At 71.8% G+C, this 55052-nt stretch carries 58 protein-coding genes and 2 pseudogenes (1 of these 60 running past the window's edge); 25 read left to right on the top strand and 35 right to left on the bottom strand.

Features of this window, described 5'->3' with window-relative positions:
• Positions 1-260 carry the 3' end of a TetR/AcrR family transcriptional regulator gene (locus tag ACIBEJ_RS50970; protein WP_397190290.1) on the top strand. It extends 430 nt beyond the left edge of the window, so 260 of the gene's 690 nt are visible here — the last part of the coding sequence; its start codon lies beyond the left edge, outside the window; it ends in the stop codon at positions 258-260.
• Between the two features lie 29 nt (positions 261-289).
• On the opposite strand, the gene ACIBEJ_RS50965 is transcribed toward ACIBEJ_RS50970, so the two are convergent.
• The 10 genes from ACIBEJ_RS50965 to ACIBEJ_RS50920 are packed head-to-tail and all read right to left on the bottom strand — an operon-like array spanning position 290 to position 11331.
• Positions 290-979, bottom strand: a complete 690-nt coding sequence (locus ACIBEJ_RS50965) for a class II aldolase/adducin family protein (RefSeq protein ID WP_397190289.1) — start codon at positions 977-979, stop codon at positions 290-292.
• A complete protein-coding gene (locus tag ACIBEJ_RS50960) occupies positions 976-1728 on the bottom strand; it encodes an SDR family NAD(P)-dependent oxidoreductase (RefSeq protein WP_397190288.1) in 753 nt (250 codons plus the stop codon). Before ACIBEJ_RS50960 ends, ACIBEJ_RS50965 begins: the two co-directional genes overlap by 4 nt.
• Positions 1725-2006 carry a hypothetical protein gene (locus tag ACIBEJ_RS50955; RefSeq protein ID WP_397190287.1) on the bottom strand — a complete coding sequence of 94 codons (282 nt, stop codon included), beginning with the start codon at positions 2004-2006 and terminating at the stop codon, positions 1725-1727. Before ACIBEJ_RS50955 ends, ACIBEJ_RS50960 begins: the two co-directional genes overlap by 4 nt.
• Positions 2003-3997, bottom strand: a complete 1995-nt coding sequence (locus ACIBEJ_RS50950) for a hydantoinase B/oxoprolinase family protein (RefSeq protein WP_397190286.1) — start codon at positions 3995-3997, stop codon at positions 2003-2005. The genes ACIBEJ_RS50955 and ACIBEJ_RS50950 overlap by 4 nt, the downstream gene beginning before the upstream one ends.
• Positions 3997-6114 (bottom strand): hydantoinase/oxoprolinase family protein, encoded by a 2118-nt coding sequence (locus ACIBEJ_RS50945; protein ID WP_397190285.1) that lies wholly within the window; start codon positions 6112-6114, stop codon positions 3997-3999. The genes ACIBEJ_RS50950 and ACIBEJ_RS50945 overlap by 1 nt, the downstream gene beginning before the upstream one ends.
• 15 nt (positions 6115-6129) lie before the next feature.
• Positions 6130-7596 (bottom strand): aldehyde dehydrogenase family protein, encoded by a 1467-nt coding sequence (locus tag ACIBEJ_RS50940; RefSeq protein WP_397190284.1) that lies wholly within the window; start codon positions 7594-7596, stop codon positions 6130-6132.
• Positions 7589-8803, bottom strand: a complete 1215-nt coding sequence (locus ACIBEJ_RS50935; RefSeq protein WP_397190283.1) for an FAD-dependent monooxygenase — start codon at positions 8801-8803, stop codon at positions 7589-7591. Before ACIBEJ_RS50935 ends, ACIBEJ_RS50940 begins: the two co-directional genes overlap by 8 nt.
• Positions 8804-8816: 13 nt before the next feature.
• The gene (locus ACIBEJ_RS50930) at positions 8817-9383 is read right to left on the bottom strand and encodes a maleylpyruvate isomerase N-terminal domain-containing protein (protein ID WP_397190282.1); all 567 of its coding nucleotides are present in this window, start codon (positions 9381-9383) and stop codon (positions 8817-8819) included.
• Positions 9384-9388: 5 nt separating this feature from the next.
• Positions 9389-10216, bottom strand: coding sequence for a fumarylacetoacetate hydrolase family protein (locus tag ACIBEJ_RS50925; RefSeq protein WP_397190281.1), 828 nt, complete (start codon positions 10214-10216; stop codon positions 9389-9391).
• Positions 10213-11331, bottom strand: a complete 1119-nt coding sequence (locus ACIBEJ_RS50920) for a cupin domain-containing protein (protein ID WP_397190280.1) — start codon at positions 11329-11331, stop codon at positions 10213-10215. The genes ACIBEJ_RS50925 and ACIBEJ_RS50920 overlap by 4 nt, the downstream gene beginning before the upstream one ends.
• A 48-nt stretch (positions 11332-11379) precedes the next feature.
• On the opposite strand from ACIBEJ_RS50920, the gene ACIBEJ_RS50915 reads away from it, so the two are divergent.
• From ACIBEJ_RS50915 to ACIBEJ_RS50855, 13 genes are all read left to right on the top strand, one after another.
• On the top strand, positions 11380-12129 hold the full coding sequence (locus ACIBEJ_RS50915) for an IclR family transcriptional regulator (protein ID WP_397190279.1): 750 nt from the start codon (positions 11380-11382) through the stop codon (positions 12127-12129).
• An 85-nt stretch (positions 12130-12214) separates the two neighbouring features.
• Complete coding sequence (locus ACIBEJ_RS50910) at positions 12215-13348, top strand: LLM class flavin-dependent oxidoreductase (RefSeq protein ID WP_397190278.1); 1134 nt, start codon at positions 12215-12217, stop codon at positions 13346-13348.
• Positions 13336-14112, top strand: a complete 777-nt coding sequence (locus tag ACIBEJ_RS50905; protein WP_397190277.1) for an ABC transporter ATP-binding protein — start codon at positions 13336-13338, stop codon at positions 14110-14112. The genes ACIBEJ_RS50910 and ACIBEJ_RS50905 overlap by 13 nt, the downstream gene beginning before the upstream one ends.
• Positions 14109-14819, top strand: coding sequence for an ABC transporter ATP-binding protein (locus tag ACIBEJ_RS50900; protein WP_397190276.1), 711 nt, complete (start codon positions 14109-14111; stop codon positions 14817-14819). Before ACIBEJ_RS50905 ends, ACIBEJ_RS50900 begins: the two co-directional genes overlap by 4 nt.
• Positions 14819-15703: a branched-chain amino acid ABC transporter permease gene (locus ACIBEJ_RS50895; protein ID WP_397190275.1), complete on the top strand. Its 885-nt coding sequence runs from the start codon at positions 14819-14821 to the stop codon at positions 15701-15703. The genes ACIBEJ_RS50900 and ACIBEJ_RS50895 overlap by 1 nt, the downstream gene beginning before the upstream one ends.
• Positions 15700-16677: a branched-chain amino acid ABC transporter permease gene (locus ACIBEJ_RS50890; protein WP_397190274.1), complete on the top strand. Its 978-nt coding sequence runs from the start codon at positions 15700-15702 to the stop codon at positions 16675-16677. Before ACIBEJ_RS50895 ends, ACIBEJ_RS50890 begins: the two co-directional genes overlap by 4 nt.
• Positions 16674-17969, top strand: a complete 1296-nt coding sequence (locus ACIBEJ_RS50885; protein WP_397190273.1) for an ABC transporter substrate-binding protein — start codon at positions 16674-16676, stop codon at positions 17967-17969. Before ACIBEJ_RS50890 ends, ACIBEJ_RS50885 begins: the two co-directional genes overlap by 4 nt.
• A gap of 11 nt (positions 17970-17980) precedes the next feature.
• Positions 17981-18841, top strand: coding sequence for a polysaccharide deacetylase family protein (locus tag ACIBEJ_RS50880; RefSeq protein ID WP_397190272.1), 861 nt, complete (start codon positions 17981-17983; stop codon positions 18839-18841).
• Positions 18811-19749 (top strand): alpha/beta fold hydrolase, encoded by a 939-nt coding sequence (locus tag ACIBEJ_RS50875; protein ID WP_397190271.1) that lies wholly within the window; start codon positions 18811-18813, stop codon positions 19747-19749. Before ACIBEJ_RS50880 ends, ACIBEJ_RS50875 begins: the two co-directional genes overlap by 31 nt.
• Positions 19739-20482 carry an alpha/beta fold hydrolase gene (locus tag ACIBEJ_RS50870; protein ID WP_397190270.1) on the top strand — a complete coding sequence of 248 codons (744 nt, stop codon included), beginning with the start codon at positions 19739-19741 and terminating at the stop codon, positions 20480-20482. Before ACIBEJ_RS50875 ends, ACIBEJ_RS50870 begins: the two co-directional genes overlap by 11 nt.
• Complete coding sequence (locus ACIBEJ_RS50865) at positions 20479-21246, top strand: SDR family NAD(P)-dependent oxidoreductase (RefSeq protein WP_397190269.1); 768 nt, start codon at positions 20479-20481, stop codon at positions 21244-21246. The genes ACIBEJ_RS50870 and ACIBEJ_RS50865 overlap by 4 nt, the downstream gene beginning before the upstream one ends.
• Positions 21237-22406: a flavin reductase gene (locus ACIBEJ_RS50860; RefSeq protein WP_397190268.1), complete on the top strand. Its 1170-nt coding sequence runs from the start codon at positions 21237-21239 to the stop codon at positions 22404-22406. The genes ACIBEJ_RS50865 and ACIBEJ_RS50860 overlap by 10 nt, the downstream gene beginning before the upstream one ends.
• A 12-nt stretch (positions 22407-22418) precedes the next feature.
• A complete protein-coding gene (locus ACIBEJ_RS50855; protein ID WP_397190267.1) occupies positions 22419-23201 on the top strand; it encodes an IclR family transcriptional regulator in 783 nt (260 codons plus the stop codon).
• A 48-nt stretch (positions 23202-23249) separates the two neighbouring features.
• Here ACIBEJ_RS50855 and ACIBEJ_RS50850 read toward each other — a convergent pair whose 3' ends face one another.
• The 9 genes from ACIBEJ_RS50850 to ACIBEJ_RS50810 are packed head-to-tail and all read right to left on the bottom strand — an operon-like array spanning position 23250 to position 31765.
• Complete coding sequence (locus ACIBEJ_RS50850) at positions 23250-23987, bottom strand: SDR family NAD(P)-dependent oxidoreductase (RefSeq protein WP_397190266.1); 738 nt, start codon at positions 23985-23987, stop codon at positions 23250-23252.
• Positions 23984-24523 carry a flavin reductase family protein gene (locus tag ACIBEJ_RS50845; RefSeq protein WP_397190265.1) on the bottom strand — a complete coding sequence of 180 codons (540 nt, stop codon included), beginning with the start codon at positions 24521-24523 and terminating at the stop codon, positions 23984-23986. Before ACIBEJ_RS50845 ends, ACIBEJ_RS50850 begins: the two co-directional genes overlap by 4 nt.
• Positions 24478-24969, bottom strand: a complete 492-nt coding sequence (locus ACIBEJ_RS50840) for an NADPH-dependent FMN reductase (protein WP_397190264.1) — start codon at positions 24967-24969, stop codon at positions 24478-24480. The genes ACIBEJ_RS50845 and ACIBEJ_RS50840 overlap by 46 nt, the downstream gene beginning before the upstream one ends.
• Entirely contained in the window at positions 24966-26201 is a 1236-nt protein-coding gene (locus tag ACIBEJ_RS50835) for a dipeptidase (protein WP_397190263.1), read from the bottom strand. The genes ACIBEJ_RS50840 and ACIBEJ_RS50835 overlap by 4 nt, the downstream gene beginning before the upstream one ends.
• Positions 26191-27351 (bottom strand): M20 family metallopeptidase, encoded by a 1161-nt coding sequence (locus tag ACIBEJ_RS50830; protein WP_397190262.1) that lies wholly within the window; start codon positions 27349-27351, stop codon positions 26191-26193. The genes ACIBEJ_RS50835 and ACIBEJ_RS50830 overlap by 11 nt, the downstream gene beginning before the upstream one ends.
• Positions 27339-28361 (bottom strand): amidohydrolase family protein, encoded by a 1023-nt coding sequence (locus ACIBEJ_RS50825; protein WP_397190261.1) that lies wholly within the window; start codon positions 28359-28361, stop codon positions 27339-27341. The genes ACIBEJ_RS50830 and ACIBEJ_RS50825 overlap by 13 nt, the downstream gene beginning before the upstream one ends.
• Before the next feature lie 31 nt (positions 28362-28392).
• Positions 28393-29568, bottom strand: coding sequence for an LLM class flavin-dependent oxidoreductase (locus tag ACIBEJ_RS50820; protein ID WP_397190260.1), 1176 nt, complete (start codon positions 29566-29568; stop codon positions 28393-28395).
• A complete protein-coding gene (locus ACIBEJ_RS50815; protein WP_397190259.1) occupies positions 29565-30410 on the bottom strand; it encodes an alpha/beta fold hydrolase in 846 nt (281 codons plus the stop codon). The genes ACIBEJ_RS50820 and ACIBEJ_RS50815 overlap by 4 nt, the downstream gene beginning before the upstream one ends.
• Complete coding sequence (locus ACIBEJ_RS50810; protein ID WP_397190258.1) at positions 30398-31765, bottom strand: MFS transporter; 1368 nt, start codon at positions 31763-31765, stop codon at positions 30398-30400. The genes ACIBEJ_RS50815 and ACIBEJ_RS50810 overlap by 13 nt, the downstream gene beginning before the upstream one ends.
• Positions 31766-31877: 112 nt before the next feature.
• On the opposite strand from ACIBEJ_RS50810, the gene ACIBEJ_RS50805 reads away from it, so the two are divergent.
• On the top strand, positions 31878-32906 hold the full coding sequence (locus tag ACIBEJ_RS50805; RefSeq protein WP_397190257.1) for an Lrp/AsnC family transcriptional regulator: 1029 nt from the start codon (positions 31878-31880) through the stop codon (positions 32904-32906).
• A 64-nt stretch (positions 32907-32970) separates the two neighbouring features.
• Here the strand turns inward: ACIBEJ_RS50805 and ACIBEJ_RS50800 are convergent, their stop codons facing one another.
• Entirely contained in the window at positions 32971-33321 is a 351-nt protein-coding gene (locus tag ACIBEJ_RS50800) for a YciI family protein (RefSeq protein ID WP_397190256.1), read from the bottom strand.
• Positions 33322-33440: 119 nt separating this feature from the next.
• Between ACIBEJ_RS50800 and ACIBEJ_RS50795 the strand changes: the two genes are divergently transcribed.
• Genes ACIBEJ_RS50795 through ACIBEJ_RS50775 form a run of 5 tightly spaced genes read left to right on the top strand, consistent with a single transcriptional unit; the run spans position 33441 to position 38067 of the window.
• A complete protein-coding gene (locus ACIBEJ_RS50795; protein ID WP_397190255.1) occupies positions 33441-34199 on the top strand; it encodes an SGNH hydrolase domain-containing protein in 759 nt (252 codons plus the stop codon).
• Entirely contained in the window at positions 34199-35383 is a 1185-nt protein-coding gene (locus tag ACIBEJ_RS50790) for an acyltransferase family protein (protein WP_397190254.1), read from the top strand. The genes ACIBEJ_RS50795 and ACIBEJ_RS50790 overlap by 1 nt, the downstream gene beginning before the upstream one ends.
• Before the next feature lie 58 nt (positions 35384-35441).
• Positions 35442-35969, top strand: a complete 528-nt coding sequence (locus ACIBEJ_RS50785; RefSeq protein ID WP_397190253.1) for a hypothetical protein — start codon at positions 35442-35444, stop codon at positions 35967-35969.
• Positions 35966-36649, top strand: coding sequence for a response regulator transcription factor (locus tag ACIBEJ_RS50780; protein WP_397190252.1), 684 nt, complete (start codon positions 35966-35968; stop codon positions 36647-36649). Before ACIBEJ_RS50785 ends, ACIBEJ_RS50780 begins: the two co-directional genes overlap by 4 nt.
• Positions 36646-38067: an ATP-binding protein gene (locus ACIBEJ_RS50775; RefSeq protein WP_397190251.1), complete on the top strand. Its 1422-nt coding sequence runs from the start codon at positions 36646-36648 to the stop codon at positions 38065-38067. The genes ACIBEJ_RS50780 and ACIBEJ_RS50775 overlap by 4 nt, the downstream gene beginning before the upstream one ends.
• A 334-nt stretch (positions 38068-38401) precedes the next feature.
• Here ACIBEJ_RS50775 and ACIBEJ_RS50770 read toward each other — a convergent pair whose 3' ends face one another.
• Positions 38402-38821 carry a hypothetical protein gene (locus ACIBEJ_RS50770; RefSeq protein ID WP_397190250.1) on the bottom strand — a complete coding sequence of 140 codons (420 nt, stop codon included), beginning with the start codon at positions 38819-38821 and terminating at the stop codon, positions 38402-38404.
• Positions 38822-39101: 280 nt separating this feature from the next.
• Positions 39102-40004, bottom strand: coding sequence for a LysR family transcriptional regulator (locus ACIBEJ_RS50765; protein WP_397190249.1), 903 nt, complete (start codon positions 40002-40004; stop codon positions 39102-39104).
• A 175-nt stretch (positions 40005-40179) separates the two neighbouring features.
• Here ACIBEJ_RS50765 and ACIBEJ_RS50760 point away from each other — a divergent pair, with 175 nt between their 5' ends.
• From ACIBEJ_RS50760 to ACIBEJ_RS50750, 3 genes are all read left to right on the top strand, one after another.
• Positions 40180-40485 (top strand): DUF1330 domain-containing protein, encoded by a 306-nt coding sequence (locus ACIBEJ_RS50760; RefSeq protein WP_397190248.1) that lies wholly within the window; start codon positions 40180-40182, stop codon positions 40483-40485.
• Between the two features lie 398 nt (positions 40486-40883).
• A complete protein-coding gene (locus ACIBEJ_RS50755) occupies positions 40884-41426 on the top strand; it encodes a hypothetical protein (RefSeq protein WP_397190247.1) in 543 nt (180 codons plus the stop codon).
• Positions 41427-41437: 11 nt separating this feature from the next.
• Positions 41438-41974 (top strand): hypothetical protein, encoded by a 537-nt coding sequence (locus ACIBEJ_RS50750; RefSeq protein ID WP_397190246.1) that lies wholly within the window; start codon positions 41438-41440, stop codon positions 41972-41974.
• Between the two features lie 168 nt (positions 41975-42142).
• Here the strand turns inward: ACIBEJ_RS50750 and ACIBEJ_RS50745 are convergent, their stop codons facing one another.
• Entirely contained in the window at positions 42143-42742 is a 600-nt protein-coding gene (locus ACIBEJ_RS50745) for an MBL fold metallo-hydrolase (RefSeq protein ID WP_397190245.1), read from the bottom strand.
• Between the two features lie 65 nt (positions 42743-42807).
• Between ACIBEJ_RS50745 and ACIBEJ_RS50740 the strand changes: the two genes are divergently transcribed.
• Positions 42808-43743 carry a helix-turn-helix domain-containing protein gene (locus ACIBEJ_RS50740; RefSeq protein ID WP_397190244.1) on the top strand — a complete coding sequence of 312 codons (936 nt, stop codon included), beginning with the start codon at positions 42808-42810 and terminating at the stop codon, positions 43741-43743.
• Positions 43744-44069: 326 nt separating this feature from the next.
• On the opposite strand, the gene ACIBEJ_RS50735 is transcribed toward ACIBEJ_RS50740, so the two are convergent.
• From ACIBEJ_RS50735 to ACIBEJ_RS50695, 9 genes and pseudogenes are all read right to left on the bottom strand, one after another.
• A complete protein-coding gene (locus tag ACIBEJ_RS50735; protein WP_397190243.1) occupies positions 44070-44939 on the bottom strand; it encodes a hypothetical protein in 870 nt (289 codons plus the stop codon).
• Positions 44936-45298 carry a hypothetical protein gene (locus ACIBEJ_RS50730; protein WP_397190242.1) on the bottom strand — a complete coding sequence of 121 codons (363 nt, stop codon included), beginning with the start codon at positions 45296-45298 and terminating at the stop codon, positions 44936-44938. Before ACIBEJ_RS50730 ends, ACIBEJ_RS50735 begins: the two co-directional genes overlap by 4 nt.
• On the bottom strand, positions 45298-48603 hold the full coding sequence (locus ACIBEJ_RS50725; RefSeq protein WP_397190241.1) for a CHAT domain-containing protein: 3306 nt from the start codon (positions 48601-48603) through the stop codon (positions 45298-45300). The genes ACIBEJ_RS50730 and ACIBEJ_RS50725 overlap by 1 nt, the downstream gene beginning before the upstream one ends.
• Before the next feature lie 596 nt (positions 48604-49199).
• Positions 49200-49493, bottom strand: coding sequence for a hypothetical protein (locus ACIBEJ_RS50720; protein ID WP_397190240.1), 294 nt, complete (start codon positions 49491-49493; stop codon positions 49200-49202).
• Positions 49494-49546: 53 nt separating this feature from the next.
• Complete coding sequence (locus ACIBEJ_RS50715; RefSeq protein ID WP_397190239.1) at positions 49547-50113, bottom strand: DUF4240 domain-containing protein; 567 nt, start codon at positions 50111-50113, stop codon at positions 49547-49549.
• 64 nt (positions 50114-50177) lie between these two features.
• Positions 50178-50468 (bottom strand): hypothetical protein, encoded by a 291-nt coding sequence (locus ACIBEJ_RS50710; RefSeq protein ID WP_397190238.1) that lies wholly within the window; start codon positions 50466-50468, stop codon positions 50178-50180.
• Between the two features lie 452 nt (positions 50469-50920).
• Complete coding sequence (locus ACIBEJ_RS50705) at positions 50921-51574, bottom strand: hypothetical protein (RefSeq protein ID WP_397190237.1); 654 nt, start codon at positions 51572-51574, stop codon at positions 50921-50923.
• A gap of 288 nt (positions 51575-51862) precedes the next feature.
• Positions 51863-52186, bottom strand: a pseudogene (locus ACIBEJ_RS50700) (Tn3 family transposase); the annotation flags it as partial.
• Between the two features lie 143 nt (positions 52187-52329).
• A complete protein-coding gene (locus ACIBEJ_RS50695; protein WP_397190355.1) occupies positions 52330-52677 on the bottom strand; it encodes a hypothetical protein in 348 nt (115 codons plus the stop codon).
• Here ACIBEJ_RS50695 and ACIBEJ_RS50690 point away from each other — a divergent pair.
• Positions 52609-52812: a hypothetical protein gene (locus ACIBEJ_RS50690; RefSeq protein WP_397190236.1), complete on the top strand. Its 204-nt coding sequence runs from the start codon at positions 52609-52611 to the stop codon at positions 52810-52812. The two genes, ACIBEJ_RS50695 and ACIBEJ_RS50690, sit on opposite strands and share 69 nt — an antisense overlap.
• Positions 52813-52930: 118 nt before the next feature.
• Here the strand turns inward: ACIBEJ_RS50690 and ACIBEJ_RS50685 are convergent, their stop codons facing one another.
• The 3 genes and pseudogenes from ACIBEJ_RS50685 to ACIBEJ_RS50675 form a co-directional block, all read right to left on the bottom strand.
• Positions 52931-54259 (bottom strand): alpha/beta fold hydrolase, encoded by a 1329-nt coding sequence (locus ACIBEJ_RS50685; RefSeq protein ID WP_397190235.1) that lies wholly within the window; start codon positions 54257-54259, stop codon positions 52931-52933.
• 11 nt (positions 54260-54270) lie between these two features.
• Positions 54271-54609 carry an ArsR/SmtB family transcription factor gene (locus ACIBEJ_RS50680; protein ID WP_397190234.1) on the bottom strand — a complete coding sequence of 113 codons (339 nt, stop codon included), beginning with the start codon at positions 54607-54609 and terminating at the stop codon, positions 54271-54273.
• 39 nt (positions 54610-54648) lie between these two features.
• Positions 54649-54888 (bottom strand): annotated as a pseudogene (locus ACIBEJ_RS50675) (dihydrofolate reductase family protein); the annotation flags it as partial.
• Positions 54889-55052: the final 164 nt, after the last annotated feature.

Below are 55052 nucleotides of genomic sequence, written 5' to 3'. Positions count from 1 at the left end.
CCACGGCCATGGACATCTCGCTCCTGATCGAACAACTCGGCAAGTCCCCGCTGATCGAACAGTTCGACCGGCAGGGCCGTACCGACCTGATCGAGGCCGCCCGCGACGCCCGGAAGCGCACGGTCGCCATCGCACTGGACGGCCTGCGCCCCCACCAGCCCCGGCTGCCCGGGAGCGCCCCCTCTTCGGCGCTCCTCTCCGAGCGCTGGGAGCACTCCCCCGCGGATTCGACGACCGGATCACGAACTTCTGGGCGATGACCGCACATGGTCCGCCGCGGCGGCCTCGCTCAGCCCGGGAGTCGTCGGACCAGGTACTCCCACACCTGCTCCACGGCGTCCGGATGGAAGATGTGCTCGCGTTTGGCGAGCGATTCTCCGGGGTCCGACCAGGTCGGCCAGGTGCCGAAGCCCCGGGTGAGCCACTGCTGGCAGGCGGCGCGCTCCAGGATGATCGCGGCCACCGTGGCGGCCCGCAGGGTGGGGCCGACGGTGACGATGCCGTGGTTGACGAGGAACACCGCCGAGGTCTGGGCCAGCGTGCCGGCCACCGCCCGGCCGAGCTCGCGGGTGAGGATCAGGTCGGCGGTGGCGGTGAAGCGGGGCACCCCAGGCGGCACGAAGTAGTTGGCCGCGTGACTCACCGGCAGCAGGTCCTGGCCCGCGGCGGCGAGGGCCACGGCGTAGGGCGAGTGCGTGTGCACGACGCCGCCGACGTCGGGGCGGACCGCCATGATCTCGGTGTGGATCGGGTACTCGCTGTGCCTTGGCCCCTGCCCCTCCAGCACGTCCCCGTCCGGCCCGACCAGGTGGACCCGCTCAGGGGTGATCTCCTCCATGCCCCACCCCGCGGCCTTGATCCAGACGCCACGCCCCTCGGGATCGCGCGCGGAGGCATGTCCCCAGACGAGGTCGCCCTGCTCGGCGGCGCCCAGGACGCGCGAGGACAGGGCGACGAGTTCGCGGATCTCCTCGCTCATCGGTGCACCAGCCCGCCGTTGACGCTGATCGTCTGCCCGGTCAGGTACGCGGCGTCGTCACCGAGCAGAAAGGCCAGCACGCCGCTCATGTCGTCGGGACCGGCGGCCCGGTGCAGCGCCTGGGCCGCGATCATCGCCTCCCGCTGCGCGGGCGTGACCGTCTCCCTGGCCACCTCGGTGTAGACGGGCCCCGGTGACAACGTGTTGACCCGGATGCCGAACTCCCCCAGCTCGCGGGCCATCGAGTACGTCATGCCCTGCACGCCGCCCTTGCTCGCGACGTAGTGCAGGTAGCCGGAACGGCCGAGCTGCACGGCGTCGGAGCCGATGTTCACCACGCTGGCCGAGGCCGAGGCCCGCAGCAGCGGCAGGAGCACGGACGTCAGCAACCAGGGCCCGCGCAGGTTGACCGCCATCAGCCGGTCCCATTCATCGTCGGTGATCTCCCAGAAGGGCTTCATCCGGATGGTGCTGAAGATCGCCGCGTTGTTGACCAGGCCGTCGACCCGGCCGTGGGCGCCGCCCAGGTGCGCGGCCAGCGCCTCGCAACTCGCCCGGTCGGCGACGTCGAGCGGGTACGCGAACGCCTTGCCCGGCCCGCCGAGCGAGGCCGCGGTGGCCTCGGCGCCCTCGTGGTTGCGGTCGGCCAGCACCACGGTGCCGCCCTCCTCGACCAGGCGGCGGGCGTAGGCGGCGCCGATGCCCTGGGCCGCGCCGGTGACAACGATGATCTTCTCGGCGAGGCTCACGCCAGGCTCCAGGTGCGGTAGGAGGGTTCGTCGGCGGGGACGATCTCGGTGGACAGCAGGGTGAGGCATCCGGGGCAGAACGCCTGGCGCAGCGCGATGGGCCGGTCCACGAAGGCGGCCGGGTCGGCGTGCACCCCGGGGCCGGCCTCCACGGACGGCCGCTCCCGCCGCAGCGCGTGGCTCATCGGCGCCGCGGCGCGCTCGCCGACCTTGGCGCCGCAGTGCCTGCACACCACCGCGCCGCTCTCGTCGGTGCGCAGGTTGACGTCGAGGTTCACGGCTTCACTCCTTCGGGGACGTCGGGCGGGGTCAGTCCGGCCCGCTCGTATCGCAGCCGCCGCCGCAGCGACGAGGTAGCGGCCAGGTCGGCCGTGCGTTCCGGGGTGAGGGCGACGCCGTACACGTCGTGGGCGGCGCGCTCCGACACCTTGCCGCCGCGCACGTCGGCGGCGACGCGTTCCGGCTCCCGGTGCAGGGGGTCACCGATGCCGCCGCCACCCTGCCAGTGGGTGAAGTACACGTCACCGGCGGCCAGATCGGTCTCCAGGTGCGGTGGCAGGGTTTCCGGCGTGCCGCCGAGATCCGGGATCGTCTGCGGAATACGCCCGGCGGCCAGTTGTTCGCGCACGCTGGAGCCGCGGACGAGCACGTCCCACTGCGTGGCGGCCGGGTAGCCGCCCGACAGTCCGGGCGCCTGCGGCACGGACTTGCCGTTCGCCGAGACCACCAGGTGCACGCCGTCGGCCGGCGAGTCATGGGGGATGAAGCAACTGGAGGCGCCGACGCCGCCCCGCCAGCGGCCCGGCCCGCCGGAGTCGGGCTCCTCCCGCCGCCACAGGTACAGCATGGGGAAGCTGAACTCGTTGATCTCGACGTCCGCGATGCGGCCCATGGGGATGCAGTTCTCGCCCCCGGTGTCGACGCCGTCGCCGTCGATTTTGGCTCCCAGCCCGCCCGCCATCGAGTCGCAGAGCATGGTGGCGAAGCCGTTGCCGCGCTGGTCGACTCCGGCCAGCAGTGCCAGGTCGAAGGTGCCGGAGCACACGCTCATCGCCGAACGGCTCAGCTCGGGGTGCGTGCCCAGCATGGCGGCGACCGTCTCGGAGACGGCGTTCTGGGTGGCCCAGGCGGAGTTCACCGATCCCTTGCCGATGCCGGCGGGGAAGGTGCAGTTGTTGATGGTGCCCGGCTCGCTGACGATGTCGACACAGCGCATGATGCCGCCCGGCGACCACGACATGTCCGGGCAGAGCATGGTCAGCATGATGGGCAGGACGCCGCCGCGCAGCCCGGCCAGGGTGCAGTTGATGATGCCGTCGACCTGCGGGTCGGTGCCCGTGAAGTCGAACACGAGCCGGTCGTCGCGCTTGCTCATCGCGACGACGATCTTGTGGATGCCGCGGTCCCCGGCGCGGGCGCCGTCCTGGTGCGCGACCGCCGACCAGGTGCCGTCGGGCAGGGCGCGCAGTTTGGCGCGCAGACGGGTCTCGGCGTCGTTCATCATCTTCTTCATCACGGCCTTGACCGTGTCCGGACCATAGGTGCCGATCAGCGCGGTGATCCGGTCGTGCGCGACGTTGTTGGCGCCGATCTTGGCGCGCAGGTCCAGGCCGACAAGCTTGGGCACGCGCGAGCGGCGGAGGTACATGTCCTCGATGTCGGACCGCAGCCGCCGCCCCTCGACGATCTTCACCGGCGGGATCGGCAGCGACTCCCAGAACACGTCGTGGCCCTCGACGGACCAACTGCCCGGCGACACCCCGCCGAGGTCCACCTGGTGGGCGACGACGCTGGTCCAGCAGAACAGCCGGCCCTCGTGGAACACCGGCGCGAGCACGGTGACGTCGTTCTGGTGCAGGCCGCCGCCGACCCACGGGTCGTTGAGCAGGAACTGGTCACCAGGGCCGATGCCGGGGTTGGCGGAGCGGTTGCGCAGCGTCCAGCGCACCGCCATGTCCAGGGCGGAACCGAGCTGCATGTTGTACAGGCCGACCTGCACGGTCTCGCCGGCCTCGTCCATGATGCCGGTGCCGAAGTCGTTGCAGTCGGTCACCACGACCGAGCCGGACATGCGCTTGACCGCCTCGCCCATGTCGTCGGTGATGGCGACCAGGCGGTGCCGGACGACCTCGTAGGTCAGCGCGTCGACCTGGCGCGGGGCGTCGTCGCCGATCGTGTGCAGGTCGAGTGCGCCGAAGACGTCGGTGTCGTCGAGTGGCCGTCCGGTCTGCGCGAAGCGCTCGGACCCGGCGACGGGGATGGCGGGCATCAGGAGTCCTCCAAGCGGGAGCCGGTGAAGCGGATGACGAGGTTGCCGAGCCGGTCGACGGTGGCGTCGCAGCCGGGTGGCAGGGCGACCGTCGTGGTGGGCGCCTCCACGACGGCCGGTCCGCTGATCCGGTGGCCGGCGCCCAGGGCGCGGTAGTCGTAGATCGTCGCGGGCGAGCGTCCGGCGCGGATGTCGAGGAACACCTCCCGCACGCCGCTGGGTTCGGGCCGTGCGGCGGACGGTTCCGGATGGTCGGGAAGCGCCGGGGCGATGGGCAGCGTGCCGACCGCGCGTACCCGGTAGGTGATCAGTTGCAGCCCGGCGTCGGGGAAGCCGGTGCCCTCGCCGTACAGGGACTCGTAGCGGGCTTCGAAGTCGGCGCCGACGCGCTCGACCTGCTCCGTGGTGAGCGTGCCGCCCGGAACGGGGGTGGTGACCTCGGCCAGTTGCATCGTGTAGCGCAGGTCGGCCTCCCGCTCGTGGACGACGCCGGAGAACGTCAGCCCCTGCTCCGACAGCCGCAGCTCCAGTTCGGCCTCGAGCGCGGCGTACACCGCGTTGACCGTGGCGGGGTCGACGGGCATCTGCGCGGGCTGGGAACGTTCCGCGGTGAGCACGATGTCGGAGGAGGCCAGGCCGAAGGCGGAGAACACCGCGGCCGTCGACCCGAGCGGCACCACGACCTCCTTGACGCCGAGGTCTCTGGAGTAGCTCGCGCAGTGCATCGGGCCCGCGCCGCCGAAGGCGTACAGGGTGAACTCCCTCGGGTCCTGGCCGGAGTTGACGACGACCTTGCGGACCAGGTCGGCGGTCTGCGCGTTCTGGATCGCGTAGATCGCCGCCGCGGCCTCCTCGACCGTCAGGCTCAGCGGGGTGGCCACCGCCTTGTCGATGGCCTCGCGCGCCAGCTCGACGTTGAGCTTCTTGCGCCCGCCGAGGAAGTTGTCCGGGTTGATGATGCCCAGGACCAGGTCGGCGTCGGTGACCGTGGGCTCCCAGCCGCCCTCGTCGTAGCAGGCGGGGCCGGGGCGCGCGCCGGCGCTGCGCGGGCCGACGCGCAGGTTGCCGCCCGGGTCGACCCAGGCGATGGCGCCGCCGCCGGCGCCGATGGTGTGCACGTCCACCATCGGGGTGCTGATCGTGTACTGGTTGAGCACGGTGCTCGTCGCGCCCACCGGCCTGCCGTCCACCACGAGCCCGACCAGGAACGTGGTGCCGCCCATGTCGGTCGAGACGACCTTGCGGGTGTCCAGGGCGGCCGCCATCCGGGCGCAGCCGACGACGCCGCCGGTGAGCACCGAGCCGATGGTGGTGATGCCGTGCGCGGGCGCGTCCTTGGCCGTCACGCATCCCCCGGATCCCTGCATGACCAGCAGCGCCCCGGTCAGGCCGCGGCGGCGCAGCTCGGCTTCGAGGGGCGCGAGGTAGGCGCCCAGTTTGGGCCCGACCTGGGTGTTCATGATGGTGGTCACGCTGCGGGAGTACTCGCGGATGCGCGGGCTGACCTCGCTGGACAGCGCGACGTACAGGCCGGGCGCCTCCTCGTGAATCAGCTCGCGCACCCGCCGCTCGTGCGCGGGGTTGCGGAACGACCACAGGAACGACACGGCGATGGCCTCCACGCCGTCGGCCACCAGTTCGCGCACCGCCGTCCGGACACCCTGTTCGTCCAGGGGCACGACGACGGCGCCCTTGTAGTCGACGCGGCCGTCGATCTCCTTGACCCGGTGGCGGGGCACCAGCGCCGCCGGCTTGGCGGTGCGGGCCATGTGCTGGATCTCGTCCGGGCCCAGGCCGGCGTAGCGGCCTTCGAGGTTCATGATGGTGATGGAATCGGCGTGCCCCCGGGTGGTGAGGAAGCCGACGTCGGCCACGTCGCCGGTGACCAGCGCGTTCAGGGTCGAGGTGGTGCCGTGGACGATGTACTCGGTGTCGGCCAGGAGCTCGGCCGTGCCGATGCCGAGTTCCGCGGCCAGCTCGTCGATGGCGTTCAGGAAGCCCTCGGCGAAGTCCGGCGGGGTGGACGGGGTCTTGGCGGCGGCGAGCCGGTTGTGCTGGTCGGCGGCGAAGGCGTCGGTGAACGTGCCGCCGGTGTCGATGCCTATGACGTACGGCATGGATACTCCTGAAGGTCAGAACAGGACGTTGATGGCCTTGAGCTCGGTGTAGGCGAGCAGTTCCTCGAGGCTTTCCTCCCGCCCGACACCGGAGCCCTTCACGCCACCGAACGGCACGTTGGGAAAGTGCCGCGAGGAGCCGTTGATCCAGACGAAACCGGCCTCGAAGGCGCGGGCGACGCGGTGCGCGCGGCTGACGTCGGCGGTCCAGACGCTGGCGGTCAGCCCGTACGGCACGCCGTTGGCGATCCGCACGGCCTGCGGCTCGTCGTCGAAGGGGATGACCGACAGCAGGGGCCCGAAGACCTCCTCCTGCGCGATCCGCGCGTCCGGGCGCACCCCGGTGAACATGGTGGGGGCGACGAACAGTCCGTGGTCGAGCCCCGCGGGCCGCCCGCCGCCGGTGACCACTGTGGCGCCCTCGCTGACGGCGAGGTCGATGTAGGCCAGCGACTTGTCGTACTGGGCGCGGTTGATCATCGTGCCCTGCTCGGTGTCCTCGTCGAACGGGCTGCCGATCTTGCGGGCTTCGATGAGCCGCGCGATCCGCTCGACCAGCTCGTCGTGGACGTCCCGCTGGACCAGCAGCCGTGAGTTGGAGCCGCAGGACTGGCCGGACCAGGTGAAGTTCATGCCGAAGACCGCGCCCTCGGCCGCGGCGGCCAGGTCGGCGTCGCCGAAGACGACCATCGCGTTCTTGCCGCCCAGTTCGAGGGAGACGTCCTTGACGCCGCTCTCCGCCGCGGCCCGCTGGATGGCCCGGCCGGTCGGCTCGGAGCCGATGAAGCCGATCCGGCGCACGTGGCGGTGCCGTACCAGAGCGTCGGGAACGGCCGGGCCGTCGCCGACGACGACCGACAGCACGCCCGGCGGGAAGATGTCCGCGGCCAGCTCGGCCAGGCGCAGCGCGGACAGCGGCGCCGCGTCCGGCGGCTTGAGGATGGTCGGGTTGCCCGCGACCAGCGGTGCGGCGACCTTGCAGGCGAACATCAGCGGGTGGTTGTACGGCACGATGCGCGCGACCACGCCGGCCGGTTCGCGCACGGTGACGTGCAGGCCGGTGCCGGCGGGGATCGTCGTGCCCTTCAGCTCCAGGGCGAGCCCGGCGAACAGGCGAAGCTGCGCCAGGGCGGTCGTCACGTCGAGGCGGGAGTTGGTGATCGGGGAGCCGGCGTCGACGGTGTCCAGCAACGCCAGTTCCTCACCGTGCGCCTCGATCGCGTCGGCGAGTTCGAGCACCAGCCTGGCCCGCTCGGCGGCGGGAGTGTCGCGCCAGGTCGCGCGGGCGTCGGCCGCGGCCCGCGCGGCCGTGTCCACGTCGTCGGCGTCGGCGTCGGGCACTTGGGCGATGACGGTCTCGGTGTAGGGGCTCACCCTGGCGTAGGTGCGGCCCCGGGCCGCGGGAGTGAGCTCGCCGGCGATCAGGAGCTTCCACTCCCGGTCCAGGAGGTCGGCGACCTTGGGTGGCAGCGCGTCAGGCATGGGTGCTCTCCTTGGGTCCGGCGGGACCGTACAACCAGTCCGTATCGGTGAAGTCGCCCGCCTCGCGGCGGGAGAACAGGGCATTGCGCAGGTCGCGGGCCAGCCCGTCGACGTGCCAGATGTCGCCCCAGACACGGGCGGTGCGCTGGACGCGCGCGGTGCGCGGCATGCGTTCCGCGGCGTACGCGCGCAGGGCCTTGTCGACGGCGGCGGCCTCGTCCTGGCCGGGCGGCAGGTGCCTGCCCACGGCGTCGGCCAGCGCGGCGGCGTCCTCGATGGCCTGGCAGGCGCCCTGCGCGAGGTACTGCAGCATGGGGTGGGCGGCGTCGCCGAGCAACGCGGTCCGCCCGGCGACCCAGTCGCCGATCGGCTCGCGATCGGACATGGGCCAGCGGCGATCGCGCCACAGCGCCGGCACGGCCGCGCGTACCTGCTCGCAGGTGACCGAGAACGCCTCGTCGAGTTCGTCGGGCAGCCCCCAGTCGGCGTGCCCGGCGGCGTAGCGCGGGCTGCGGAAGACCGCGACCTGGTTGTAGACGGTGCCGCCGCGCAGCGGATACTGCACCAGGTGCAGCCCGGGGCCGAACCACACCACGACGTCGGTCAGCGCGCTGCGCGCGCCCACCTGCTCGATCGGCACGGCGCCGCGGTAGGCCACGTAGCCGGAGCAGACGGGCTCGTCGGCGCTGAGCAGGGTCCGCAGGCCGGAGCGCAGCCCGTCGGCGGCCACCGCGAGCGCGGCGTGGTAGCTGGTGCCGTCGGCGCAGGTCACGGTGACGCCGCCGGCGTCGTCGGCGACGGCGGTGACGTGCCGGTCGTTGTCGAGCAGCACGCCGTGCTCACGGCACGCCGCCAGCAGGATGTCGAGCAGGTCGCTGCGGTGCAGGACGACGTACGGCCCGCCGTACCGGCGACGGAAGCGCTCGCCGAGGTCGAGATGGGTCAGGCGATCACCGGTGAGGGCGTCGTTGAAGACCAGCCGCTCGGGCAGCACGCCGGCCGCGACGACCCGTTCGAGCACGCCGAGCCGGTCCAGGATGCGGGTGGCGTTGGGGGCGAGCTGCAGTCCGGCGCCGATCTCGGCGAACTCCCCGGAACGTTCCAGCACCCGCACCCGGCGGCCGGCCCGCGCGCAGGCCAGCGCGGTCGCGAGGCCGCCGATGCCGCCTCCGGCGACGAGGATCTCGTCCGATCGGTGGTGTGTCATCAATCTCCTCCTGCTACAGCCAGGCGCTCAGGGACGGGGCCCGGCCGGTGCGGCCGGTGAGCCAGGCCGCCAGGGCGGCGGCCTGGCCCGAGCCGGCGTGCCTGGCCACCGCGTCGGCCGCGAGCGCGGCGGTGAAGTCGCCGGGCAGGTTCGCGAACGTGATCCCGGTGTCCAGGTCGACCGTGTGCACCATGACCTCTCGGGCGCGCAGCCAGGCGATCTCGGCCGCGGGCACCTCCCGGCCCTGCGCGGTGACCACGGTGCGCTCCAGCGCGCGGGCGTCCAGGCCGCCGAAGCCGGCGGCCAGGGCGGCGGCGGAGGCGTGCGCCATCTCGCGCAGGCGGGCCGGGGGCAGGCGGGAGCCCTCCTCGATCTCGGCGTCGCGCCGGCCGCCGGGGTACATCGGCGTGCGCTCGCCGGTCCGCGCCCAGTGCGTGAGTCTCCGCAGCGCCTCGGCGTTGAAGTGGACGTGCGCGACGACGTGCGCGCGGCTCCAGCCGGGCAGCAGGGACGGCGCGGCGAACGCGGCGTCCGGCAGGCGGTCCACGGCGGCCAGGAACAGCCGGGTGCCTTCGGCCATCCACGTCATGGTCTGCGCACCAGGTTGCTCAGCCGGCCGATCCCGGCGATCTCGGTCTCCAGGCGCGCGCCCTCGGTGAGGTAGCGGGCCGGCGTGCGCGCGTGTCCCACGCCGCCGGGGGTGCCGGTGGCGAGCACGTCGCCAGGGTGCAGCGTGAGGATCGACGAGACGTAGCCGACCAGCTCGACCGGGGAGAACACCAGGTCGGAGGTGTCGGCCCGCTGGGTCCGCACGCCGTCCACGTGGCAGGTGAGCGTCAGGGCGGGCGCCACCTGCCCGGGCAGCTCGTCCGGGGTGACCAGGACCGGGCCGAACGGCGCGGTGGCCTCGAACGTCTTGCCCTGCAGCCACTGGGGCGAGCGATACTGCCAGTCGCGTGCCGTCACGTCGTTGAGCACGCTGAACCCGGCGATCGCCGCGGCGGCCTGTTCCGGCGTGGCCCGCCGTACCGGCGCGCCGATGACGACGGCCAGTTCGGCCTCCCAGTCGAGCGCCTCGGACTCCGGCGGCAGCTCGATGGCGTCGTCCGCGCCGATCAGCGCCTCGGGGTACTTCGCGAACAGCGTCGGGTACCGCGGCAGGTCCCGGCCCATCTCCTTGATATGGGTGCGATAGTTCAGGCCCACACAGACGATCTTGCCGGGCCGGGGTACGACGGGTGCGTACGTGAGCCCGTCGGCGCGGCGGGCGGGACCGGGCGAGGCGGCGGCCGCTCGCCAGCCGGGGCGGCGCAGCAGTTCGCCCACGTCCGCCACCCCGAGATCGACGTAATGGTCACCGTCCAGCCGCACCGCACGGGTCGTGTCCCCCTCGCGGATGGTCGCCAGCCTCATCGGGCCGCCCCCTCGACCCGCACGCGGTGCTGGCGCAACCGCTCGAAGATGGGCGTGTCGCTGAAGCGGAACAGGTCGGCGCCGGAGTCCGTCGAGAGCGTCAGCGGCTGCCACGACGGGACTACGAACAGGTCGCCGCGGGTCGCCGTCCACGCGGTGTCGCCCACCCGGACCTCCGCCTGCCCGGTGAACACCTGGTAGACCGAGGAGCCGACCTCGCGGCGGGTCGCCGTCGCGGCGCCGGGGACGAGGCGGTGAAACTCGGCCCGGATGGTCGGCATCACGTCCCCGCCGGTGGTGGGGTTGGTGAACCGCACGGCCGCGTGCCCCGGCTCCACCACGCCCGGGTGGCCCTCGCCGGCGAGGGCGAGCTGGTCGGCGAGGGCCTGGTCGGTGTGCTCCCAGCGGTAGGCCGCGATCGGGGAGCTGTCGGTACGCTCGCCCGCCGAGGAGACCGGGCGCAGCCCGGGGTGGGCCCACAGGCGCTCGGCCCGCGATCGGGCGGGGGTCTCCCGCTCGGTGACGGTGTCCGGGCCCAGCTCGAAGAACGCCGAGCCCATGTGATGGACGAACGGGATGTCCAGTCCGTCGATCCAGGCCATCGGCGCGTCGCTGACGTTGTGATGACCGTGGAAGCGCCAGCCGGGGGTGAGCAGGAAGTCGCCCCGCCGCATGGCGACCGGGTCGCCGTCGACGACCGTCCACACGCCCTCGCCTTCCACGACGAAGCGGAAGGCGTGCTGGGTGTGGCGGTGCACGGGGGCGTCCTCGCGCGGGCACAGATACTGGATCGCCGCCCACAGGGTGGGCGTCGCGTACGGCGCCCCGCCCAGCCCCGGGTTGGCCAGCGCGATCGCGCGGCGCTCTCCGCCGCGGCCGACCGGCACCAGCTCACCGGCCCGGCCGGCCAGCGGCAGCAGGTTCTTCCAGCGCCACAGGTGGGCGCGGGCCGCGGGTGCGGGCTGCGCCGGCATCAGGTCGCCGATCTCGGTCCACAGCGGCACCAGCAGCTCGTCCTCGAAACCGCGGTACAGCGCGTCCAGCTCGGCGCTGCGCGCGGGCTGACCGGGAGCATCGGTGGCCTCGATGCGGACCGGACTCTCGATGGGTGTCATGCCTCACACTATGGGGATATTCCGCAGTAAGGGATACAGTTTTCTACTGTGAAGAATAAGCCTCCCTATGCGATCGACTCCGTGGATCACGCCCTGCTGCTCGCCCAGACCCTCCAGCAGGAGGGCCGGCTGCGCGTGACCGACGCGGCGGAACGGCTCGGCGTCTCCAACTCCACGGCCCACCGGCTGCTGGCGATGCTGGTCTACCGCGACTTCGCCGAACGCACGGCCGACCGCAGGTACGTCCCCGGCCGCATGCTCCGCCCCACCCAGCGGAGCGAGGCGCCGCTCGCCCTGCTGCGCCACGTGACGCTGCCGCACCTGCGCGCCCTGACCGACAGGCTCGGCGAGTCGACCAACCTCGTGGTGCTGGTTGGCACGGAGGTGCGCTTCGTCAGCACGATCGAGTGCACCCGGCCGCTCCGGGTGGGTGACCGGGTCGGCCAGGCGCTGCCCGCGCACCTGGCCTCGGGCGGCAAGGTACTGCTGGCCGCGGCGCCGCCCGGCGAGCTCGACGCGTTGTACGACGGCGCCGTGGAGGTCGACCTGCCCCGGCTGCGCCGCGAGCTCACGCTGGTGCGTAAGCGCGGCTTCGCGGTCAACGACCAGCTCACCGAGACGGGCGTCACCGCCATCGGCGCCGGGGTGCGCGACGTGGCCGGCAGGACGGTGGCCGCGATCAGCCTGGCGATGCCGACCGTCCGGTTCGACCGCGACCGCCTCGCGGGCTGGGTCACCGAGCTGTCCACCACGGCGGCCCTGATCGAACGTGACTTCGCCGCACGTCATGAGGGGTGAGCGGCGCGACGATTCTGGATAGCAGAATCTTGTAGTCGTTCTGAAGAACCGGATGCATCCTTGGACTCTCACTCCAGGAGGACAAGTGGCAACCGGAAAGCCGCGCCTGATCGACGGCCTGATGCGCTTCGGCATCATGTGGCCCAACACCCCGTCCCAGAACGTCATGTCCCGCACCGTGGCCGGGCGCAACCCCGACGTCCTCGACCTCGACGTGCACATGGAGCTGGCGAGGACCTGCGAGCGCATCGGACTCGACTTCGCCTTCTTCGCCGACAGCTACACCGTCAACGGCCCCGCGAGCATCGCCGCCGGGCACGGCGAACCGCGCCTGTACGCGCCGGTCTGGGCCGCCGTGGTGATCGCGGCGACCAGGCGCCTGGGAGTCGTGACCACCCTCCACACCCGCTACCTGCCCGTACCGGTGATCGCCCGGCTGGGCGCCAACCTCGACGCCATGAGCAAGGGCCGCTGGGGCTGGAACATGGTGCCCGGCGTCAAGCCCGCCGAGGTGACGCTGTTCGGCCTGGACGGCGAGCTGCCGCACGAGCGCCGGTACGAGCAGGCCAGGCAGGCACTCGGCGCGGTCAAGGCCCTGTGGTCGGCGGGGGCGCTGTCGATGGCCGGCCCGTCGCCGGTGCAGCGGCCCCATCCAGTGATCTTCAACCCGGGAGTGTCTCCGGCGGGCCTGGATCTGATCGCCGAGGAGTGCGACTTCGGGTTCTCCGCCGTGGTGGACGACCGGGCCGAGGTGCGCGGCGCCGTGGACCGCCTGGCCGGGCGGGCGGCCGCCGCGGGGCGGGCCGAGGGCGAGGTGGCGCTGGTCGGCTCGATCGGCGTGGTCCTCGGCGGCAGCGCCGCCGAAGCCGAGGACCGGCGGGCCTGGTTCGAGGCCGGCGTCGACCTGCCCGCCGCCTCGGGCTTCGCCGAGTTCTTCATGCGCGGCAGCCAGACCTACCAGAAGCTCTTCATGGGGCAGGACGCCGAGACCGTGGCGCGCAAGATCGGCTTCGGGGTGGGCAACACCGTGCTCGCCGGCACCGCCGAACAGGTCGCCGAGCAGTTCATCGAGCTGTTCCGGGCGACGGGCCTGCGGCACTTCCTGCTGCTGCCGTTCCTGTGGGCGCCGCAGGAGGTCGCGGCCTACGGCGAGATCTTCGGCCATCTGCGCAAGGCCGGCGTGTGGCTGCCGCCCGAGGAGCGGGGGTGGTCGTGGTGACCGCCATGCTCCAGGTGGAGGACCTCTCACTCAGCTTCGGCGGGCTGCGGGTCCTCGACGGGCTGAGCTTCTCGGTGCGCCCGCGCGGCATCTGCGCCCTCATCGGCCCGAACGGCGCCGGCAAGACCTCGCTGTTCAACTGCGTGAGCCGGCTGTACCGACCGGCCGCCGGCCGTATCTTCGTGGACGGCGCGGAGATCACCTCCATCCGGCCGCACGAGGCAGTCCGCTACGGGGTGGCCAGGACGTTCCAGAACCTGGCCCTCTTTCCCACGCTCTCCGTCAGGGAGAACGTGTTGTGCGGCGCGCAGGGCCGTACCCGGTCGGGAATGCTCGCCGCGATGGTCAGGACGCCCGCCACGCGGCGCGAGGAGGCGCGGCTCGGCGAGGAGTGCGAGCGCGCGCTGGCGGTCACCGACCTGGGCGCGGTCGCGGACGTGCCGGCCGGGGCGCTCCCCTTCGGCGTGCAGAAACGGGTGGAGCTGGCCCGCGCGATCATGGCCGCGCCGCGCCTGCTGCTGCTCGACGAGCCCGCCAACGGGCTCGACACGGACGAGGTGGGCGCTCTCTCGCGGATGCTGCGCTCGATCGCGGCCGACCTCGGCGTCACCATCCTGCTGGTCGAGCACCACATCGGCATGGTGGTGGGCCTGTCGGACCACGTGGTGGTGCTCGACCTGGGCCGCAAGATCGCCGAAGGAACCCCCGGCGAGGTGACCACCGACCCCGCGGTGGTCGACGCCTATCTGGGAGACGCGCTGTGACGCTGCTGGAGACCAGAGGACTGAGCGCCGGCTACGGCAGGGTCGAAGTGCTGCGCGAGGCCGATCTCACCGTCGCCCCCGGCGAGGTGGTCGTGCTGCTCGGCGCCAACGGCGCCGGGAAGACCACCCTTCTGCGCGCCATTTCGGCAGTGATCCCCTCACGCGGGGAGATCCTCCTGTACGGCAGGCCCGTCGCCGGCCGGCGCGCCGACGCGGTCGCCCGGCTGGGCGTCGCGCACGTGCCCCAGGGCAGGGGGACGATCGCCGAGATGACCGTGGAGGAGAACCTCCGCGTCGGCGGATACACCCGCCCCCGGGCCGAGATGCGCGCGGACCTGGACAGATGGCTTGAGTTCTTCCCCCGGCTCGGCGAGCGCCGGCACCAGGCCGCGGGCAGCATGAGCGGCGGCGAGCAGCAGATGCTGGCCGTCGCCCGCGCGCTGATGTCCCGGCCGTCGCTGCTGCTGCTCGACGAGCCTTCGCTCGGTCTCGCGCCGATGGTCGCCCGCGACCTGTTCTCCAGGCTGGCCGAGCTCAACGCCGCGGACTCCCTGGCGATGCTGATCGTCGAGCAGGCCGCGCACCTGGCCCTGGGCATCGCCGCACGGGCCTACACCCTCACCGCCGGAGTGCTGTCGGAGCCGGCCGGCGTGGGCGAACTGGCGGACCGCGAGACCCTGCGCCGCCTCTACCTTGGAGCCGGGTGATGGACCTCCTCCTCCAGCGCGTCGTCGACGGCGCCGGCAACGGCTGCGTCTACGCCGCGCTCGCTCTGGCCATCGTGCTGGTCTTCCGTACCAGCGGCGTGGTCAACTTCGCCCAGGGCGAGATGGCGACGCTGTCCACCTACCTGGTGTGGTTCCTGCTCGCGTGGGACCTGGGCGTCTGGGCCGCGCTGCTGGTCGCGGTCGTGACCGCCTTCGTGCTGGCCGCCGTGCTCGAACGCACGCTGATCCGGCGCCTCGACGTCGGCGACCATCTGTCGATGGTGCTGGTCATGACCGGCCTGTACACCTTGTTCGGCGCGCTGGCGCTCCTGCTGTTCGGTTCGGACGGCCGGCCTCTGCCCTCCCTCTTCCCGGAGGGGTCGGTCCAGTTCGGGGGCGTGGCCCTGCCGTACGCGACCGTGGGGGCCCTGGGCGCGCTCGCGGCCGTGGGCGTGACGCTGGCGCTGTTGTTCCGCCACACCAAGCTGGGGCTGGGGTTGCGCGCCGTCGCGCAGAACCGTGACTCCAGCGCGCTCGCCGGGCTGCCGATCGGGCGGCTGCTGGCCGTCGGCTGGGGTCTGGCGGGCGGGCTCGGGGCGCTGTCGGGCGTGCTGGTGACCTCCCTCGGGCTCTACCTCGAACCGGGTCTCATGCTGCCGGTGCTGGTGTACGCCATGGCCTCGGCCACGCTCGGCGGGTTCGACAGCCCGGTCGGCGCGGTCGTGTGCGGCCTGCTGCTGGGCGTCTGCGAGTCGGTGGCCGTGGGCTACCTGCACTTCGTCGGAACCGAGATGACACTCGCCGTCCCCTTCGCGGTCATGCTCGCCGGCATGGTGCTGCGGCCCGCGGGCCTGTTCGGAAAGGCGTCGGTGCGCCGCGCATGACTCTCACCCTTCGCCGCCGCGCCTTCCGCCTCCTGTGCGTGCTGCTGCTGGTGGCGGCCGCGCTGATCCCGTTCGTCAACCCGCCGTACGTGGTGCAGGACTACACCCGCATCTGCGTGGTGGCGCTGCCGGCCATCGGGCTGAGCCTGCTCACCGGGTACGGCGGGCTCATCTCCCTGGGGCAGGGCGCCTTCTTCGGCATCGGCGCCTACACGACGGCGATCCTGGTCGCCGACCACGGCTGGGCCTGGTGGGCGACGCTCCCGCTCGCGCTCGTCCTCGCGTTCGCGGCCGGCATGCTGGTGGGCACGCCCGCACTGCGCATCCGGGGCGTGTACCTGGCGATCATCACGCTGGTGCTCGGGGCGCTGTTCCCCTCCGTGGTGATGCGGTTCGGCGCGCTCACCGGCGGCAACCAGGGCAAGCCGCTCAGCGCCATGGCCGCGCCGCCGTGGCTGCCCCTGGCCGCCGACCAGTTCCGCTACCTGGTCTGCCTGGCCGCCCTCGTCATCGCGCTGGTGCTGACCCGCAACCTCACCCGCGGGCAGGCGGGACGCGCTCTGGTGGCGATGCGCGACGACGAGACCGCGGCCGCGCTCATGGGCGTGGACGTGGCCCGCACCAAGCTCGCGCTCTTCGGGATCAGCGCCGCGCTGGCCGGTCTGGCGGGGTCCCTGTTCGCGGCCACCCACGGGATCGTCTCCTCCGAGACCGCCTACGTGACGCTCACCGGATCCATCCAGTTCCTGTCCGCCATCGTCATCGGCGGCGCCACCACCGCGCTGGGGCCGCTGATCGGCGCGGCCGTCACCGAACGCCTGCCCGACCTGCTCTCCGACGTCGATCCCGTGCTGGCGCCCGCCGTCTACGGCGCGCTGCTCGTCGTCGTCGTGCTCGTGATGCGCGACGGCCTCGCCGGGTTCGCCGGCCGTGTCTTCGACTCGATCACCCGCTCCAAGAAGGAACGCCGATGAAAATCCGCGCCGCCACCCTTGCCCTGTTGCTCGGGCTGACCGCCTGCGGCGGCCGGGGCCCGGCCCAGCAGCCCGCCGACGTCGCCAACGTCTCCGGAGCCAAGGTCGAGGCCGTGGTCCGCCAGGATTCCTGCCAGGACTACGAGCCCTCCCCCGGCATCACCGACACCACGATCAAACTGGGTTCGAGCTATCCCAACAGCGGGCCGCTGGCCTCGATCGGCGAGACCAACGTGGGCATGAACGCCTACTTCGCCCACCTCAACGAGAAGGGCGGCATCAACGGCCGCAGGATCGAGCTGATCGGCAAGGACGACCAGTACGACCCGACCAAGGCCGCCGCCAACATCAACGAGCTGCTGCAGCGCGAGCGCGTCTTCGCCATCGTCGGCGTCCAGAGCACGACCGGCGCCATGTCGGCGTGGGACACGCTGGCCCGGCAGTGCGTGCCGATCCTGGAGTCGACCATCTCCTCCGCCTCGCCGCGGGAACGGGCCGCGCATCTCAACGCCATCGACGGGCTGGTGCCGTACGCGCTGGAGGGGTACGCCCTCGGCACCTACATGGCCAGGACCCAGGGCCGCAAAAGGGTCGCGCTGATCGCCCAGGACGGTTCCTTCGGCCGGTCGGTCAGGTCCGGCGTCGAGGCGGGTCTGGCAGAGCACGGCGGGCGACTGGTCGCCGCGCAGACCTTCCAGGTGACCGACCCCGCCGTGCGTTCCCAGGTGACCACGCTGAAGGCGGTCGGCGCCGACGCGCTCATCGTGGTGGCGGCCGGGACCAAGTGCCCCCAGATCTTCGACACCGTGGCCGCATCCGGCTGGAAGCCGGCCATCGCCACCACGTTCACGTGCAGCAACACCACGCTGATGAACCTGGCCAAGCCGGGCAGCGTCGACGGCGTCGTCAGCGACGCGTGGGTGCGGCAGCGCGTGCCGGGGGACGCCGAGTCCGACGCGTTCTTCGCGGCGCTGAAGAAGCACGCTCCCCAGGTCAACGCCGGGTCGGAGAACGTCGCCATCGGGTGGGCCCAGGGGCAGATCGTCGCCGAGATCCTCACCCGATCGGCCGCCCTGACCAGGCTCGACGTCATCAACACGGCGCTCGCGCTGAAGGACGTCAAGGTGCCCATGGCGGCCGACGGCCTGCTGCTCAACACCTCCGCGACCGACACCGCGCCCGTGGAGAGCGTCCGCATCACCGTGTACGACTCCGCCGCCGGCCGGTGGCGGCCGGCCGGCAAGGACGACCTGATCGACATGAGCGGCAAGCTCCCCCAGATCATCCGATGAAAGGAGACACCATGACCTGGCGTGACACGCTGTCGCGCAGCCGGCGCACCGTGCACTGGCCGCAGGGGCAGTACGCGGCGGCCACCATCGGGGTCGCGCTGGAGGCGTTCGAGAACCAGTCCCAGCTCCGCCTGGCGGGCCGTCCCGGTCAGCGCGACTCCTTCTCCCTGTCCTACGGCGAGTACGGGGTCCGGGTCGGGGTCTGGCGGCTGCTTGAGCTCTTCGACGACCTGGCGGTGAAGGCGTCGTTCTCGGTGTCGGGCAGGCTGGCCCGCGACTGGCCGGACGTCGTGAAGGCGGTCGCCGACGCCGGGCACGACCTCGTCGGGCACGGCTGGGTGAACGACGTGTTCCTCAACGAGGCCGACGCCGGCGCGGAGCGCGACATCATCGTCCGCACGCTCGACGCGATCGAGAAGGCCGCGGGCACGCGCCCCACGGGCTGGGCCAGTCCGGCCAACTCCAGCACCGAACGTACCAAGCAGATCATGGTGGACAGCGGCCTGACCTGGTCGGGAGACGATGCCAGCGACGACCTGCCGTACGTGGAGCCGGTCGGGGACGGGCGGCTGGCCGTCCTGCCCAAGACGAATCTGTCGGCCAACGACCTGATCCACTGGATCCTGCCGACCAACAGCCCGCAGGTGTTCGCCGAAGGGTTCGCCGACACCCTGGCCGTCGCCTGGGCCGAGGGCGAGGCGGGGCGGCCGCAGTGGGCGGACATGGTGCTGCACTGCCACATGGCGGGCCGGCCGGCGTTCCTGCCGACCCTGCGGCGCTGCCTGCTGGAGGCCCGGCGGCGCGAGCGCGTCTGGTGGACGACCAAGGACACGCTGGCCGCGTGGACGCTCGAGAACGGCTTCGCCCGATGAGCGCCGTGCCCGGCTACGCCGAACTGCCCGCGGGGTCGTGGCTGGAGGTCGCCGGCGTCCGGACCTGGCACACCGTCCAGGGCGGCGGCACACCCGTGGTCTTCGTGTACGGCGGCAGCTTCGGCACCGCCGGCTCGGCCGGCGGCGCCTTCGCCTGGGCGCCCGCCTTCCACGGGCTGGCCGCCGCTCACCGGGTCATCGCCTACGACAAGCCGGGCCAGGGTTTCAGCGGCAAGCCGCCCACCCCGGCCGACTACACGATGGGGGCGGTCGTCGACCACCTGATCGCGTTCCTGGAGGCGCTCGGCCTCGGCCCGGTCCATCTGGTCGGGCACTCGCGCGGCGGTTTCGCCGCCACCAGGGCCACGCTGCTGCGGCCCGACCTGATCGCCTCGCTGACCATCGTCAACAGCGGAACCCTCAGCCCCGGCGTCGGCACCAACGAGGTGGTGCTCGGCGCACCGCCGATGGCGCCGTCCCGGCAGAGCGTCCGCTGGGTCTACGAGCACTACATGCACGACCCGGCCGCGGTCGGCGACCTGTTCGTGGAGCAGGCGTGGAGCGTCGTGCAGAGCGCGTCCTACCAGGAGGCGCTGGCCGAGGTCCGGGCCGGCGACCTGATGGCGGAGCTGTTCCTGCCCCGGCTGGCCGAGGACAAGCTGGAGACGCTGACCTGGCTGGCCCAGGGCAGGCTGCAGCGGCCGACGCAGGTGGTGTGGGGCCGCGACGACCGGACGGCGTTGCTGAGCCGCGGGCTCGCGCTCTTCGGCGAGCTGGCGCGGTGGGAGCGCCGGACGACGTTGTCGGTAGTCGACAAGTGCGGACATTTCCCCTTCCGTGAGCATCCGGGGTGGTTTGTGGATGTCGTCGGATCCTTTCTCGAAGAGGTGGACGCCCATGTCGTGTGAGATCCGGGAGCCCGGCACGGAGACCAGGTCCCCGGTGCTGCTGCTGCACGGGGACAGCGTGCGGGTCTGGGACCCGATCTCCGGGGTCGTCGCCGCCGCGGGCCATCGGGTGATCGCCTGGGAAGGCACCGCAAACGGCCACCCGGACGAGGCGTCCGCCGCGCTGGCGGCCCTCGACGAGCTGGGAGTCTCCGCCTTTCACGTCGTCGGCCACGGGGCGGGCGCCTTGACGGCACTCCACCTGGCCAGGACCGTACCCGCGCGCGTCCTGTCGTGCGGCGTGATCGCCGGCCATGAGGCGGCACCGACCGGCGACGCTCCCGCCGGCGTCCGGCTCGCCTGCCCGCCGGCCGATCCGCGGCGGGCCCGGGCGTGGGCCCTGGATCGGCTGTCGTACACCCCGCACCACATCGACGACGCGCTCCTGGACGCGGCCGTCCACCCCGCGCCCGGACGCTCCGGCACGCTCGCGGCCAAGGACGCCCTGTACGCGCACGCCCGCGACCACGGCTTCCAGGTGCCCATCATGCTGATCTGGGGCTCGCACGACCCGCTCAGCGAGGTCGAGCGCGGGGTCGCGCTGTTCGACCTGCTCGCCTCCACCACGGCCCCGCTGTCGCTGCACGTGGTCAACCGGGCGGGTCACTTCGTGTTCAGGGAGCGGCCCCGCGAGGTGCTGCGGCTGCTGCTGCCGTTCCTCGCCCGCTCGGAACGCCCGCAGGAGGAGCGATGAGGACAGCGCTGGTCACCGGGGCGGCCGACGGGCTCGGAAAGGCCATCGCCGCCAAGCTGCTCTCCCTCGGCGACAGGGTGGCGCTCCTGGACGTCAACGCGGAACGGCTGGAGCGGACCAGGGCCGAGTTCGCCGCCTCGGGCGGGCAGGTGCTGGCACGCGTGACCGACGTCGCCGACGCCGCCCAGGTCGACGCCGCGCTCGACGCCGTCGCCGCCGCCTGGGGCCCGCCGGAGGTCGCGGTGAGCAACGCCGGGATCGCGCCCAGCCAGGACCTGCTCGACATGTCGCCCGCCGACTGGCGGCGGGTGCTCGGCGTCAACCTGGACGGCACCTTCCACGTCGCCACGGCCGCTGCGCGGATGATGGCCGCGCACGGGGTGGCCGGGGCGATCTGCTGCGTGGCCAGCGGCGCGGCCTTCGCCGCCCGCCTGCGCGCCGGGCACTACTGCACCTCCAAGGCCGGCGTCGTGATGCTGGCCAAGTGCCTGGCGCTGGAGGTGGGCCGCAGGGGCATCAGGGTCAACGCGGTGGCCCCCGGGCTCATCGACCACGGTCACCGCGAGGGATTGGGCGAGTTCGTCCCCCGCGACTACGCCACGCGGATGCGCGCCAACACGCCGCTCGACCGGGTGGGCACCGCGGCGCACGTGGCCGACGCCGTCGCGTTCCTGTGCTCCGACCAGGCCGCCTTCGTCAGCGGAGACGTGCTCATGGTGGACGGCGCCAGCGGCGCGGGAAGGTTCAACCTGCCGTGGAGCTGACCGGTGTGCACGACGAGCACTTCTTCCGCCGGGTTCTCGGCCGCTACCCGACCGGGGTGGTGGCCGTGACCTCCCTCGACGCCGGCGGCGAGCCGCTCGGCATGATCGTCGGCAGCTTCTCCTCGGTGTCGCTCGAACCCCGTCTGGTCTCGTTCATGGCCGCCAAGACCTCCTCCTCGTACGCCCGCCAGCGCACCCGCGACCGCTTCTGCGTCAACGTGCTCAGCGACCGTCAGGAGGACGTGTGCCGGGCGCTCGCCGTCAAAAAGGGCGTCGACAAGTTCGCCGGCGTGACCTGGCGCCCCTCGCCACTCGGTTCGCCCGTCATCGACGGCGTCGTGGCCTGGATCGACTGCGTGGTCGTGGACGAGATCGAGGCCGGCGACCACTACATAGTCCTCGGCCGGGTCGTGGATCTGGAGGTCGCCGGCCCCGGCCTGCCGCTGATCTTCCACAACGGCGGCTACGGCAGCTTCATCCCCCGTTCCCGGGTGATCCCGGCCAGGCCCGACCTCATGGCGCACGTGGTGCTGGCGGACCTGGCCAGGCGGGTGGTCGAGCCGCTCACGCGCGAGCTGGAGATGGAGTGCGCGATCATGACCACGATCGGCGAGCACGTGGTGCGCGTCGCCGGGGTCGGGGCGCCGCCTGTGGGCGCGGCGCCCATCCAGGTCGGGCAGCGCATGCCGTTCTGGGCGCCGCTCGGGGCGCTCATGGTGGCCTGGCGCGAACGCCGTACCCAGGAGGAATGGGCGCGGCGCGGGGCGGGCGGCGGCGACCCGGCGACCGTGGCGGCGCACCTGGGCGCGCTCGATCGGGTGCGCGAGCGCGGGTGGGTGGTCAGTCTCGGCACCGACGCCTACCGCGCGCTGGACGACGTGCTGGCCCACCAGCCCGACGGCCCCGCCAGGGACGGCAGGGTCCGCGAGCTCGAAGCGGCGCTGGGCGGGCCACGCGCCTACTACCCGGAGTCGCTGACCGGCGAGGGGAGCTACCGGGTCCGCAACGTCTCCGCACCGGTCTTCGGCCCCGGCGGCCAGGTCGTCCTGTACCTGTCGCTGTTCGGCTTCCCGGAGGCGTCCGCCGGGCGCGACGTCGTGGCCGTGGCCGAGCGGCTGCGCGCGTGCGCGGGCGAGATCGGCGAGCTGGTGCCGAGGTGAGAAGATGGTTCTGTGACGCAGACACCGGATCCGCAGCGCGCTCTGCCGCACTACCCCATCGAGTCGGTCGACCGGGCGCTGCGGCTGCTGGCCATGCTGGGCGCCACGCGTGAGATCCGGCTGTCCGACGCCCGCGACGCGCTCGGAGTCGGGCAGTCCACGGCACACCGGCTGATGGCCATGCTCGTCTACCACGGCTTCGCCGCGCAGGATCCGCTCAGCCGCGCCTATCGTGCGGGTCCCGCGCTGGTGGAGGTCGGGCTGTCCGCGGTCAGGCAGCTCGACCTGCGCTCCGTCGCCCGGCCCGTCATGCAGGCGCTGGCGGCGGAGACCGGCGAGACCATCCACGTGGGGCTGCTGGAGCAGGACAGGATCCGCTATCTGGACACCGTGGAGAGCTCGCACGCGCTGCGCGTGGGCGGGCGCGTGGGCCGGCTGAGCCCCGCCCACGCCACCAGCATGGGCAAGGCGATCCTGTCCCGGCTGGACGACCGGCAGGTGCTCGCCCTCTACCCGGGCAGGACCTTGGAGCGGGTGACGGACCGGACCACGGCCCGTCGTGCGGACCTGCTGGCGGAGTTGCAGGAGGTCCGGCGCACGGGCTACGCGGTCAACCTGGGCGAGAGCGAGGAGGGCGTCACCTCGGTGGGCGCGGCGATCATGCATCCGGGCGGCGGGCCGGTCGGCGGGCTCAGCATCGCCGCGCCGCTCAGCCGGATGACCAGGCAGAAACGCGAGATCCACGCCGCGCTGCTGGTCGAGGGCTGCGCCAAGATCACGGTCGCGCTGGGGTGATCCGCTTCCCGGGTGCGGATCCGTCATCTGCCCAGCGGAAGTCCGTGCTCAGCCGAGCATGATCGCCCCGCCGTCGGCGCTGATCGTCTGACCCGTCACGTAGCGGGACGCCGCGGACAGGAAGAAGAGCGCCGGGCCGGCGATGTCCCCGGCCTCGCCGACGCGTCCCAGCGGAACGCCGTCCAGGAAGGCACGGCGTTCCCCGTCCGGCAGGCCCTCCCAGTCGGCCCGGGTCGGGTCGGCGAGGATCAGGCCGGGCGCCACGCAGTTCACGCGGATGCCCGCGGGCCCGAGCTCGCGGGCGAGTTGCCTGGTCAGGCCGATCACGCCGGCCTTGGCCGCGGCGTACGCCTGCACGCCCGTGCGCGAGGTGGTACGGCCGGCGCCGGAGGAGATGTTGACGATGGCCCCTCCCCCGCACCGCTTCATCGCGCCCACCGCGGCGCGCGAGCAATGGAAGACGCCGTCCAGGTTCAGCGCGACGACCGCCCGCCAGTCCTCGTCCGGCACCCGGTCGATGGGGTCGCGGCGGGCACCCGGCCCGCCCGCGCAGTTGACCAGGAAGTCGAGCCGGCCCTCGGCGGCCTCGATCTCCGCGAAGGTCCTGGTGACCGCGGCGGAGTCGGTGACGTCGACGCGGCGGCCGGCCGCTCCGTCCGCGTCCGGCTCGCGCACGTCCAGCGCCCACGCGCGTGCCCCCTCGGCCACGAGCGCGGTGGTGATCGCCCGCCCGATGTCTCCCGCCGCGCCCGTGACGACGGCCACCGCGCCGCTGATGCCGGTCATCGTTCCTCCTGTACGCGCCCGGTGAGGCGGCGGAAACGGCTGCCGTGGAAGACCAGCGGCGAGGTCCCGGGGAAGGAGCGCAGGGCGCGCACGTGCAGCAGCACGATGCGATGGTCGCCGGCGGGGACCTCCTCCGCCACGACGCACTCCAGCCAGGCCGCCGCCCGGTCGATCAGCACCGCCCCGGCGGAGGTGTACGACCAGCCGACGCCGGCGAACCTGTCACCGTCCTTGGCCGCAAGGCTCCTGCAGGCCCCCTCGTGGCCCTCGGCGAACACGCTGAGCCCCAGCGCGGGCAGCGCGCGCAGCCTCGGCCAGGTGGCGGACTCGTTGGCGACACAGATCGAGACGAGGGGCGGGGCGAGCGAGACGGAGGTGAAGGAGCTGGCGGACATGCCCGCCGGCTCGGTCCCGTCGAGCCCGCAGAGCGCGACGACGCCGCTGGGAAAGCAGCCGTAGGTCCTGCGCAGGGTCGCGGGGTCCACCTCGGTCAGCAGGCCGACCCGTTGAGCCGCGGCAGTGCGTGTGCCAGCCATCGGTCGTACACCTCCTCCTTGTCGTGTTCTGTCTCCAGGACGTACAGGGCCCTGGTGGGGCACGTGGCGCCCAGCTCGACCAGGACCGGTCTCAGCAGCAGTTCGGGGGCGAGGGCGTGGGCTTCGGTGGCCCCCACCATCAGGGGCACCGCCACGACGCCGGCGAGCCCGTCACCGGGCAGGCGGTCGAGGAAGAGCTTGAGCAGGCCGCTGTAGGTGGCCTTGAAGGTGGGGCTGGCGACGACGGCTATCCGGGCCGCGCGCACCGCCGCGATCGCGGCCTCGACCCGCCGGTCACCGGCTTCGAGCAGGGCGGGACCCAGTTCGGCGAGCTCGACGCTCAGGTCCGGCGCGCCCGGGTCCCCGGCGATCCGGCGGGCGAGACGGCGGGCGGCGGCGGACGTACGCGAGCCCGGCCGGGGGTTGCCCACGACGGTGACGATCACCGGGCCGGCTCCCGCCAGCTCCGGCGCAGGACGCGCAGCACGTTGCCACCGGTGACCTTGGCGATCTCCTCGTCGCCATACCCGTGCTTGACCAGCCAGGCGACGGCGTTGCGCAGGCTCTCTCCGGGGTTCTCCATGCCCGCGCAGTACTCCACCCGCTCAGGCACCGGGTTCTCCACCCCGATCTTGGTGAGCGGGTCCGGGTCGCGCGGCGGCGCGGGCGGGTCGCCGGCGCCGAACAGCGAGGCGAAGACCCGGTGCACCCCGACGTGGTCGCCGAAGAGCGTGTCGGGCCCGAAGGTCACATGGTCGATGCCCATCAGGTCGACGCAGTAGGCGAAATGGTCCATCACCGACTCGATGGAGTGCCGGGGATGAGCCTGGGAGACCGTGGAGTGCGGGGCGGCCTCCACACCCAGCAGGCCGCCGGACTCGGCCAGGGCGCGCAGGACCACGTCCGGCTTCATCCGCTCGGTGGGCCACACGGCTCTGGCTCCGGCATGTGTGATCATCACGGGCGCGCCGGACGCCTCGATGGCGTCCAGGGACGTGCGGTCCCCCGCATGGGAGAGGTCGATCGACAGGCCGAGCCGGTTCATCCGCTCGACGACTCGCCGCCCGAACCTGGTCAGGCCACCGTCGCGGTCCTCGGCCAGCCCGCCGCCGATCTGGTTGGCTCCGTTGTAGACCAGGCCGAGCTGGCGTACCCCGAAGCCGTAGAGCAGGTCGAGCCGGTCGAGTTCGTTCTCGATCGGCGTCGCCGCCTCGATGGCCAGGACCAGGGCGATCCGCCCGCTGGCCCGGCAGTCGAGGATGTCGCTCACGCTCCGGGCGATGCGGACGTGGTCCTGGTGCGCCACGTCCGCCAGGCGCATGCCGACGTCGTGCACCACGTCGTCCCATTTCCAGCCGTGATGACTGGCGATGCACCCGGTCGGTCCCATCATGTTGTCGAAGATCGCGTCCACGCCGGAGGCGGCGAGCGCGCGGTAGGCGAGGTGCTCGCGGCCGGAGCGGGCGTAGGCGGGCGCCTGGTCGATGTCGCGCGGGTAGATCTGGGGGTGCTCGTGCAGGTTGACGATGAGGTTTTCGCGCAGGAACCGCTCGGCCCGCTCCGCCTGTTCAGGGCTCAGGCCCAGGTCGTACGGCTTCGCGCGGTCGAACTCGGTGTCCAGCTCGACAGGTGTGTATCGCTCGCCGAGGTAGGCGAACGAGGTGTAGTCAGCGGGCATCGAGCCTCCTGCGGGTGAGATGGGCGAGCACGGTCACCGCGTCCTCGATGAGGGCGTCGTCGAAGCGTGCCCGCGGGCTGTGGTTGCCGGGGGGCGGCTCGGCGTCGTCGGCGGGCGCCGCCCCGAACAGGGCGAAGGCGCCAGGGACCACGTCGAGCACGCGGGCGTAGTCGTCACCGGCCGGCAGCGGGTGCGGCAGCGGCGCGTAGCGATCGGCGCCGAGCGTCTCGCGCACCACGCTCTCCAGCAGGGCGACCTCGTGGGGGTCGTTGATCACCGGTGGGTAGCCCTCGTTCCAGCGCACGTCGGCCGCCAGGCCGTGCGCCTCGGCGACGCCGCGGGCGATGCGGTGCACGCCCTCCGCGACCAGGCGGGCGGCGTCGGGCGAGAACGCGCGGGCGGTGCCGGTGAGGGTGACGTGGCCGGGGATCACGTTGTGCGCCTCGCCGCCGTGCACGCTGCCGAAGCTGACGACGGCGGGATCGGTGGGGCCGAATCGGCGGGCCGCGAAGACCTCGACGGCGGTGACGATCTCCGCCGCCACCGGGATCGGATCGCGCGCCAGGTGGGGGAACCCGCCGTGTCCCCCGGCTCCTGTGACGCGGACGGCGAACTCCGCGGCCGCCGCGTGGGAGGCTCCCGCCCGGGTGCCGAACACCCCGTGCGGCAACGTCCCGGACAGGGCGTGCACGCCGTACGTCGCGACAGGGGGCGCGCCCGCGGCTTCGAGCAGTCCTTCGCCGAGCATCAGCGCCATGCCGTCCTGCCCCTCCTCGCCGGGCTGCCAGGCGAGGACGACGGAACCGGCCAGGCTCTGCCTGGCCGCGCACAGCGAACGCGCGACGCCGACCAGGATGGCGCTGTGCAGATCGTGCCCGCAGGCGTGCATCGCCCCGGCGACCACCGAGGAGAACGGCTCGCCGGACTCCTCGGTCAGCGGCAGCGCGTCCATGTCGGCCCGCAGCAGGACGGCGGGGCCGGGGCGGGCGCCGCGCAGTACCGCCACGATCGAGCTGAGCGCGGCGCCGTGCCGGATCTCCAGCGGGAGGCCGGCCAGGGCCTCCGTGACGCGGCGCTGGGTCGACGGCAGCCGCAGCCCGACCTCCGGCTCGCGGTGGAGGTCCCTGCGCAGCTCTCTCAGTGCTCGCACGTGAGCAGCCGCCTGCCGTTGTCCACGAAGATCGCGCGCCGCTGCTCCTCGGTGAGCAGCGGGGTGGTGCGCAGCTCGGCGACGAGTTCGGCGCCCAGGCCGGTGTGCGTGAACGGCCAGTCGCTGCCGAAGACCAGACGGTCCGGTCCTGCCAGCCGCAGGATCGCGGGAAGCTGGTCCGGCGTGACACTGCCCGCCAGGTCGTAGTAGAAGCTCTTCAGCGAGGTGAGGAAGTCGGGGATGTCCCGGCCTTCCGCGTTCGCCCGCCAGACGTTGCGCGCCACGCGCCGCGCCAGCATGGGCAGCGCCGCGCCCGCGTGCGGGACGATCAGCCGGATGCCGTCGTTGCGCGCCATCGTCCCGGAGAAGATCAGGTTGATCACGGTGCGGGTGGTGTCGAAGAAGTACTCGTACATCGTCCGCGACCAGCCCTCCATGACGCCGGGCACGAGCGCTCCGGGGCTGGTCGGGTGGAGGCGGACGAGCACGCGCCGCCGTGACAGCTCGGCGAGGACGGGCTCCAGCCTCGGGTCCCCGAGGTAGACGCCGTGGGTGTTGGTCAGCAAGTTGATCCCGTCGGCGCCGAGCGTGTCGAGCGCGTACTCCAGCTCCGCCAGCGACCCGTCCACGTCGGGCAGGGGCAGCGTCGCGAAGAAACCGAACCGACCGGGATGATCCTGTACGGCGCGCGCCCCGCCCTCGTTGGCGACCCGCGCCGTGATCCTCCCCTCGGCGAAGTCGCCGGTGAGCTGCACGCCGGGTGTGGAGATCGACACCACGGCCTTCTCGATGCCCCACTCGTCCAGCACCTCCAGGTGCTGTCGCGCGCTCCACTCCGGCAGTCCGCCGACGTGCCCGTCCGGCCTGTCGTGTCCGGCGGCCAGCGCCCGCTCGCGGTACTCCGTCGGGATGTAGTGCACGTGCAGGTCGATCGCGCGGAGGGTGTCGCGGCCGGCGGCCAGCGCCTCGGCCAGGTCGGGCGCCGTCCAGGTGCCCATCGCATCCGTCATCGGGACCAGCCCCCGGCGTTCATCGCATCCGTCACCAGGACCAGCCCCTTTCCGCGGGCGGCGTCCACACGCCGGCCTTCTTCAGGTGCGGGAAGACCGCGCCGAGCCGGGCGACCTCCTCGGGCGCCCACATCAGGTTGAGGATCATGAAGCCGCGCAGGCCGGTCTCACGGTGGATGTGGAGGAACTGCTCCGCCACCTCTTCCGGAGTCCCGACCAGGACGCTGCTGCCGGCCGCCATGCCGATCTTGCGGGCGGCCTCGTCGAAGTCGCCGCCGCCGTAGGTGGACTGGTAGGTCTGGCTGCCGCCGAGGAAGCCCTTGGCCCAGCCGCGGGCCGCCTCCATGTCGATCGAGTCGCGGATCCACGCGTACTTGTCCTGGGCGTCCCGGTGGGTGTCGCCCAGGACCACGCCGATCGAGCCGGCCATGTTCACTTCGAGTGGCGAGCGGCCCTTCGACTCGGTGAGCGCGGACAGCCGCTCCACGGGCTCGCGTACCTTGGCCAGGTCGTCCACGACCGCGAAGAAGGCGTAGTCGCAGGACTGGGAGATGAACTCCTGCCCCGCCGGCGACACACCCGCGTTGAACAGCAACGGCCACGGCTCCTGCACGGGGTAGGGGCCGCGCGGCGTTCCGCGGAAGCGGTAGTGCTCGCCCTCGAACGTGACCGGCTCGCCGCGGGCCGCCCACAGCGCCTTGACCGCCTCGACGGCCTCGGCGGCCATGGCGTAGCGGGCGTCGTGCTCCACCAGGTCGATGCCGAGCAGGTCGGCCTCCGAGCCCTTGGAGCCCGGCACGACGTTCCACCCCCAGCGCCCGCCGCTGAGCACGTCCAGGTTCGCGCCCAGGCGGGCGATCACGGCCGGCGGCAGGTAGCGGGTGTGGACGGTGGTGACCACGCCGACGTGCCGCGTGGCCGCCATGACGATGGGGGCGTAGATCGGCGCCGAGACGCAGGGCTCCCCGTGACCGACGCGGGCGTTGCCGGGGCCGTGATGCGTGTAGCCGTCGGCGAAGAAGACGAAGTCCACGCCGGTGTTCTCCGCGATGCGGGCCAGCTCCGCGTGGGTGTCGGCGTCCAGCACGTCCGGGTTGCGGTCCGCCATCGCCTTCGAGGTGATGTTGGGCGTCGGCGAGTTCATCCACATCATGCCGAAGCGCAGTTGCCCGTCGGGCTTCCTGGGCTTGGCTGTCTGGCCTTTCACTGGTCTGTTCTTCCTTCCATGTCGTCGAGGAAGGCGCGGACGGTGGCGAGCCACGCCGTACGTTCCTCGATCTGCGGTGAGTGACCCGAGTGCTCGAAGATCACGAGCCGGCTGCCGGGGATGCCGTCGGCCAGTTCCCGGCCGGCCTCCACGGGGGTGATCCAGTCGGCCCGGCCGACGGTGATCAGGGTGGGGCAGCCGATCTCCCCCAGCCGGTCCCTGATGTCGTAGACGGGCATGTCCGGCCCGAACACGCGGCGGTGGGTCGCGGCGTGAAAGCGCATCGTGACCGGTTCCGCCCGCCCTGTGGCCGGGTCGTGGTCATGGGTGTAGAGGGGCTGGATGTTGAGCCACAGCCGCCTCAGGTCCGCGTCGTCGCTCACCTGGCCGGTGAACATGCGGTCCAGTTCGGCCAGGTCGACGCCCCGGCCCATCTCCTCCGCGCGGCGTCTGGCCCTGGCGCGGAAGTCGTCGGTGGCCGCCGTGTCGCGGAGCAGCAGGGCCCGCACCCGATCCGGGTGACGCAGGGCGTACTGCAGGGCGATGAAGCCGCCGTAGGATCCGCCGGCCACGACGACCCGGTCCACGCCCGCCCAGGCGCGCAGCGCGTCGACGTCGGCCACCCACTGGTCGTGCGTGAGCGGCGGGGCCGAGCCGCTCTCGCCGCTGCCGCGGGCGTCGAACACGATCACGCGGTAGGTGTCCGCGAGCGCGCCCCAGGCGGCCTTCGGCTCGGCCCGGGTGCTCAGGCCGGGCGCGCCGTGGTGGGCGATGATCACCGGGGCGTCGCGGTCGCCGAGGTCCTCGACCTCCAGCTCGTTGCCGTTGATCAGGAGGCGCACGTCTCGTCCTTCCTGAGCAGGAGGACCAGGAGGGCGCACACCGCCATCAGCGTCGCGCCGATCGACCAGACCGCGACGAACGCCGACTCGGCCGGCACCGGCCGACCGCCGGCGACCAGTGTGCTGAGGATGACGCCGAAGACCGTCGCGCCGACGGAGGCGGCGGCGCTGCGCAGCAGGTTGTACATGCCGGAGGTCACCCCCGCCTCCGTGGCGGGGCTGCGGGCGAGCAGCATCGACGGGATGATCGCGAAGACGATGCCGCTGCCGAACCACTCCAGGCAGGTCCCGATCAGGAAGGCGGGCACGGAGCCGTGGGCCAGGGTGAGCTCCAGGTAGCCGGCCGCGATGACGAGGGCTCCGGCGGCGAGCGTGGCCCGGTCGCCGTAGCGGGCGGCGAGCCTGGCGGTGACGGCGGAACCCAGGGAGGCCGCGCACGAGGAGGGGAACAGCAACAACCCGATCTGCGCGGCGCCGAGTCCGAGGCCGTAGCCGAGGTCGTCGTTCAGCCCCGCGTAGATCGACCGCATCGCGTTCTGCCCGAGCAGGACGAAGCCCATGAGCGCGGTGATCGCCAGCAGTGGCGCGATGGACCTGCGGCCGAGCCGTCGCAGGTCGACCAGCGGCTCACGGGTGCGCAGCGCGTACCAGCTCCAGAACGACAGGACCGCCAGACCGGCCAGCGCCCAGCTCCATTCCCGCTTGGACACCCCGAGCAGGAACGTTCCCAGCCCGAGCCCGATGAGCAGGGCGCCGGGCCAGTCGACGCGTCCCTCGGCCCTGGTGGTGGTCTCCGGCACCAGGCGGAACGGGATGATCAGGCACAGTGCCATCAGCAGCGCGGGTACCCACAGCGTCAGCGTGAGGTCGCCGGTCCACGCCAGCGTCGCGCCGCCGAGCAGCCCGCCGACGGCCGAGCCGAGCGTGAGGCTGGCGACGATGACGCCGATGCCGGCTGAGCTGCCGCCGGCGGAGCTGTCACGGACCATCGCGAAGTTCAGCGGCAGGAACGTGGTCATGGCGCCGACGAGGACGCGTCCGGCGAGGAAGAGCCCGTAGTCGGGCGCGACCGCGACGACGACCAGGCCGACCGTGGCCAGGGCCACCGCGATCTGGAGCATGCGCCGGTGGCCGTACCGGTCGCCGAGTTTCGTCAGGATCGGCACGTAGAGCGCCGAAGCCAGCAGGTTGGCGGAAATCGCCCAGCTCAGCCCGCCGGCGTCCACACCGTAGCGTTCCCCGATGGCGGGAAGGACGGGCAGGAGCCACGACTGGTCGAGTCCGTTCGCGAACTCGAGAACAGCCAGATATCGGATGGTACGGCGGGCCTGAGGTGCGGAAACGATAGGTGCCACAGCGGTCTCCTCGTGTGCTCGCCGCCATGTTTTGCGAACTAGTGCACCGTTGTCACCTAATTGACCTGTTCTGCGGCTAACATCAGCAGCATTCGTCACAGGGAGGGCAAGGATGCGGGATTCCGTCACGCTTCCGGAGGTGGACTTGAAGCTGATCCACGCCCTCCAGGTGAACGCCCGAGCGAGCTGGTCCGCGATCGCCCACACCCTCGACGTCGACCCCGCCACCGCCGCCCGCCGCTGGGCCCGGCTGGAGTCCTCCGGCGACGCCTGGGTGGCCGCCTACCCGCTGCGCGAGCCGGCCCACGCCGGCGCGATCGTCGAGGTCTGCTGTACGGCGGGGCGGGCCATGGCCGTCGCCGCCAAGCTCGCCGACGACCCCCACTGCATGAACCTCGACATCACGACCGGGGCGCGCGACCTCATGCTCACCGTCACCACGAGGTCGGCCGCCCAACTGTCGGAGTACCTCCTCCACCGGTTCGACGGCCTCGAAGGGGTGCGCACGGTCACCGGGCACCTGACCTTCCGCGTCCACACCAACGGCGGCCATTGGCGCATGGGCGTGCTGACGCCGCGCCAGGAGCGCACGCTGACCAAGACCTACGCGGCCGTCCCCGCCCCGGTTGCGGGCCCGCCCGAGTGGGCCATGGCGGTCGCCCTCGGCCAGAACGGGCGCCGCGCCGTCACCGACCTGGCCGCCTCGTCCGACGTGAGCGAGGCGACGATCCGCCGCAGGCTCCCGGCGTTGCTGGGCAGCGGCCAGCTCATCCTGCGCTGCGAGGTCGCCAGGGAACGGTCGGGGTATCCGGTGGGCGTGTGGTACTTCCTGCGGGTGGCCGCCGCCAAGGCCGATGAGGTGGGAGCCACCATCGGCCGGTTGCCGCAGGTCAGGCTGTGTGCGACCGTCGACGGCCCGGCGAACCTGATCGTCCAGGCCTGGGTGCCGTCGCGCGAGCGGATCACGAACTTCGAGTCGCTGCTCTGCCGCTCCCTTCCGGGCGTGGAGGTGATCGACCGCTCGGTGATGCTGCGCACCGCCAAGCGCGTCGGCCGGCTGATCGGTGAGGACGGCCGCGCCGTCGGGATCACGTCCACCGACATCCGCCTGCCGATTCCGCGCACCTCTGAACAAGACTGAACAAGACGCCCACGTCTCCGGCGGCGGCCTCAGCGGGACTGCCGCCGGCGGATCGACGAGGCGGTCAGCTCGGCGCGTCCCAGATGGGCCGGATCTCGATCCCCGCCCCCAGCGGGCAGCGCCGCGCGATCTCCTCGGCCTCCCGCGCTCCGGCGCACTCGATGACATAGAAGCCGGCCAGATCCTGGCGCAACTCCACCATCGGCCCGCGCCGGGAGATGGGACCCTGCGGCGAGGGACGCAGCGACCAAGCCTCCGCGGCGGGCTTGACCGCCTCCCCGGAGAACGCCACACCCTTCTCCCGCAGGTACGCGGCGAACGCCGCATGCTCGGCCACCGCCGCGCCCATCTCGTCCGGCGAGACCCGGTCCCAGTAACCCTCCGCGTCGAAAAGCAACAAAGCGAACTTCATCATCGACCTCCTTCACCCCCATGACGTTCGAGCCCAGCCGAAATCGACAGACCATCCCCCATCGTGTGATGAAACGATGACAACGCGGCTGACCCGTGGATTCGCCTGGTTGCCTGCTGCCCATGCACACGACGAAGTTCTCTGCCCTCCTGGCCGTGGCCGTAGCCGGGGTGGTCACGCTCTCAGGCTGCGGCGACACCTCCACCGCGCACACCGAACCGGCCGCGAACGGCGTCAGGGTGTTGTGGATGGGCGACTCCATCGCCGGCGCGCAGGCCCCCGCCCTGGAGGCGGCGCTGAAGGCGGGCGGCGCCGCGTTCAAGGACATGTCCTCCGCCGGCGGCGGCAACGTCGTCACCGGCGACCACGAGGTGACCGCCATGGGCGCCAAGGACACCTGGAAGGCACTGAAGGACAACCTGGCCTCCTTCAAGCCGACGGTGGTCGCCTACCAGATCACCTCCTACGACTGGGGCACCGAGCAGCAACAACTGTCGGCCTACCGGAAGCTCGCCAAAACCGCCCAGGACGGCGGCGCTCGGCTGGTGCTGGTGTCGGCTCCGCCGTTCAAGATCGACGAGTTCTTCAAGCCGCACGAGAGCGCGATCAGGAGCGCCCCGGCGATGGCCGCCAAGGCGGCCGGGGCGGCCGGCGCGCGGTACCTCGACGCCGCGCCGCTGTGGGGCCGCGACCACGCCGACGCGAAGGCCCAGCGGGCCAAGGACGGCATCCACTCCTGCCAGCAGGGGTCGGCGGCGTTCGCCGCCTGGTTCGCCAAGAGGCTCGGCGAACTGGGCGGCTTCACCCCGGCCGCGCCCGGCGCGTGGGCGAAGGGGCCGTGGACGGGTGACGAGCGGTTCGCCAAGCTCGGCTGCGGCTGATGGCCGTCGACCGTCCGCACATCGGGGCGCTGGACGGGCTGCGCGGGCTGGCGGTCGCCGCGGTCCTGCTCTTTCACGCCGGCCATCTGCGCGGCGGGTTCCTGGGCGTCGACCTGTTCTTCGTCCTGTCGGGGTTCCTGATCACCGGTCTGCTGCTCGACGAGCTCGGCAGGAGGGGCCGCCTCGACCTGGCGGCCTTCTGGGGGCGCCGGGCCCGGCGCCTGCTGCCCGCGCTGACCCTCGTGGTCGCCTGCACGCTCGTGCTGACCTGGGCGCTGGGCAGGCGCGACCTGCTCGCCACCGCTCTCCAGGACGCGCCCTGGGTCGCCGCCCAGAGCCTGAACTGGCACTTCATCGGCGAACGGATCGGCTACTGGAACGCCTCCGGCACCCGCGTGTTCGCCCATCTGTGGAGCATCGGCGTCGAGTGGCAGTTCTACCTGCTCTGGCCCCTCGTGGTCGCGCTGGCCGGAAGGGGCCGGGCCGGGCATCGCCGGGTCGCGCTCATCGCGCTGGCCGGGGCGCTCGTCTCCCTCGTGCTCATGATCCGGCTCGGCGCCGCCGTCGACACCACCCGCGCCTACGAGGGCACCGACACCCGGGCCTTCTCCCTGCTCCTGGGCGCGGCCGCCGCCACCGCGCCCGCCCGGAGCGCGGTGGCCCGTCTGCCGCGTACCGCGGTGAACGCGGCCTGCGCCCTGGTGACGACCGCGCTGGCCGTCTCCTGGCTGGTGACGAACGGGGAAAAGGCGCCGGCGCTCTTCCAGGGCGGGATGTTCGCCCACTCTCTGGGCGGCGCCGTCCTGATCGCGCTGCTGGCCCACACCCCCGACGGTCCCGTGGGCCGGGCGCTCGGCGCCGCCGTACCGCGTGAGCTGGGAAGACTGTCCTACAGCCTGTATCTGTGGCACTGGCCGGCCTACCTCCTGCTGCCCCGACCGCCGACCGGGCTCGGCGGCTGGGCGTGGACCGCCGTCGCGGTCGGGCTGTCGCTGCTGGCTGCGGTAGTCTCGAAGGTCGCCGTCGAGGATCCGGTACGGCGGCGCGCCGGGTGGACCCGCGGCCGACGCGGCTGGACGGCGCTGGCCGCCACGGGGGTTCTGGTGGCGGGGCTGTGGACGGCGATGCCGCGACCCGAGCCCGGCGCCGGGACCGTGGACGTGAGCCGGCTCACCCAGCCATGACCGGAGCGACCAAGCCATGACCGGAGCGACCGAGCCAGACGTCCAGGGGAGCGAACACATGCGACAGCCACGGCGCCGCGTGGCGGCCATCCTGGTCGCGGCGGCGACGCTGGCGGGCTGCGGGATCGGCGACACCGACGCGCGCCCCGCCGGACCGCCGGCACGCGGCGGACTGACCGAGGCCGGCAGCCGGCTGCTGCGGGTGTACTTCGTCACGCCCCAGGGCACCTGGCCCGTCTCGCGGCCCGCGCCGGCCGGCGACCGGCTGCAACCGGCCATGGACGCGCTGCTGGCCGGCCCCACGGCGGCCGAGCGCGCCCGCGGCCTGGTCTCGCAGGTGCCCGCGGCGACCCGGCCGATCCGCGCCACGATGACCCGAGGCGGCGTGGAACTACGGGTGCCGTGGCTGGTCAGCGACCTGCCGCCGATGGCGGTGAGCCAGGTGGTGTGCACGGCCGCCGCGGTCCCGGGCGCCGGCTCCGAGCCCGTCGTCAAGGTGTTCGAGGCCGGCCTGGCCGGTCCGCCGTGGCCGGTCCGGTGCGACGAGAGCGGCACCGCCGTCCCTGCCCAGCTAGGCGCCTCATGACCCGCGTCCTGGTGATCGAGGACGACCCGGCCGTGCGCCGCGGCGTCAGCGTCGGCCTGCGCCACCGCGGCCACGAGACCCTGCTGGTGGCCACCGGCGAGGACGGCCTGGCCGAGCTCATCGCCGGCGCGCCCGACGTCGTGCTGCTCGACCTGATGCTGCCCGGCATGAGCGGCCTGGAGACCTGCCGCCGCATCCGCGCGTTCAGCCAGGTGCCCATCGTCATCCTGTCCGCGCGCGACGACGACGTGGACGTGGTCGTCGGTCTGGAGGCCGGCGCCGACGACTACGTCATCAAGCCGGCCAGCGCCGAGGTCATCGAAGCGCGCATGCGCGCGGTGCTGCGCCGTACCGCCCAGCCCGCCTCCCCCGGCCAGGCACGCATCACCTACGGCGACCTGTACGTCGACCGGATCGCCCTGCGGGTGCTCAAGCACGGCGAGCAACTCGCGCTGGCGCCGACCGAGCTGAAGCTGCTGCTGTTCCTGTCGGCGGCGCCGGAGCAGACCTTCAGCCGCCAGCAGCTCCTGGAACAGGTGTGGGAGCACTCCTTCCACGGCGACTACCGGCTGGTCGACGCCTGCGTGATGCGCCTGCGAAGCAAGATCGAGGACGATCCCCGCGAGCCGCGCTACATCCAGACCGTGCGGGGCTTCGGCTACCGGTTCGGGCCGCTGTGATCCGCCTGCGGCGCGGGCTGCGTGCCCAGCTCGTTCTGGTGTTTCTCCTGGTCACCACGCTGGGCGGGGTGACCGCCGCCGCGCTTACCTTCCGGCAGGGCCGTACCGCGATCGTGGAGCGCGCCGAGGCCGACGCGCTGCGCGAACTGCGCGCGCATGTCACCGCCCGCGCGCCCGACCTGCCCGCCGATCCCGGCCAGGCCGACCTGCGCGCGCTGGCAGTGCAACTGGACCGCGCGGCGGGCCCGCGCGAATGGCGCACCGCGCTGTCCTACCGTGGCGGACCGCTGGTCACCGGCGGAACGCAGGCGCCGCCGCTGCCCGCGCGGCTGCGGGATCGGGCCGCCTCGGCGCAGACCGCGCTGACCCAGCGCTTCCACCACGCCCAGACGCCGTGGCTGGCCGTCGCCCTGCCCGTCACCGCCGCCCGCGCGCGGGGGCCGGCGCCGGTCGTGGTGTACGCCTCGTTCTCGCTGGCCTCCCAGCAGCAGGACGTGGAGTCCCTGGCGGCGGCCGCCCGGGCGGGAGCCGTACCCGTCGCGCTGGCCTCCATCATCCCCGCGCTGCTGGCCGCGCGCAGGCTGCTGCGGCCGCTGCGGCGGCTGCGCACGGCCGCCGAGCGCGTGTCCGGCGGCAGCCTCGACACCCGCGTCGACATCACCGGCGACGACGAACTCGCCGAGCTGGGCCGCACCTTCAACACCATGGCCGCGACCCTTCAGGCCGACGCGGCCGCGCTGCGCGCCATGGAGGCGCGGGCGCGCCGCTTCGCCGCCGACGTCTCCCACGAGTTGCGTACGCCACTGGCCGCCATGGGCGCCGTGACCGAGGTCCTCGACGCCGACGCCGCCTCCGGCCGCCTGGCCCCGCTGACCGCCGAGGCGCTGAACCTGGTCTCCGACGAGACCCGCAAGCTCACCCGCCTGGTCGAGGACCTGATCGAGGTCTCGCGCTTCGACGCGGGCGCCGCCGTACTCCATCTCGACGAGGTCGACCTGGGCCGGCTCGTCACCAAGACGCTCGCGCTGCGGCACTGGCAGGACCGCGTCCACACCGACCTGCCCGCGGGGCTGCGCGCCCGCGTCGATCCGCGCCGCCTCGACGTCATCCTCGCCAACCTCGTCGGCAACGCCCTCCAACACGGCGGTACGGCGGCGCGCATCCGGATGCGGGCCGGCACGGACCTGGTCACCATCACGGTCACCGACGACGGCCCCGGCATCCCGGCCGACCTGCTGCCCCACGTCTTCGACCGCTTCACCAAGGCCGACACCGCCCGCGCCAGAACCGAGGGCAGCGGCCTCGGCCTTGCCATCGCCGCCGAGAACGCCCGCCTGCACGACGGCACCCTGACCGCGGCCAACACCCCCGAGGGCGGCGCCGTGCTGACCCTGACCCTGCCGCGACGAACCACCTGAACCCGGCCTGCTCGCGATGACAAAGCCCCCACCTCCGACCACTGCGGGGCTTCCTCCTGCGGTGGTCGGCGGGCGGCGATGACATCAACGGTGCGGGAGTACGCAGGCTGCTGCGGCACACCGGATACGTGGGCAGGGTCGGGTCATCCGATCCCGGGGTGGCCAGATGGCTGGAACCATGGCAGTCGGGCTCGGTGTGGATGACGACCAGCCGTGACGTGCGATTCCTGACCGGCTGAAACCAGCCATCCCCATAGCACCCGCCGTGGAGGGCGGGCCAGAAGGGCACGGCATGCGGGCCTGAGCACCCTCATTCCCTTCTCCGGTTGAGCACTCAGCATGGGCTGGCAGTCAGGTTGATGAACCAGACCGGGTCCCAGTCCACTCCGATACCGGAAACTCCGGCCGGGATACAGCCGATCTGTACCTGGTTTCTGTTCTCGAGGCGCATGGCGGCACCGCCGGTCTGGCTGTTGGCGGCGATTCCTCTACCAAGCCAGTCGCTCAGGCTGTAGCGGCCGTACCTGAAGAACTTGAAGACGTAGGCCCCATTGCCATAGGGCACCGAAGCACACGCGTACTGCGACTGACAGGTGACACTCCCGCCTCCCGAGATGAACTGGCGCGACGCAGCGGCGGGCGACGTGTTCGGCGCCGCCGCGGACACCTCCGCCCCCGCGGCTACCGCCGGTCCGCCACCCAGTAAGACTCCTACTGCGGCCATCGTCGTGAGTGACCTTTTCAGCGCTGCCATGGAACGACCCTTCTCCTCGATGTGAGTGCTTCTTGACAGAAGAAGCACCTCTTCTGGTTCTGGGATACAGCGCCGTAGTTGTTCAGATTCAGCGGGAACGAAAAATCAATCAATCGCCAACAATCGGCCCCGCCCGAGAAACCTGGGCCATGACATGCCGCGAAGGGAATCGAGGTGGTCGAGCCCGCGCCTTCATGTCAACGTGCCGCACCGGCTTTCGAGTACGTCTTCGAGAGCGGGCGAAACCAGGGCGGCCAGTTTGTTGAAGTTCGCTTGCGCGTCAGTCCGGCAGCCAGTGCAACTCGTGCGCCAGGGCTTTGGCGACGGCGCGGATGCGGTGGTGCAGCGGCGACTGCTCGCGCGGGAGGACCAGGTGGATCGTCAAGCCGGGCGCGCCCCGCAGCGGCCGCCAGGTGAGACCGGCCGGCTGCGCCGTGGCCGCGGCCTCTCCGGCCGGGGCGAGGGTGACCCCGTCGAGCAGGTCGCGCTGGGACAGGTCGAAGGAGACCGCGGGCGTGTGGAATCGAGGGTGCGGCCGGGCGTCTCGGAACAGCGCGGACAACTGGTCGTGGATCACGGGGTTGGCCGCACGGTCCGGGAGTCGCAGCGGATACGCGGCCGCGTCGGCGATCTCGATCTCCGGGTGTTCGGCCAGCGGATGGTGCCGCGCCAGTTGGACCCCCACGCGCATGCGCCGCAGCAGGAACCGGCGCACGCCACGGCCCGGCTGTTCGCCGCGGGTGATCCCGGCATCGATGCGGCCGTCGGCGACCGCCGGGGAGATCTCCGGTGTGGCCATCGGGACCGCGCCGACCTCGAGTCCGCTGTTGCCGCGCGTCAGCCTGTCCACCAGGGCCGGTACCGTCTCGGCCCCGGCGCTGAGGCTGTATCCGAGGCGCAGCGTGCCCAGTTCGCCGGCCGCCGCGCTCCGGGCGGTGTCCCATGCCCGGTCCAGCGCCGCCAGCGCGGGCGGCGCGGACTCCGCCAGGGCCGCGCCGGCCGTGGTCAGCACGACGCTACGCGTGTTGCGGACCAGCAGGGCCGTGCCGAGTTCCGCCTCCAGCCGGCGCATCCGGGCGCTGAGGGCGGGCTGTGCGATACCGATCCGTGCGGCCGCACGGGTGAAGTTCAGCTCCTGCGCCAGCACCAGGAAGTACCGCAGGCTCACCGTGTCCGGCGCCACGTGTCCTCCCCGCCGATTGATAACGATCCGTTCTGAGTCTAGCCAGAACCGATCTTTCCCTCGACCCCACATCAAGCCCTAACCTGCGCATATGGCGATTCAGGCAACCGCTGTACCTGTCGCCTGAGCGTGTATTTCGACGTCGGACGTGTCCGGCCTGACGCAGGAGGTTTCCATGGCCAAGGGTTACTGGGTCAGTGTCTACCCCGCCGGTTCCGACTCCGGGAGGCTGGCCGCCTACGACGAGCTGGCCGGTCTGGCTGTCGAGGCCGGGGGCGGGCGCGTCCTGTCCCGGATCCCGTCCCGTGGCGGTCGAGTGGTCGCCCACGAGGCCGGGATCACGCAACGCGTCGTTCTGATCGAGTTCGACAGTTTCGAACAGGCCGTGGCGACATACGAGAGCGAGGCGTACCGGAAGGCGCTGGTGGCCCTTCCCGACGGTTTCGAGCGCGACTTCCGCATCATCGACGGCATCGACTGACCCACAGGCTCGGCCGATGACCAGGCCGGGGCCATTCCGAGTTTGGGATTTCGAGCTGCGGTTCTCCTGCTGTTGAAGTGGCCCAGGGACGCGCCAGGACGGCGCAGCGGGTCCTGACTCCGGGCCTGGCGTCGCGACGCGGTCGGCAGGCCGGTGAGGTCCACGCGGATCTCGCCGTAGGGCGTCAGGCTGGCGTGGAACAGCGGGGTGAGGCCGCCGGGCCCGCGCGGGGTCCGTGCCGTGCCCGCACCACCAGGCCCGCGGCGACTCCGGACGCCGGGCACATCGGACTCGGGAAAAGCAACCGTCCCCCAGCGCGTCTTTGGACGCAGATTCTCCGGCGTGATCGGGATGTACTTCCCTGCGGACAGGGGGCCGATCACTCAACAAGGAGAACCATGAGACTCAAGCGCGCACTCACCACGGGGGCACTGCTCGCCCTTCCCCTGACGGCCGTGTTGGCCGGCCCGGCGATGGCGGCCACCAGCGTGAGCGGCGTCGGCGGCCAGCTCACGATCAACTCGGGGAACGTCGGCGACGAGATCAACATCAGCCTCGAAGGGGGATTCCTGGTCGTCCGGAACTTCAAGGACACCATGAACACCCCCAGCTTCAACTGCCAGCGGCTCGACAGCCGCACCGTCCGCTGCCCCAGCGCCGGGATCACCAAGATCCAGGTGCAGACGCAGGGCGGCGGCGACGTCGTCCGCAACAACACGGCGCTGCCCACGCGGGCCTTCCTCGGCCCGGAGGGCGATCAGTACTCCGGCGGCAGCGCCCGGGACTTCGTCAACGGCGACGAGGGCAACGACCTCATCGACGGCAACGGCGGCAGCGACATCCTCATCGGCGACAGCGGGGGCTTCGACCAGGTCTTCGGCGGCGCGGGCATCGACCTGTGCGACGCCGAGGCGGAGAACTCCTGCGAACAGCAGGCCTGAAGGAGCCGGCATTGAAGACCAGACACGCGATACTCACGGGGGCCCTGCTCGCCATGCCTCTGGTGGCCGTCACGGCCGGCCCTGCGATGGCGTTCACCAACGTGAGCGCCTCCTCGGGGCAGCTCTCCGTCAACTCGGCGAACGTGGCCGACGACATCAGCATCAACCTGGAAAACGGGTTCCTGGTCGTCAGGAACCCCGCGGACACCTTGCTCGCGGGCAGCGCCGTCTGCTCGAAGGTGGACGATCACACCGTCAGGTGCCCGAGCGCGGGGATCACCAACATCCTCGTCAACAGCCAGGGCGGCTCCGACACCGTGCGCAACAACACCTCGCTCAGGTCGCGGGCCTTCCTCGGGCCCGGCCGTGACACCTTCTTCGGTGGCTCGGCTCAGGACTTCGTCTCGGGCAACACCGACAACGACGTCCTGAGCGGCAACGGCGGCGCCGACATCCTGCTCGGCAACGAGGGTGGATCCGACCAGGCGTTCGGCGGCCCCGGCAGCGACTTCTGCGAGGCCGAGACCGAGGGCGGCTGCGAGGAGTGACCGACCTGTGCGGGGCGGCGCCGTCGGACCGCCCCGCACAGGACTGTTCAGGACAGGAGCTGCGGCGACTTTGCGGAAGCCATCGCCGCCCATCAGGACGTGGCCGCCCGGTCTCACCGAGCTCGGGCATCGCACGGGGCGCACGCTTTGACCAGCCGGACGCCTCCGTCAGAGAACCGCATCCCCCGAACCCGCGAACGGCGCCCCATGCCCCGGCACGATCGTGTCGGCCGCTGCGAGGACCCGCTCCCGGCTGCGCCGCAACTGCTCCCGGTCCGGCGCCACCGGATCGTCCGCCGGCCCGTCGGCCCGCCACCACAGGTCCCCGGCCAGGGCGACGACACCGCCTGCCGTACCCACGAGCAGGGTGATGTCCTGGGCGCTGTGCCCGGGCGTGGCCAGCAGCTTGAGCGAGTCGGTCAGCACATGCCCATCCGGGTCCCGGTCCGTCCGCGTGTGCCCCTGGTAGATGGCTTTGTGGTCGTGCATGCGAGCCTGCGGGAAGAGAGCGGCGTTGACGATGTTGTCGGGGTGGTGATGGCTGAGGATCACGTCTGTGATGTCAGCGGGCGTCAGCCCGAGCGCGGCCAGGGGCTCGAGGATGGCCGATGGGCCGGGCACCATGCCGGGGTCGAAGATGATGCGCAGGTCACCGTCCGCGACGTAGGACACGGTCGCGGCCACGCCGGGACCGGTCGAGCTGGTGTAGCCGATGTGCAGGACGTGGTGGGTGGCGGAACGGCCCGAGGGGGCTTCTGTCGTGGTCACCAGGAAAGAGTGCCGGGAGGCGACCTGCGTAAACAGTGGCCAATACGCCATTAAGGGTGGTAGTTGTGCCACTTGTGGGATTCAAGACAGTTGCGGCGTACGCGCCCGACGGGGTGACCGCGCTCGCTCTGGGTGTGGTGGGCGAGGTGTTCGGCGGGTTCGACTTCGCGGTGTGCGGGTTCCGGCCCGGCCCCGTGCGGACCGATCTGGGGCAGAAGCTGGCGGTCGAGCACGGGGTGGAGCGATTGCTGACGGCCGACCTGGTGTTGTCGTTGCCGGGTGACGCGTTCCGCACGCCGCCGCCTGAACCGGTGCGCGCGGCGTTCCGGGCGGCCTGCGGCAGAGGGGCGATCGTGGCCGCCCACTGCGTCGGGGTGTTCGGGCTGGCCGCCTCGGGACTGCTTGACGGGCGGCGGGCCACCACGCACTGGCGCTTCGCCACAGAGCTCGCCGCACGCTATCCGGCCGTGACCGTCAGTCCCGACGAACTGTACGTTGACGAGGGGCGGGTCCTGACCGGCGCGGGCGCGGCGGCGGGCATCGACCTCGGGCTCCACCTGGTACGGCGGGAGCACGGCCCGGCCAGGGCCAACGCCATCGCCAGGGAACTGGTCACGCCGCCGCACCGTGAGGGCGGGCAGGCGCAGTACATCGCCACCCCGGTCCCCGCCGACGGCGGGGACGAGCGGCTGGCGCGCGTCCTCCAATGGGCCCGCGACCGGTTGGATCAGCGCGTTTCGGTGGACGAACTCGCGGCGCGGGCGCTCATGAGCCGCCGTACGTTCGCCCGCCGTTTCAGGGCCGCGACAGGGGGTTCTCCGCAGGCCTGGCTGCGGGACCAGCGACTCAACCTGGCCGAGGACTTGCTGGTCACCACCGACCTGCCGATCGAGGAGGTCGCCAGACGGACCGGGTACGGCAGCGCCGCCCTGCTCAGGGAGCGCTTCGTGGAGCGACGCAAGATCTCTCCCCGCGAGTACCGCCGAACCTGGTCCACCTGACGATCACCCGGTCCTGCCGGTTACCTGCCGCCCACGACCTTCAGGACATCTCCCTCGGTGTCGGTGAACAGCGCGTACATCATGCCGATCTGTACGCGGGACCACGACTGCCCGCCCCACCGCAAAGATCTCTTCTTCGGAGCCGCGCCTTCGGCTCGCGGGCGGCGGTGCGCAGGTCGGCTTCGGCGGGATCTCGCGCCGGCGGACCTCGGAGTTGCGGACGATCTTCGGCAGCACCAGGGCGTGACGGCTAAGGAACGTTCAGCGGGGAGTCAAGCGACCCGAGCTGATTCCCGCATGTAACTGGAGAAAGCGGGCGTCTGATCTCATGTCCCCTTACGAAGCTGTTCCGTGATGCGGCGTCCGACGACCGTCGAGTACGGCGCGTCCTCGTCCAGGAGGCCGAGGGCGCGGGCGAGGTCGCGATGACGCAGGTCGACGACCGCCTCGACCAGGTCGGCCAGTTGTGCGGCGGCCCGCAGCCCCCGGCGCGCGCCCGTTACGATCACGACCGCGCCGATTACCCCGCCGGGCCACCACACGACGGCGAGCGCGGCGTACAGCGCGCCCCACGCGGCGAGCGTGGTCGCCGTGTCGAAGCCGCGACGCGCGGCGGCGACCGTCTGCCGCGTCGCGTCGTCCACGACGAGCCAGAGGCGGGGCCAGGCGGTGGCCAGGTCTAAGCCGTAGTGCTGCCAGACGCGGTTCTGCGTCGCGCGCAGGCGATCGCCGATCCGCGCCGGCAGCACCGGCCGCTCCAGCCCGATGCGGTTACGAACCTCGGCGAGCGCGTGCGCTTCAGCCGGTTCGGCTTGGAGGAAGCGCTTGTGGGCGGCGTCCCATTTGCGGGCACGGCGTTCGACGAGCTTGTCGCCCAACAGACGAGCCGGGCCCCTCGACCAAGACACCGTCCAGATCCGCTCCGTCAGACCCGCGAGGCCCTGGGCCAGCAGCCCGGCGGCGGCGGCCGCGAGCACGATGCCGAGCAGAAGCAGCGCCAGCGCGGCCGGCCGCCCATCGAGCTGCCCGGCCAGGCCCTCCATACGGCCGACCAACTGCTCCGTGCCGTACCAGAGGCGCTGCCCGAGCACGACGGCCGCCGTGAGCGTCGCCACGTAGAGGAGCCCGGGCAGGACCAGGAGCGTCATCCACCGCTCGGCGATCTTCTTGCCGAGCTCGTCCAGTACGGTGCTCACGCGCCCGACCCGAACGCCGGCGAGAACTGCATGTCGCGGCCGTGGACGCCGCAGTAGGGAAGGCCTTGCGCCGGGCCGCGCACCACCTCGCGCGGGCAGGTGCCTCCGGGACACACGTAGGCGCCATTCGCCACGTGCCCGAACGCTCCGGGCAGCGCCGCGTACGTCTCCCGTGTGGGGTCAGGCGCAGTGGCGGCCGGCAGTTCGAGCAGCGCGGCCAGGCTGTCGGCGACCTCCTCACCGTCGCGGGCGAGCGCGATCAGCCGGTCGAACTCGGGCCCGAGGCGCCTGCGCAGCGCCAGCCTGCGCAGCCCGAACCAGTCGCGGCAGATCGTACCCAGGGTCAGCGGATCGCTCATCAAGGTCCCAGGTGGATGTGAGAGGCCCACAGGTGTGGCTGGTCGGGGGCGGCGGCGCGGACGTGGCGGAGCACGTCGTGCAGAGCCCACGCTGCGTCCGCGGCGATCAGACCGTCACCCGACGTCGCGAGCCGGTCGTAGACCTGCTCGGAGATCGTGGCGGCGACTGGGTCGAGCACCGCCCACAGCGTGCCCACGACCTGGCGGAATCCCGCCAGGTGCAGCGCGCCCGCGAGATGCACGGCCTCCTCTTGCAGGACCAGGCCGGGGCGAGCGGTGTGGCAGGCGGACAGGAACGCGAACTCGGCCCGGTCGAGGCGCATCCGCGACAAGTCGGGAACGGTAAGCCGGTCGTCGTGCAGCACGAGCGCCGCGCCGGAAGGGCTCTCGATGGCTTGGTCGCCGTGGCACGCGAAGTGCACGGCACCGCAGTGGCGCAGCGCCTCCAGCACCGCCTCCCGAGTGGCGCCGGCTCCGACCAGTGCCTGTGCCCCGGGGAAGCGGTCCAAGACGGCCGTCACCTCCCGCAGTGCGTTCGGCAGCCCCTGATCGGGCAGGGCGACGACGGTGGGCGGGCCCGTCGACGTGCGCGGCCGGTCGCGCATGTGGTCGAGCGACCTGATCGTGGGTGTGTAGGACGACACGACCCGGTCGAGCACGCTGTCGTGGCCGTCGCCGGCCGCGTGCAGCGGCAGGAACGCCAGTGGGCCCGTGGGCAGCCACCACACTCGGGGCTGGTCCTGGGCCGGGCCGTGGCCGAGCTCGTCGAGCACAGGCCGCGCGACCGCCTTCCACAACCACGCGAGTACGTCGTTAAGCAGCAGGCGAGCACTGGACGTGGTGGGGTCGCCGAGCGCGGTCACGCTCAGGAAATCGGCGACGTTGTCATACAGCGCGTCGGAGGTGAGGCCGGGCAGCGGCAGCGTGCGCACCTCGTCCGGGGTGACGATCAGTGCGTCGCTGCGTAGTTCGCACACGTTGAGGTAGATCAGGGCGCCTTCAGCCGCCGTGCGCTTCATTCGTCCGGCGTCCAGGGGCCGCAGGAAGTCGTGGAAGCCGTCGAGAGCGCGGATCTCAGTGACGAGGTCGTCCCAGCGGGAAGCGAGGCGCTGCCGGCGGTCGGCGTCGCGGGACGGGTCGTCGACGTCGCTGGGGGGCCGTTCGACGAGCAGTGTGTCGAGCGCGCGGCGGACCTCGTCAAGGCGCCGCGCCAGATCCGGGTGCGCCGCCGCGAGTTCAGCCGCGTCGGTGCGGGTGTCGAGCGCTTGGGCGAGCAGGACGCCGCGTCCCTGCTCCAGGATCTCGACCGCGGCCTCCGGCCGGCCCGCTGAGAGCGCGCACGCCGCGCCCACCCTGGCCATGCTGCCGACGTCGACGAGGTGCCGCTCCTGGTCCTGCCGGGCCAGGCCGCGCCAGGCCAGCAGAGGCAGCAGTTCCGCACAGGCCGTGGCGGCCGTGGCGGCGGTGTCCCAGTCCTTGCGTTCGATCTCCAGCGACGCCCACGCCAGAGCAGCGTCGACGCGGCTGCTCACCGGAGCGCTCGCGCTCCGGCTCGCGGCGCGCAGCGACGCGCTCGCCTCGTCCAGCAGAGCTTTCTCCCCAGTACGCTGCGCCTGCCGCATCAGGGCGGCGGCCAGCACGCTCAGGGACTCGTGGCCCAGTTCCTCCCGGCCCGCGGCCTCGCGGGCGAGTTCGACGGCTAGATCCCCGTCCGCCTCGCCCATGAGGAGTACAGCCACGAGGTTGTTGACGACAACGACCCGGTCGCGCCGCTCGTACGGCGTCGCCGCCAGCGCCGCCCGGCCCAGGCGGACGGCCTCGGCGAGGTCGGCGGGATCGCCCAGCGACTGGTATCTGCTGCCGTGCAGGAGACTGAGCAACGAGACGGTCCAGGCCCATCGGGGGTTCGGCTCGGCGAGGTCGGCGACCACCCGCGCGGCCAGGCCGATCGCCTCGTCGAGGTCCTCCCGCCTCCCGGTGGCCGTGTGCCTCGCCCGCAAGATGACGGCCAGGTGCGCCTCGAAGGCGGCACGCCACACATGGCCGGGCGGCATGCGTTCCACGGCCTCCCGGCAGGCCCTGACCGCCTCGTCCAGGTCGGCGGCGGCGCCGTTGCGCAGGTACCTGGTGAACAGGCCCACCCCCAGGTTGAACCGGTAGGCCGGGTACTCTGCGTGCGTGGCGGGGCAGTCCTCCACGGCCGCACGTTGCACGGCGATCGTCTCGCGCAGGTCGGCGAAGGCGCCGGTGACCTCGTACCGCAGGCTCAGCGCGTCGGCGAGGGCGGACAGGCGGCGGGACCAGAGCGGGACTACCTTTGGCGAGCGGCGCACGGCCTCCTCGGCCAGCTCGACTATCTCGTCCAGGATCGCGTCGCCGCCGCCGTGGTTGAACCGTGTCCTGAGCACCGCGACCAAGGTGGAGAGGAAGACCGCGCGTTCCGGGTGACCGTCGCCGGCGAGGAGCAGGACCCGGCGCGCGTGCCGTTCGGCGTCGGCGAGGTCGGCGGGGTCGCCGGCGCGCTGGTGACGCAGGAGCAGCGCGGCGTCGAGATGGGAGAGCGTCGCGATCTCCTCGGCCGACCCCGGCTCGGCCAGCTCGTGCCCCTCGCGGGCCTGGCGTGCGGACTCGTCGAGGTCGTCCAGATCGCCAGAGAGCTGGAAGCGCGTCCGCATCGCCTGCGCCAGTACCGTGCGCGCCCGCGCCCGCGCCGGATCGGCCGTCACCGTCGCGACCGCCTCCCGGCCCAAGGCGATCGCCTGCTCCAGGTCCGCGCGCTCGGCGTGCGCCTCGAACCGCCACAGCAGCGCCTGCGCGTGCTGGAACAGCCGGGCGGGACGGTCGGGGTGGCCGGGTGGCAGCTCGGCGACCTGACCCTCGGCGACCTCGACGGCGAGATCGTCGAGGAAGCGGTCGCGCTCGGAGGAGCCGGCGTGGGCCTCCCGCTCCCTGTCCTCGAATCGGGCCACGGCGGGCTCCGGCTCCTCCTGCCTGCCACGCGTCAACTGGCGGAACGACTCCTCCAGATGCTCGGGCACCTCCTCGGGCGGCACGCCGAGCCGCAGCAGGGTGATCTCGGACAGTTGCATCGCGTGGACGAGCCGCTCCCCCGGCGTCACCACGTGGGCCCCACGAGCCGCCAGCACCGAGCTGACCAGCCGGCTGTCGGCCTCATCCGCGCCCGCGACGATCAGATGACACATCATCACGTGGATCTGGTCGCCCTTGAGGTGGCGGGGATCGCCCGTACGCGCGTAGCGGTTCCATCGCGCCCGCAACCGCCCGCGGATCCACCTCGTCACCATACGGCCTCCGCCGCCTACTCTCGATGCCGCCGATGGCGAAATCAAGAGGCGCGCATGCCCTCCTCGACCGCCCTCGACTCCGAGCGCGCTACCTCTCCGGGATGGCCACGATGAACTCATCAAGACACCCGCGGACGAGTGATCGTTGTGCCGCTCGTACGGCATCTTCGAGGGCTCGTTCACATGCCGACCTCCGCCCCAGGAGGCGACTCCTGTGCACGCTGGTCAGAGCGGCACGCCTCGTCACCGTCGTCGGGTTCGGCACGTCGTTCGGCATCTCCATTGGCGCGAGGACGGCGAGTGGAGCCCGCAGGGCCCGGACGGCGTGATCGACGGCGTCACGGACCTCTTCAACCAGCACGTTTTCAGGGCTCGCCCCAAGCCGGTACAACGCCGCCGCCGAGGTCTTCCGGGTCCACAACCAGCGGGCTGCAATGGGAACGGGCGGGACTCCGGTGAGACTGGAGGCCCGCCCGTTTCTGCGATGTTCGCCCTGGTCAGCGGCCGGAACCGCTGGTCAAGATCGTGTGCCCCTGCGGGGGACCGCGCAAACGGGCACCGCAACGAACTGCGGGAAGTGAAACCGACCGTGGTTGTTACGGATGATATTCGGCCGAGGCCGGAGACCTGAACGGCGATCCGCCGACCGCTGATTCCGGGTGTCGATTCGTATCAGCGTGGCAGGCATTGGGTGGTTTTGCGGTCGCCTGGTGCCGCGCATTGACGGTGGATGTCAGGCGGACCCGGTCGGGGCGGTACAGGTCGCGGGCGTGCTCCACCGGCACGCCCGTGGCCGTGTAGGCCGCGCCAGCGGCGCCAACAGATGCGGCGACGGAATGATCAGTCTTCTGGCTCAGGCTGGCCTTCTCGGCGAGCGCCTCTTGCGACAAGTGCTGTTCGCGTCTCCTGGGAGCGCGGGACGGTCGCCTAGGTGGTATGCCGATCACGTTCCGTCGCTACGCAGGAAGGCCATCGTGAGAGGCAGACGGCGTTCAGCCTCGGCCCCGTCCTCACAGTCCCACTTCTCGCCGAGCCACTCATAGCCCGACGGGCGCTGCTCAAAAACGGCAGCGGAAAACGCCTCCCCGACACCCATCTTCCGGCAGGCGCGCATCGCCACATAGTCAAGGCGTTCGAACTCCGGCCGCTCCTCGTCGGTCCAGCACCATAGGTTGGCGTAGGCCGCCACCACCTGGGGTAGCGTAGTCAAAAGGTCCGGCTGCTCGACGACCTTCTCGTACGGCTCGCGCCCCAAGCTGATCAGCCAGCTCACCCCGTAATGGAAGCCGTTGATCGACGACCCGAACACCTGCCAGTAGGCGCCGAGCATGTCGTCGCTATGGCCCCGGCCACGCGTCGTCTCGTAGTGGACCTGGTATTCGACGATCTCCTGCAGCGGCAGGCGGGTGAGTTCGTTCTCCAGCCACTCCAGGCGTGCCTGGCGGGTGGCGTGCCCGACACCGGAGCGTTCGATGAGATCCCAGAAGGCCGAGATGTCTATACCCGGCATGATGGCACCCGCGGCAGGCCGTTCTGTCCCGTAGACACGACAGCAGAGAGACGGCCGAGACGTCTCACATCAGCCGGCACCTGACGCCGGCGAGGTTACCGGTCAGGACGAAGAAGAACGCCGTCTCGCACCGGTAGTGGCCTGCGGCGGGGCCCGCCTTGATGTGGACATCGACGTCGCCGATACCGGACCCGCCGCAGAGCCGCCCACCCAGGTAGTATCCGGCGCCTGTCGGGTCCGGGGTGCGGTCGCCGTTCGCGCAGTCGTAGACCCCGCCCGCGTAGGCGGGGGCAGCCATCAGAGGTACGGCCAGCAGAGCCGTGCCGAGCAGGGTTGCCACGCGTCTGAGGAGCATGCCCTGACGATAGGTCTCCCGCCTGGACGCTCCTAGGTGCTGCCATCACCATCAGATGTGCGTTTCTCACGACTTGCCGGGCGGCCATGCCTGATCCGGTGCTGGACATCCCCGTAGGCGCCCTGCGGACAGCACATCACCGCCGCCATGCCACGCTGTCGCATCCGGGCATTGCGCCTGCCGATAAATTCCATCCGTCCAGGTCACGGCCACACTGCTCTCTTTACAGGCAGGCTCCGGCCCTTACAAAGCCAGTGCGGCAGGATGACCGGTCGTACTCCTTCGCCTGGCACCGGCACCCGGGTGAGGTTCGATCCCGAGGATCGAGCCTTCCTGGCTGCTCTCCTGGCGCCGCTGCCCCGCGATGTCTTGCGCCGGCTGAGGCTGCTCATCCGGCCGGACACTGTCGTGCGGTGGCATCGTGATCTGACGAAGCGGCGTCATGCTCGTGCCTACGCGCCGAAACGGTGCGGGCGCCCGCCAACCGTCCGTTCCATCCGCGCCCTCGTCTTGCGTCTGGTACAGGAAAATCCGTCCTGGGGGTACCGGCGGGTGCATGGAGAGCTCGTCACGCTCGGCATCAAGGTGGCACCGTCCGCGGTCTGGGAGATCCTCAAGAAGGAAGGCATCGATCCCGCGCCTGAGCGGGCGTCCACCACCTGGGCCGACTCCTGCGCTCCCAAGCCGATGCACTGCTGGCCTGCGATTTCATCGAGACCGTCACTCTCGGTGGAAGGCGTCGGTACATCCTGGCCGTCATCGACCCAGCCACCAGACGCATCCGGGTGCTCGGCACCACCACACACCCGACCGCGAGTACGACGGATTCGCTCGATCGTGGCGGCCCAGCCGGCATGGAGCTGACGCGCCGCCTCGCGCAGATCGGCAGGGTCCTCGGAGCGGATCAGCAGCCGCACCGGATTACGCCGGTCGAGCTCTGCCTCGACGTACTCGGTGACCTCGACCCCGTTCACCACGAGGTTGGTGACAAGCCCGTCGATCACGGCGTCCTGCATGACGACGCCGATCAGGCGTGCCCCGGTCAGATCGCACTCGCGAAACTCCGCACCGTGCAGGTCCTCGTCGACATACCGCTTCATGTTCATGCTCCGCATGCTAGGGCCGAGTACCGACAAGCCGGCCTCCCTGACCCCGCGACCTCCATCCCATGGTGCGGTCGGCTCTCCCGAACATCGATCATGGTTCCAGCCCTCAAGTGCGGTCTGAACTCACGAACAAATGCGGTCACTTCTCACGAACGAAACCAGTGTTCCCCAGCGGCGTAGTGAGTCCATGCTCCGCCGCTCTCCCTGAGAAGGCGTTCGGTGGTCTTGTCGTGGCAGCCGAGGGCATCAGCGACAACGGGAGCCAGGGGATCTCGAGGAGTTGCTGTTCGAGTTCCACAGCGCAACCGCATTGACGACCAGGCCGAGCGCGGCGAGTTGATCCTCCTGGCCCTCCGATACGTCTTCCGGATCTGCCGCTGCGCCGTGGCAGATCGTGCGGGCCAGTCGGTGCCGCGACTCCTGCACGGTGAGCTGCTTGTTGAGGTTGCGCCGGTAGGTGTCGTCGATCGGGTCCAGGATGGACTGCGGGTGCAGGGTCTTGTCGATGCGGCCGTATTCGGCGAACGCCTGCCCCAGCGGGGTCGGGCAGCCGTTACGGGCGAACATGCGCAGCAGGTCGCGCACCTGGTTGGTCACCAGCGATCCGGCGACCCCGTCTTTGATCACCGGGGGTGAGGCCGACGTTGCAGGCCTCGCTGATCAGCAGCGCCGCCAGCGATCTCGGCAGGTCGGGCAGGTCGATGCGGGGCAGCATCGTCTGACAGGCGCCGCGCAGCCACTTCAGCGAGGCGCTCTCACCGAGCGCGCCGAGCTTTCCACCGACAACCGGGCGTGCCCATCGGCCGGCCACCCGCTGCGGCTCCCAGCGACTTCGATTGGCCCAGCAGCTTCAAGAACGGCCGCACGGTGTTGAACTTGTCCACCAGCGCGGCGCGCAGCGCCGCCTCCGCGGCCCCGTCGTCTTCCGGCACGAGCTCTTCCACTGACTCCAGCGCGGCCAGCACCTGCTTCTTGCTCGCGCCGGCCACGTGGCCTGGCGATGAGCTGAAGCCTGCTGCGCCCGGGGCGGGCCGGTGATCGTGGAAGGGACCCACTGCCAGCAGCGCCGGCGCGTCACGGTCCGTGCCGTTGCGGCCGCGCACGGCCTGCCTACCCTCGTCATCGCCTTCACGCCGCCCCTACAGGTGTGCCTGCGGTGCCAGGGCCAGCGCGGCCGCCGTGTCCCGCCGACGTCGCCCGCCAGCACGCCGCGGTGCGGTCCGCTCTGCCCGCCCTGACACGGGAGGGACACGCGGCCGTGCTGTTCGCCGGCGAGATCGGCGACCACTCGCCCGAGAAGGAAGTACGGGCCGAGAGGCTGGAAAGATCGTCGTGGGGCGGTGTCTGCCGGGCTGGTCAGCCGAGGAGGAAGGTGCGGGCCTGGTCCGCGACGGGTTCGGGGGCCATCCAGAAGGCGGAGTGGTCGTGGTCGGCGAGGGTCAGGACGGTTACGTCCGGCAGGATGGCGGCCAGTGCGTGGGCTCCGGTGCGGATGAAGGGCTCGCCGTTGCCGCCGACGGCGACCGCGATGGGTGCCTTGATGGACCAGCGGTCGGTGGGCAGGGGCTTGCCGTCTTGGAGGCCGCGCATGATCTGGCCGTCGTAGGCGTAGGTGTGGGCGTAGGCGGCCATGGCGTCCCAGGAGGGGTCCTGTTTCATCGCCGGGATGTACTCGGCCGGGACGCCGATCATCTCGGTCATGAAGTATTCGACGGCTTCGCTGCGTTTGCCCGCGGCGACCAGGGCGCTCTGGTGCTGGACGTAGTCGGCGGGCGCCGGGGGCTTGGAGTCGTCGACGATGAACGGCGGTTCGTACAGGTAGAGTCCCGTGATCTTGTCGCCCAGCGCGCTGGCGGCGTCGAGGGTCAGCCCGCATCCGCCGGAACCGCTGGTCAGGGCCGCGGAGCCGCCCGCGATCTCGATGAGGGCGGCGATGTCGTCGATCTCGCGGGCGGGGTCGTAGGGCTGGGGGTCGCCGCTGGCGCCGCGGCCGCGCCGGTCGAAGCTGATCACGGTGAAGTCTTTGGACAGCGCCTCGGCGATGCCGGCGACGCCGGTGTGGTCTTCGGCGACGTTGCTGATCACGATGATGGCCGGGCCGGATCCGGTCTTCTGGTAGGCGATGGTGGTGCCGTCGGCGGAGGTGAGGGTGGAAAGCTCGGACATGATCGTTTCTCCTTCGTGGGTGGGTGAGTGGTCGAGCAGGCCGCCGAGCCGGTCGAGCGCTTCGGCGTAGCCGTCGGCCATCTGCAGGTCTACGGCCCGTTGCAGGGCCTGGCCGTCGGGGAAGTGCGCGGTGACGGAGGCGTTGCAGCCCTGGCCGGTCGGGGTGAAGGTGACCGAGGTCGGGAAGGCACCGCTGTCGGGCTGCCACGCCGCGTCGGCGAACGCGTCGTCGTAGGCGAGCTCGCGATGGTCGGCGACGGCGGTGTAGGTGGCGATGCTGCGTACGGGCTCGGCGGAGGCGTCCACCGGTGCGATCTCGAAGCGCCAGCGTCCTCCCGGCCGCACGTCCATCTCGTAGACGGTCGCGGCCCAGCCTTGCGGTCCCCACCAGCGGGTGAGCGCCTCGGCGTCCGTCCAGGCCCACCACGCGCGCTCGACCGCGGCCGTGTAGGTGCGGCTGATGTGCAGGGTGTTGGCCGACCTGTCGACCACGATCCCATCCGCGGTTTGCGGGGACATGCTCACGCTCCTCATTGATCGGTGGTGTCGTCGAGAAGGGCGCCGAGGCGATCCATCCGCTCCGACCACAGAACGGCGAACCCTTGCGCCCAGTCGCTCAGCTCACGCATCGCGCCCGGGTGCAGCCGGTAGATCCGCTGCTGTGCTCGCTTGGTCACCTCGACCACGCCTGCCTCCGACAGCAGCCGCAGATGCCGGGACACCTGCGGCTGGCCCAGGTCCAGCGCCTCGACGATGTCACCCACCGCCCGCGGGCCGTCCCTGAGCAACTCGACGATCCGGAACCGGTTCGGCTCCGAGATCGCCGTCATTCGCAGTTGCACGTTGTTGACCACACCCAGAACATACACCCTTGTGTATATACACGCAAGTGTATGTATGAGACTGATTCAGGGGCGGCGGTAGCACAAGGAGACGGCGCCGGTGGCGGGGATGGTTGTGGCGTGGGAAAGCTGCCACGTCGACGTGAGTCCGTCGGGCAGCAGGCGTACTCCGCCGCCGAGGGTCGCCGGCATCACGGCCATGTGGAGTTCGTCGATCAGGTCGGCCTGGACCAGGGCCTTGATGATGCTGGCGCTGTTGATGACGAGAATGTCGCGGCCCGGCGCGCCCTTGAGCGAACGCACCTCTTCTTCGAGGTCACGGGCGACGCGGGCGTTGCTCCATTGGGTCGAGGAAGCCGTGGGTGAGCCACTCGACCTAGGAGCTGTTCGGGGTTCGGATCATGTAGGTGAGGTGAGGAGTTTCAGCCACATGATCGAGCCTCGGAGGTGAAGTCCTGCCTCGTAGCTTT

Origin of the sequence: Nonomuraea sp. NPDC050790 (assembly GCF_044456745.1) — a bacterium.
Taxonomy (GTDB): Bacteria; Actinomycetota; Actinomycetes; order Streptosporangiales; family Streptosporangiaceae; genus Nonomuraea.
Note: the sequence above shows the minus strand (reverse complement) of the source record. Positions and strands in the feature narration are given on the sequence as shown.

Coding starts and splice junctions, on each gene's coding strand:
- ACIBEJ_RS50965 (WP_397190289.1), bottom strand. CDS start 979: ATGAGCGAGGAGATCCGCGAACTCGTCGCCCTGTCCTCGCGCGTCCTG.
- ACIBEJ_RS50950 (WP_397190286.1), bottom strand. CDS start 3,997: ATGCCCGCCATCCCCGTCGCCGGGTCCGAGCGCTTCGCGCAGACCGGA.
- ACIBEJ_RS50945 (WP_397190285.1), bottom strand. CDS start 6,114: ATGCCGTACGTCATAGGCATCGACACCGGCGGCACGTTCACCGACGCC.
- ACIBEJ_RS50940 (WP_397190284.1), bottom strand. CDS start 7,596: ATGCCTGACGCGCTGCCACCCAAGGTCGCCGACCTCCTGGACCGGGAG.
- ACIBEJ_RS50935 (WP_397190283.1), bottom strand. CDS start 8,803: ATGACACACCACCGATCGGACGAGATCCTCGTCGCCGGAGGCGGCATC.
- ACIBEJ_RS50930 (WP_397190282.1), bottom strand. CDS start 9,383: ATGGCCGAAGGCACCCGGCTGTTCCTGGCCGCCGTGGACCGCCTGCCG.
- ACIBEJ_RS50925 (WP_397190281.1), bottom strand. CDS start 10,216: ATGAGGCTGGCGACCATCCGCGAGGGGGACACGACCCGTGCGGTGCGG.
- ACIBEJ_RS50920 (WP_397190280.1), bottom strand. CDS start 11,331: ATGACACCCATCGAGAGTCCGGTCCGCATCGAGGCCACCGATGCTCCC.
- ACIBEJ_RS50895 (WP_397190275.1), top strand. CDS start 14,819: ATGGACCTCCTCCTCCAGCGCGTCGTCGACGGCGCCGGCAACGGCTGC.
- ACIBEJ_RS50890 (WP_397190274.1), top strand. CDS start 15,700: ATGACTCTCACCCTTCGCCGCCGCGCCTTCCGCCTCCTGTGCGTGCTG.
- ACIBEJ_RS50885 (WP_397190273.1), top strand. CDS start 16,674: ATGAAAATCCGCGCCGCCACCCTTGCCCTGTTGCTCGGGCTGACCGCC.
- ACIBEJ_RS50880 (WP_397190272.1), top strand. CDS start 17,981: ATGACCTGGCGTGACACGCTGTCGCGCAGCCGGCGCACCGTGCACTGG.
- ACIBEJ_RS50870 (WP_397190270.1), top strand. CDS start 19,739: ATGTCGTGTGAGATCCGGGAGCCCGGCACGGAGACCAGGTCCCCGGTG.
- ACIBEJ_RS50865 (WP_397190269.1), top strand. CDS start 20,479: ATGAGGACAGCGCTGGTCACCGGGGCGGCCGACGGGCTCGGAAAGGCC.
- ACIBEJ_RS50850 (WP_397190266.1), bottom strand. CDS start 23,987: ATGACCGGCATCAGCGGCGCGGTGGCCGTCGTCACGGGCGCGGCGGGA.
- ACIBEJ_RS50845 (WP_397190265.1), bottom strand. CDS start 24,523: ATGGCTGGCACACGCACTGCCGCGGCTCAACGGGTCGGCCTGCTGACC.
- ACIBEJ_RS50835 (WP_397190263.1), bottom strand. CDS start 26,201: ATGCCCGCTGACTACACCTCGTTCGCCTACCTCGGCGAGCGATACACA.
- ACIBEJ_RS50825 (WP_397190261.1), bottom strand. CDS start 28,361: ATGACGGATGCGATGGGCACCTGGACGGCGCCCGACCTGGCCGAGGCG.
- ACIBEJ_RS50805 (WP_397190257.1), top strand. CDS start 31,878: ATGCGGGATTCCGTCACGCTTCCGGAGGTGGACTTGAAGCTGATCCAC.
- ACIBEJ_RS50800 (WP_397190256.1), bottom strand. CDS start 33,321: ATGATGAAGTTCGCTTTGTTGCTTTTCGACGCGGAGGGTTACTGGGAC.
- ACIBEJ_RS50795 (WP_397190255.1), top strand. CDS start 33,441: ATGCACACGACGAAGTTCTCTGCCCTCCTGGCCGTGGCCGTAGCCGGG.
- ACIBEJ_RS50790 (WP_397190254.1), top strand. CDS start 34,199: ATGGCCGTCGACCGTCCGCACATCGGGGCGCTGGACGGGCTGCGCGGG.
- ACIBEJ_RS50785 (WP_397190253.1), top strand. CDS start 35,442: ATGCGACAGCCACGGCGCCGCGTGGCGGCCATCCTGGTCGCGGCGGCG.
- ACIBEJ_RS50780 (WP_397190252.1), top strand. CDS start 35,966: ATGACCCGCGTCCTGGTGATCGAGGACGACCCGGCCGTGCGCCGCGGC.
- ACIBEJ_RS50770 (WP_397190250.1), bottom strand. CDS start 38,821: ATGGCAGCGCTGAAAAGGTCACTCACGACGATGGCCGCAGTAGGAGTC.
- ACIBEJ_RS50760 (WP_397190248.1), top strand. CDS start 40,180: ATGGCCAAGGGTTACTGGGTCAGTGTCTACCCCGCCGGTTCCGACTCC.
- ACIBEJ_RS50755 (WP_397190247.1), top strand. CDS start 40,884: ATGAGACTCAAGCGCGCACTCACCACGGGGGCACTGCTCGCCCTTCCC.
- ACIBEJ_RS50730 (WP_397190242.1), bottom strand. CDS start 45,298: ATGAGCGATCCGCTGACCCTGGGTACGATCTGCCGCGACTGGTTCGGG.
- ACIBEJ_RS50725 (WP_397190241.1), bottom strand. CDS start 48,603: ATGGTGACGAGGTGGATCCGCGGGCGGTTGCGGGCGCGATGGAACCGC.
- ACIBEJ_RS50715 (WP_397190239.1), bottom strand. CDS start 50,113: ATGCCGGGTATAGACATCTCGGCCTTCTGGGATCTCATCGAACGCTCC.
- ACIBEJ_RS50710 (WP_397190238.1), bottom strand. CDS start 50,468: ATGCTCCTCAGACGCGTGGCAACCCTGCTCGGCACGGCTCTGCTGGCC.
- ACIBEJ_RS50705 (WP_397190237.1), bottom strand. CDS start 51,574: ATGAACATGAAGCGGTATGTCGACGAGGACCTGCACGGTGCGGAGTTT.
- ACIBEJ_RS50685 (WP_397190235.1), bottom strand. CDS start 54,259: ATGTCCCCGCAAACCGCGGATGGGATCGTGGTCGACAGGTCGGCCAAC.